Source organism: Methylobacterium sp. 391_Methyba4 (assembly GCF_029691625.1).
In the GTDB taxonomy this organism is placed as follows: domain Bacteria; phylum Pseudomonadota; class Alphaproteobacteria; order Rhizobiales; family Beijerinckiaceae; genus Methylobacterium; species Methylobacterium fujisawaense.
Genome location: NZ_CP121475.1, coordinates 675,093 through 731,375, shown reverse-complemented (window position 1 = coordinate 731,375; position 56,283 = coordinate 675,093). Strand labels below are relative to the sequence as shown.

Below are 56,283 nucleotides of genomic sequence, written 5' to 3'. Positions count from 1 at the left end.
CAGCCGTTACGGACGCGCCTTCCCAGGTACAGATGACGACCGCGAACTGCTCCGTGCCCGGGGGGCTCGATTCGCCATTCGTTGGGATCGAGCGGGGACAGCGTACTGCCAGCACCAAAAGTCTTGGCTGCTCGATGCCGGTCATCCTACCGAGACCGTGTTCGTCGGCGGTGTGAACCTGACCGCAAAAGCGCTTGGCTCACCCGGCCATCGGGACGGCGGACAGCACGACATTTATGTCGAGGTCACCGGCCCCTCCGCGACAGACGTGCACCACAACTTCGTCCAGCGCTGGAATGAGGCAAGCGAGAGAAACTGCTCAGACGGCACTTGGGGGGCGGCCGGCGTCTTGTCGCTCCCCTTCCCGGTCCGCTTCTCAGCGCCTAGAGGCATGAGCGTCGTGCAGATACAGCGCATGGTGCCACCGGGCCGCTATGGTGACGGTACCGCCACGCCGGGCGGGCAGCCCTACGCGATCCAAGCGGGGGAACGATCGATCCTGGAGCAATACGAGCGGGCGATCGATGCCGCGCGATCGACCATCTACATCGAGAACCAAGCGCTGCCGGTGCCCGCGCTCGCTTGGAGGTTGGGGGCGGCGCTACAGCGTGGGGTGCAAGTCGTGTTGCTCGTTCCCTCGGAACCGGAGGGGTGGGTCCGTGCGGCTCGTCGCGACCCTACTCGCGCGGGACTGTTTGAGGCCATTGAGTCGCTCGATCAGCATGAGAACTTCGTGCTCGCGGGCCTCCGAGTAGCAGATGGCAAGGGATCACACGCCGTCTACGTCCACGCCAAGATCATGCTGGTTGACGATGCCTGGGCAACGATCGGCTCGTGCAACCTGCACGCAAACTCACTTGGGGGGCACGTGGAACTGAACGCCTCCATATGGGACGGGACGGTGGTGCGAGCGCTGCGCTGCGAGCTGCTCGCGGAGCATCTAGGGCAGGACACGTCCGCCCTAGATGATTGCGCCGCAATGCGGCTCTACGGTGAGGTGGCCCATGCTAACCGTCGCGGGGCAGCGCTTGGCGTGGGGTCGCCTGGGATCGCCATCGCGTTGAACGCGGCGGACTACGGTCGGTAAACGCCTGCTCGTGAGGCGTCGGAGGATGGGAGCGACGTCGTATGAGCCTGCGATGGCTCGGGGTGAGCGAGATGGCCGTGTCTACTTCAGAAGGTTCAGGCCCGGAAGCAGGCGGCTGAATTCCACCCCAAGCAGCCATTCGGCTTGCGACCCAACCCGGTCATCTATTGTGCGACGGGCTTCGGTCAGGAGCGGACATGCCGAGGCATATCAGGGAAGCGAGCAGTCGATAGGACTGTCTGTATGGCGGGCGCTCACAAAGAGGGATCGGTTCAAGAGCGAAACTTCCTCCTCAAGAAGGATGGCCCGCGGATACGTAATGTATCCCTGCATCATCAAGGCTTCGGAACGGCATTGAGATGTCTGGCATGCTGGCGAATGATCGGGATGGACCAAACCGAGCGTATGCAGCAGTTCATGACCCATTCCTCCGATCCATCGACAGCGCCCCGCAATCTCCGCGCCGTTTGCCCGATCACAGGCTGGCACAATCTTTTCTCCGCTCAGGCCACGGAGATCGTTTGCTGAAACCACAGCGACGCCATTGCCACCAGCGCCGGACTGTCCGCAGGCGTGGTCGGCATCCACGTAGACCATGAAGCGCGCCTGTGGATCGTTCAATTTGGCAGCCCCCAGTCGCGTGAGTTCATCTAACGTGTTGCGGTAGAAAGCACTGTAACCATTGTATCGCTCGACCGAGCTGAACCATTTTGCGGGCTTGTCAGAATGAATGACCCGGACAACGGGATAGCGCAGTCGAAATGTATTGCCGCCCAGTTTTTGCCCAAGCCACGACTGGAAGTGTTTAGCTGCAAATGTAATTTTTGCAGGGTACGTATCTGACGCCGAGCGATCACTGGGCACGAGGTAGATAAACACAACGTCCCGAGACGAGCCGTTGTTCGCTTCTGAGGCTACCGCGCCTGTTGCGCAGCAGACTATAAGCGACATCATAATAATTGCAGTGGCAGCGCGGTTCAGCGGCATGCCCGGTATGATGGCATTTCCTCCTTTAAGAGCGGTGTCTACGAAGCCTAAACGACGCGCCTTCGTCCGTTTTGCCTTGGGTCGGCCATCATCGCGGACTGTTCGAAGGCTACCCCTAGCGGGCCTTCCAGAAGCGACTTAACCCAGTCATTTCGACACTCGCCACCGCACCTCGTAAGCAGCCATTCGTCAGCCGTCTGGAAATTCCAGTTGGAGTTGATAAGCTATCCCCACGGCAGCTTCGCCAAAGAAGAGTGGTAAACTTAGTTCATGCTTGTTCACTTGAAAGACCATGTTGTGGACTGGATCGGCGTCGGACAGAGACGCAAGATTGCCACGATATTTTGGGCAATCAATTTACTACTTGCACCATTTTGGATCACACTCGGTTTATATTTTTCAATTCGACATGGCGTTATGGGATAAGATCAGCTTACTTTGTGGACACCAGTGTTTTTAGGAATGGTGGGGTGCTTCTTTCTGCCAACCAAGCGCTTATCTACAGGGGCGATGATTGCAATAGCCTATGTACCCGTCACCGCGGTCTTACTAGTGGGCTTCAGTATCACTGTAGGCTGCCTGATGATCGGAATCTGTCTGTAGCAAGGGTTCAATGCCATAGGAGAGTTGAGAGCGGGCGCAACGGTGGCGTCCTTTTCCGCAAGCCACGCTTAAGAGCGGACCAGCGGCAATCCAAGCCAAGTGGTTGATCCGCAATCGACCCAACGCAGCCGCCGGGGGCGCAGTTCGCGTTTCCTAGAAGCGGCCGTCAGTCATCGTCCGACAACTTGGGCTGGGGTGGTGCGTGCCCTTTGGTGGAGGCGGCTCGCAACCAGGGTATAATAGCTCTGGCCTCAGCCATAGCCTCCTCCACCGTCGCGAAGAGACCGGAAGGAGGATATCCTTCTCGCCAAACCGCAGGCGTGTCGTCCCAGGCTTCGAAGCTGTCTTCGGTATAGAAGAAGAAGCCAACCTCACGACGATGGACCGTCAAGCGGACTCTACCGTCCTCGCGTTCGATTTGGTGAGCGATAGTCGCAGACATGGCTTATTCCGGTGTCCTATCGTCGTCGTTCCCTCCTGGGGTACGACCCACGAAGAAGAGGACGATATCGAAACGGCGCTGGAACGGCCGTTCCGCCTTCGACCCAACCCAGCCGTTCAGATAGCCGCGGCGTCTTCACGCAAGCGGTCACCTATCGGCCGTCCGACGGCTTCAGCTAGGTGCATGAGGCGGCATTATAGCAGCTGCCACAGCGTCTCCCGGGTGGCTGGATCAAAGGTCCGGGCCTGGTGATCTATGACCCCCCATAGCCCCTGCCCAATGCGGTCCAACGGCATCGTTTGGAAGCCGTAGCGCCGGAACCACGGTCCATTCCAGACCGGCTCCCTGAACGTCGTCAGCGTCACTGCCCGTGCGTTCAGGCTCGCAGCATGCGAGCGGACCTCATTGAGCAGCGCCTTCCCGATTCCCCGTCCCGACGAGCCAGCTTCAACCGAGATGTTGTCGAGATAGAGCGGGCCATCGAGCGTTCGCATCGCGGCGAAGCCCACGATCTCTTTCCTCGCATCGTCAATGGCAGCCGCTACGCGACAAGCTTCGAACCGGCTTGGGGATAGTGGCAGTGCGTCTGCGATCTGAGAGAGCCCGGGAACTGCCCTGTAGCGTTCTCGCGCATGCGCTGAGATGAACCTCAGTCGTTCGAGATCATCGGCGTCTGCAATGCGGATATGGAAACCCACGGCCCACCCATTGGTCTGAACCGCCCCAGGCTACAGCCCGCTCCCGACCCACACCGGGCGACCGGAGCGACGCCAGGATTTATCAGAAGCAGTCAAACGACGTCCACAAGGTGCTTGGCAGGCATTCTGCTTGACGTTGGATGCGGTGGACGACAGGGTGTCAGGGCATGATCGGGAACTGGACCTTCTGCAACCGACGCCGACGCTGCTGCACTTTTGCGGCGGCTTCTCGGCTGCGTGCTGACCGGTTTCCTTCTGCGGAATGACGGCCTCCCCGTAGGCCTCTCCCGCCGGAACGATCCCGGCACACGTTCCCGAACCCCCGCTGCCCCCCCGGCTCCGGGGGTTTTCTTTTGGCCCAGACCCCTGCTCCCAACCCTTTGAAGGACACCACCATGAGTATCCGCGTCGGCATCGTCGGGATCAGTGGCTTCGGCGGCGGCGAGGCCATGCGCTTGATCGCGAGCCACCCGTCGTTCGAACTCGTCTACGCCGCTGGCGAGGCCAGCGCCGGCAGCCGTCTGATGGACCGGTTTTCCGGTGTGCCGGACAAGCTCGCTGATCTCGTGATTGCGAGATGGGATCCCGCGACGCTGCCGAAGCTCGACGTGCTGTTCGCCTCGCTTCCCACGGGTGCCTCGGCCGAGGCGCTGGCGCGCGTGCCGGAGGACGTGAAGGTCGTCGATATCGGTGGCGATCATCGCTTCGTCGGGGGTTGGGCGTACGGCCTCGCCGACGTCTGGCCGGACCAAATCAGGGATCAGCGCCGTATCGCCAACCCCGGCTGCTTTCCCGCCGCTACGCTGACCGCGCTCGCACCGCTGCTGGCCGAGGGGTTGATCGAACCCGGCAACATCGTGATCGATGCCAAGACCGGCATCTCTGGAGCCGGTCGCGGCGGCGACAGCAAGTTCGGCTATGCCGAGAGCAACGAGAACCTCGTGCCCTACGGTCTACTCCGGCACGTCCACATGCCCGAGATGGCCAAGGCAATCGAACGGCTGAGCGGCGGCAGCGCGGCCGGTCTCGTGTTCACCCCGCACTTGGTACCGATGACCCGCGGCGTCCTCGCCACCATCTACTGTCGCGGTCGCACCACCACGGACGCGTGCCTGGACGCGGCACGGCGTTTCTACGCTGGGCGGCCGTTCGTTCGCGTGACCGACAAGCCGCCGCAGGCCAAGTGGGCGACGGGTTCTAACTTTGCGTTCGTCAGCTACGCGGCCGACCCCGAGCGCGACCTCGTGATCGCGATGGGGGTCGTCGACAACCTCGGCAAGGGCGCGGCCGGTCAGGCGGTGCAGAACGCGAACCTCATCTGTGGTCTGGCAGAGACCACGGGGCTCGACGGCACACCGGTTTGGCCATGATGAAGGCAAGCCTGAGCGGTTTATCGATCCACTCGGCAAGCCTGTGATGTGAGGAAGGGTTAGGACGGCATGTCGGCTTCGGCCCGTGTGCTGCCCGGAAGCGGACGGGCCGTTTCCCACCCAACCTAGCCGTTCAGTCGCGCCAGCCAGCAAGGCCGGAAGTGGCCGTAAGCGGAATGACCGGTTCGGAGAAGGCCCGCCGGAACAGCGGACGGCCTCCTACCGACCCAACCCAGCCGTGTGGTCAGCCGCAGGCGCTTGCCGAAAGCTGCCGTCGGTTGGACGCAAGTCAAGCGACCTAGTCAGCCTGAGGCGTCGCTCTATCTGGATCGCGTCTAGAAATCGTTCGTCGTGACTGACGACGAGTAGGGCACCGTCATATGCGGTAAGCCCCGCCTCGACAGCCTCGATCGAGTCAATATCGAGATGATTCGTTGGCTCGTCTAGGATGAGCAGGGGCGGCGGAGCCCGACCGCCCAGAACACAGGCGAGGCCGGCACGGAGCATCTGCCCACCGCTCAAACTGTGCACGAACTGCAGAGAGGCATTCGCCCGGAACTGGAACCGGGCCAGCGCTGCCCGGCAGGCATTCTCACCTTCGGTTGGATTGAGCCGCTTGAAATTCTCTAGGATTGTCTCGCCTGGATCAAGCAGACTGACCCGTTGATCCAGCATCACGGACTTAACATAGAGCGCGACTTCACCGGACCAAGGTTTCAACAAACCTGTAAGAAGGCGCAAAAGCGTCGACTTGCCGGACCCATTCGGTCCAACAATTGCCACGCGCTCTGGACCGACGATCGCTAGAGACGTATCACGGAGTACGGGCGCGTCTGGGGCATATCCCGCGGTAACCTTTTTCAGCACGAGAACTCGCCGGTTGGCCGGCAGGCCCGTCGGCGCGAGCGTCACCCGAAGTTGCTGCAGGGCCTCAAGTTGTTCGCGCGCAACGGCGGCACTGGCGTTGGCTTCGGCCAGTCGATTCTCTGCCAGACGGGCTTGGACGCCACCGGTCGCCTCGCTGCGGTTTTTCTGCGCGCCGAGCAGGATGCGCGGCGCGTCGCCCTTGGTGGCGGCGCGAGCACCAACGCTGTCCTTACGAGCCTTGCGCTCGGCAGCAACCTGTGCTGCACGAGCGGCGGCGGCCACTTGCTTCTCGGCATCGGCGAGGTCGTGCTCAGCGGCCGCGAGCTTCAGATCCTTCTGCGCACGGTATGCACTCCAGCCGCCACCGTATCGGCTAGTGGCAAGCGCCGTGACCTCCACAATCGTGTCCATACTCTCGAGAAGAGCCCGATCATGGCTGACGACGAGCGCTCCACCGCGCCAATCGGCCAGCAGAGCGGCAACTGCGTCCCAACCCTTTCGATCGAGGTTGTTCGTAGGCTCATCGAGCAGCAGGAAGTCTGGTCGAGAAAATACCAAGGCGGCGAGCGCAGCACAGGTGCGTTGCCCGCCTGACAGGCTCGCGAGAGGCGTGTCGAGTGCAATCGCCAAGCCGAAGCGAGCGAGCGCCGCCTCAAGCCGTGCTTCCAGCGTCCAATCGGCATCGGCCAGATCCTCTGCGTCGGCCTCGCCGCGCTCGGCTCGACGCAGCACCGCAAGATCGCGCCGGACGCCAAATAGGTCGGCGACACATTCAGATGCGTCCACGTGGACAAGCTGGCGCATGACGCCCAAGCGGCCGTGCCGCGAGACCGACCCGGCACTCGGTCGGAGATCGCCCGCGATCAAGCGGAGCAGTGTCGACTTGCCAACGCCGTTACGTCCAACCAGGCCGGTCCGCTCGGGACCGAAGGCGAGATTGATGTCTGAAAAGAGCGGGCGGCCGTCTGGCGTCGACCAGGAAAGGCGCGAAAGCGTGATGAACGCGGACATGGATCTATTCCCGAAACAGGCTTGGATAAAAAGCAGGTTCGGGCGAGGATCACATGGCGAGACGGCACTCTGATAAGCGGCTGTCAAATAGACTCACAATCCTTGAGGCGCAAGGCGCTCGGCGAAATCACAGTCATCGCCGGGAACTGTGTGGTTTCTCTGCACCGGATTCTCTCAACGCGCGTAGCGTGTGAAGACGTAGTCGCGGTCTTTCACACGCGCTTCGTGACACGCGAAGCAGGTTCGGTGCTCCGCTTCGTCGGCCGGCTTACCGTCGACGAAACGCCCGAAGCCCCAACCACCCGAGGCCGGGTAGCGCTTCGAGTCCTTCATCATCACCTGCACAGTCGTCGCCATCCCCGGCACGGTGGCCGCCTCGAACTCGGGCGAGGCCACATGCTTCCAAGCCAGCTTCACCAAAACCGTCCCGTCAGGGAACGGCAGCGTGCCGCGCGTGTAGGCTTCCGCCGCCACCGCGTTTCCCAGGACGACGCGCAGCTCGTTGAGTGGTTCACCCTCCGAGGCCGGGGCGATGAGAAGCCACCTGCGATAGCCGTCTGGGATCGTGACACCATAGATTGGTGAGGCCGGCTTTCCGACGTCCTGAGCAGTGCCGGCTGACACAAGGGCGAACCCGGCGGTGAGACGGGCTGCCGCGGCCAGCAGCCGCCGGTGCATGCGGAAATCAGAAGCCATCGACGTCGACCACCGCACGCGCAAAAGCCTGCGGCGCTTCCTGCGGGAGATTGTGACCAATGCCGCCGGTGATCAGGCGGTGCTCGTAGCGGCCGGCAAACTTCCTGGCGTAAGTCTCGGGCTGCGGATGCGGGGCGCCATTTGCGTCCCCCTCCAGAGTGATGGTCGGCACGCGAATGTCCGGCGCTTGCGCCAGCCGGTTCTCCAGAGCCTCGTATTGCCGTTCCCCTTCGGCAAGGCCGATCCGCCACCGGTAGTTGTGGATGACGATGCTGACGTGGTCCGGATTGTCGAGGGCCTGAGCGCTCCGCTCGAAAGTCGCGTCATCGAAACGCCACCTCGGTGAGGCGGTCTGCCAGATTAGTCGGGCGAAATCCTTCCGATATGCCTCGTAGCCGGCCCGTCCCCGGCTGGTGGCGAAGTAGAATTGATACCACCAAGACAGCTCGGCCTTCGGCGGCAACGGCTTCTTGCCGGCCTCCTGATTGCCGATCAGATAGCCGCTCACCGAGACCAGCGCCTTGCACCGCTCCGGCCAGAGCGCCGCGACGATGCCGGCCGTCCGCGCTCCCCAGTCAAAGCCGCCGAGAACGGCCCGGGCGATACCGAGGGCGTCCATCAAGACGATGACATCGACAGCCAGCGCGGCCTGCTCACCGTTACGGACCGCGTCGTGGGCTAAGAAGCGGGTTGAGCCGTAGCCGCGGAGATGGGGGATGATGACCCGGTATCCGGCTGCAGTGAGGATCGGGACGACCTCCGCGAATGCGTGGATGTCGTAGGGCCAGCCGTGCAGCAAGATGACCGCCGGGCCATCGGCCGGCCCGGCCTCGACATACCCGACGTTGAGCACGCCGGCATCGATCTGCTTCAGCGTGCCGGGCATGGGACCGGCCTTCGCGATGGACGCAGTCTCCCCGCGTGCAACATTAACGAGCCCCACTTCCGCGACGGCGACGGTCGCTACAGCGGTCCCGAGGAGTCGGCGGCGGCTCCAAGTGTGGGTATCGGGATGGATGTCCCTCGGCATGAGCAGCTCCCTGACTTGGCGTCTTCGATGCTTCACGGACTGCCCTAAGCCGCGGTGGCGCGCTTTGAGAGGGCATTGGCGCGCTCTTGAGAGCATCATGATTTATGCGGGAGACCATGCGTGCTAAGCCATCGCGCGCTGCCGCGGACGCCTCGTGATCTACCGGTTCGGACCCTTCACCCTTGATGCTACCCGGCGCGAACTGAGCACGGACGGGACCCTTGTCGCCGTCGAGCCTCAGGTCTTCGACGTTCTCAAGTTCTTGATCGAGGCGCGCGACCGGGTAGTCACCCGCGACGACCTGCTCGAGGCAGTCTGGCACGGCCGTATCGTTTCCGAGGCGACGCTCGGCAGTCGCATCAACGCCGCCCGCGCCGCGATCGGCGACACCGGCGCGGCGCAGCAGCTGATCCGAACCCTGCCCAGGAAGGGCCTGCGCTTCGTCGCTCCTGTCCAGGAGGTCGCTGACGGCAGCGCCCGGACAGAGGAAGCCATTGGCGTGGCGCACGGCGCGCTCCGTTTTGCGCGGTTGCCGGCAATCGCCGTCCTGCCCTTCTCGAATCTCAGCGGCGACCCAGCGCAGGACTATTTCGGCCAAGGCATGGCCGAGGAGATCATCGTTGCCCTCTCCCGAAGCAGCGGCCTGTTCGTGATCGCAAGCAATTCTTCCTTCACCTACCGAGGTGCCAGCATCGATATTCGCCAAGTCGGGCAGGAACTCGGCGTCGGCTACGTGCTCGCGGGCAGCGTGCGCCGGAGCGCTACGCGGCTGCGCATCACCGGCCAGCTCATCGACGCTGCCTCCGGAGCCTACATCTGGTCTGATCGCTTCGACGGGGATCCGGAGGACGTGTTCGACCTGCAGGACCGAGTGGCGGAGTGCGTCGCCGCGGTCATCGAGCCTACCCTCCAGCGCGCCGAGCTCGGCCGCCTGCAGCGGGAACGCCCGGTGCAGCTCGACGCCTACGACCTTACCTTGCGGGCCTACGCCCATTTGGCCGCGTTCACCGCGGAGAGCCTGTTAGCGGCGCTGGATCATTTCGACCAAGCCCTGGTCGTGGACCCAGACTACGCGCAAGCCCTGGCCGCGGCCGCCTACACGCGCGCGCAATGCCACTTCCAAGGGTGGATGCATCAAACGGACACCGACCGCAGGGCCGCCGTCAGCGCGGGGTGGCGCGCCGTCGAGATCGCGCCCGAAGACGCTCAAGTGCTCTGGATGGCGGCGTTCGCCATCTGGAACATGGCTGGAGTCGACCGCGAGCGCGCACGCATTCTCTTTCGCCGCTCGCTGCTCATCAACCCCAACTCGGCGATGGCCCTGACCCTGGCAGGCTGGATCGAGACTATGTGCGGCAACCGGGACGAGGGCCGTGCGATGGCACTGCGCGCGCAAAAGCTCAACCCGCGAGACCCGCGCGGTTGGCTCATGTCCGGCGTTCTTGCCCTCGCCTCGGTCATCGACGAGGATTATGCGGAAGCTGCCCGCACGGCTGAGCAGGCGCTGGCCCAGAACGGCCGCTTTGCGGTGGCCTTACGTGTCCTAGCGGTTGCTCTCGTAAAGCTCGGTCAGACCGAGCAGGCGCGCATCGCTGTCAGCACACTGCTTCGTGTCGAGCCGGACCTGACAGTAAGCGCGTTCTTCGCCCGTATCCCAGTTCCACTCGCCAGCATGGCAAGGACTTATGCCGAGTCATTGCAGATCGCCGGCTTGCCGGAGTGAACAATACGCGAGCGATCGCCGACGAACGGCTTCTTGCGGGCGCGGGTGATTCCGTCACAATGACGTCCTGCTCCCTTCCATCTGCCCTCTTGGAAGCCTCGTGAGGACATGTCCGCATCAGAGAGATTGACCTTCGTTCCTGTGTGTCCGGCATAGGCGCCAAGCCGAACGGCCAGTTCTGCGCGTGATCGCGATGGGGCGTGACGTAGTCTGGCCGAAAGCCGTCGGTTTGCTTCGAAAAAGCCCCCGAAGAGCGGACAGCTTCCTCTCGACCCTACCTGGTCTTTTGGGCTTCCCGGCGTGATGGCTTCGCGCGGACGCAGAGCTCATGATAGTTCAGAGCTAAAGCTGAGCGAAAGCCGCTTGTGATTCCTGATGAAGGCGAACTTGCAGAAAATCTGTCCTAAAAAATTCGTCTCGATTGGATCATCTGCTTTGCGGCACACGGCGATCATGGAATGGATCGACTCGAACCACGTTCGATCAGCCGCCCTCGGAGGGAGATCGTCTCATCCGGCAACGTCCTGTCTCGCATCCGCGCTTGCAACAGGTCGAGCGCTCGGCTGATCATCGGCCCGATGGGCTGTTCGACCGTCGTCAGATTGTAGATCGGCCGGGCCGATTGTGGCAGGCCGTCGAAGCCGACGACCGCGATGTCCCGGCCGACGGCGATGCCGGCCAAGCGTAGGGCATCGAGGACGCCGTAGGCCATGATGTCGCTTACGGCGTAAACCGAGTCGGGGCGCTCTGCCGTCGTCAAAGCCGCGATTTGCTGGCCCGCCGCGAAACCGCCCTCGTAACAGGATTGGCCGTCGAGGCGGAGCACCGGCGGATGGCCGGCGGCCTGCATGAAGGTCGTGAACCCGGCGTCGCGCTCGCGGGCGGTCGAGGAAGGGGTCGAGGTGCGGACCAGAGCTGTTCGGCGCCGCCCCCGGCGGAGGAGCAACTCACCGAGTTGCACGGAGCCGAATTCGTTGTCGCACACCACCGCACAGGTATCCGCCTGCGCGACGCGGTTGACCATGACGACCGGCACGGCGTTCGCCGCGCAGACCGCTCCGACGTGGGACGGCAGGTCCACCGAACTGATGAGGCACCCATCGACCTGATACTGGAGCAGGGCGTCCGCCATACTGTTCTCCAGGGGGCCGGGGCCCGCGTGGATGACGAGCAGGCGCATTCCGCGCTCGCCGATCTGGCGCACCGCCTCGTAGAGCAGCTGAGTATAGAAGGGATTCGTGATCGGGCCGACGACGACCCCGATCAACCCACTCTGTCCCGAGGCCAGGGCCCTCGCCGAGGCGTAGGGCGTATAGCCGAGTTCCGACGCCACCCGCGCGATGCGCGCGCGGGTCTCTGGCGAGATCCGCTTATCGCCCCTCAACGCGCGGGAAATGGTCGAGGGGGCGACCCCTGCCGCCTCCGCGACGGTCACGATCGTCGCTCTCCGCTCGCTCATCCCTGCCTCATGTTAGTTGCCAGTTTATGCGCAAAAATTTGCGCATAGTTGCGCACCGCAACAACGAAATATCCGGCTTTTGGCGCCCGACACGTGCCCCGTTGCGTTGACGGGCCCCGTCGATCGAAATAATTCTGACGGTCAGTTGAGCAAACGTTTGCGCAAAGTCGAGCCGCACCGGTCCTCAGTCCGGTGGGGCGGCGATATCGCAACGAACAGGGAGGTCGCAGGGTGAGCGACACGCGCCAGATCAAGATGGTGGGGTTCATGCAGGCGCAGAACTGCTCCATTGCCCCAGGGTCCTGGCGGCACCCGGGCGGTGCCACGGATTTTACGACCCCGGAGTACTTCCAGCGCCTGGCCCGCGTCATGGAGGAGGGCAAGTTCCACCTCACCTTCTTTGACGACCGGCTTGCTATGCCGGATATCTATGCCGACGACTACCGCGACGCGGTCGCCAACGGCGTTCGGGCCGTGAAGATGGACCCGTTCTGCATCCTCACCATGATGGCGGCCGTGACCAGCCGCCTCGGTGTCGGCGTCACGTATTCCACGACCTATTACGAGCCGTTCCACGTCGCGCGCCTGTTCGGCACCCTGGATCTCATGAGCAAGGGGCGGGCTGCCTGGAACGTCGTGACGTCGCTCAACAACTCCGAGGCCGCGAATTTCGGGCGCACGGAGCACCTGCCTCACGACCTTCGCTACGACCGGGCGGACGAGTTCATGGAGGTCGTCATGGGCCTCTGGGACAGCTGGGAGGACGGGGCGATCGTCCTCGCCAAGCAGACCGGACAGTTTGCCGATCCCGCCAAGGTTCATGCCCTGAACCACAAGGGACAGTACTTCGCGGCCAAGGGCCCGCTGCCGGTGCCCCGCTCGCCTCAGGGCCACCCGGTGCTGATCCAGGCCGGTCAGAGCGGCCGCGGCCGGTCTTTCGCGAGCCGCTGGGGCGAGCTGATCTTCGTCGTCTATCCGAACCTCGAAGCCGGCCGGAAGCAGTACCGGGAGCTCAAGAGCGCGATCGCAGCGGCGGGGCGGGATCCGAACAGCGTGAGCGTGTGCCCGGCCTGCTACGTCGTCGTCAGCGACAGCCAGGCCGCCGCCGAGGAGCGCCGCGAATACATCCGCGCCCTCGCCAAGCCCGTCGATGCCGTCGTGCTGCTCTCCGAGGCGCTCAACTTCGATTTCGACTCGAAGGACCCGGATTCGGAATTCACCGACGAGGAGCTGACGCGCCTGTCCTGGAGCGGCTTCCGTGACCGGGTCGTCGCCCTCAGCGGGAAGCAGAATCCCACCGTCCGGGACTTCGTCCACTTCTCCGGACGCGGCACGATCGGCGAGTTCCCGATCTTCTGCGGCACGGCCAAATCCATCGCCGACCAGATGGAGGAATGGTTCCAGGGCGGAGCCTGCGACGGCTTCGTGCTCGCGGCGACCCACGCGCCCGGTGCCTTCGAAGACTTCACCCGCTACGTCGTGCCGGAACTGCAGCGGCGTGGCCTCTACCACAAGGATTACGCCGGCACGACGCTGCGGGAGAATCTCGGTCTTCCGCGTCCCCAGGCCGGGGACTGGCGCAAGGTTGGGAGTTCGTCATGAGTGCATGGCTCAAGCCGAAGCGGGTCGACGACGCGGCACATGTCGACCCGGACGAGTTCCGCCGCTGCATGCGGGAGGTTCCGGGCGCCGTCGCGATCATCACCTGCGGCGAACCTGGCGAGCGGACCGGCCTGACGGCGACGGCGGTCTGCTCCCTCACCGATGCGCCGCCGACGTTGCTCGTCTGCGTGAACGGAACGGCCAGCGCCCATCCTGTGATCTGCCGGACGGCGCGGTTCGCGGTCAACATCCTGGCCGAGGCGGACTTGGCGGTCGCGGGCCTCTTCGCGGGCCGGACCGGGCTCAAGGGCGAGGACCGCTTCGACCAATTGACCTGCACGCAGGCGCCGGACGGGTCGCCGATCATCGAGGATGCCCTGGCGAGCTTCGATTGTGCGCTGGAGGCGGAGCATCGCTACGGCACCCACTCGGTGTTCATCGGCCGCGTCCTGTCGGCGGCGACCAACCCGCGGCGCAACCCCCTTCTCTACCTCGACGGCCGGTTCGGCACCTTCGCCGAGACCGCCGCCAACGCTTCGTCCCGGTGACGACGCCCCACGGCAGGAGCAGCTCGTGAACGAATTTCGGATGCTCTCCACCAGCGGGATCCTCGGCTACGGTTTCGCCGAGGAATCGCTGAAGATCGGCATGACGTGGGAGCCGCACGTCATCGGCTGCGATGGCGGCAGCACCGATCCCGGACCGTACTATCTCGGCTCCGGCAAATCCTTCACCTCGCGGCTCTCCGTGAAGCGCGACCTGCGCCTGATGCTGATGGCCGCGGTCGCGGCGCGCATCCCCTGCATCATCGGCACGTCGGGCGGCGCGGGCGGCGAGCCCCACCTGCAGGATACGGCCGCCCTCGTGCGGGAGATCGCCCGCGAGGAGGGCCTCTCGTTCAAGATGGCCCTCATCCATTCCGAGCAGCCCAAGGATTGGCTGTGCGACCGCATCGCCGAGGAGAAGACCCGGCCGCTCGGCAAGATGAAGCCCCTGGATCAGGCGACCGTCGACCGCGCCGAGCGCATCGTCGGCATGATGGGGCCTGAGCCCTTCGCCCGCGCCCTCGACGAGGGGGCCCAGGTCATCCTCGCGGGCCGCTCCAGCGATCCGGCTCAGTGGGCCGCCCCGGCCATGCGCGCCGGCATCCCGCCCGCGCCCGCCTGGTACGCCGGCAAGATGCTGGAATGCGGCGCGGAGCCGACCATTCCGAAGGAGCCGGACAACATCTTCCTCCGGGTCCGCGACGATCACATCGTCTGCGAGCCGCCGAACCCGATCCGCCGCTCGACGCCGCTCGCCGTGGCGAATTTCGCCCTGCACGAGAACGCGAGCCCGATCCATCACACCGAGCCGGGCGGGCTCCTCGATACCAGCGCCTGCACTTTCGAGGCGATCAGCGACCGTGCCGTCAGGGTCGGCGGCATGACCTGGACACCCGCCTCGACCTACACGGTGAAGCTCGAAGGCGTGGAGCGCGTCGGCTACCGGGCGATCACGATCTGCGGCACGCGGGACCCGGTGCTGATCGGTCAGATCGACAGCTACCTCGAAACCCACCGCAGGACGGTGGCGACGAAGGCCGCCTCGTTCGGCGTCCCGCCCTCGGACTACACGATGGTGGTGCGGACCTACGGCAAGGACGGTGTGATGGCTGCCTGGGAACCCCAGAAGGCGATCACCTCGCACGAACTCGGTTTCGTCGTCGAGATCGTCGGCCGGACCCAGGACATCGCCAACGCCGTCGTCGCGATGGCCCGCACCTCGATGCTGCATGCCGACTTCGCGGGCCGCCTCTGCAAGGAGGGCAACATGGCCTTCCCGTTCAGCCCGTCGGACATCGAACTCGGGGCGATGTACCGCTTCAGCATCTTCCACGTGGTCGCGCCGAAGGACCCGTACGAGATGTTCCCGATCGAATACGAGACGGTAAGAGGGTAATCATGCCGCGCATCCGTGACATCGCACAGATCTGCAAGAGCAAGAACGCCGGCCCGTTCCTCGTGACGATCGACGTCTTGTTCGAGGACCATGACGTCTACAGACAGGTGAAGGCGACCGGCGTGCTCAACGCAGCCCTGTTCGCCAAGCTCTATGGCGTCGCGGAAGAGGACGTGCTGTTCACGCCCTACGACACGGCTGCCGCCTTCAAGGCGACCCTCCCGCGCCTCGTGCCGGCCGGCGACATCGGCGACACGGATGTCTACGGCGCCCAGCAGCACGCGCCATTGCTCGACGTCGAGATTCCGATCGACCGGCCATCGCCCGCCTGAACCATCCGATCGTCACTGCCGACAAGAGCAAGGACAGACAGGGAGGGACATGGCCATGCAAAGGCAGAGCATGGACACGCGCAAGGTCGCGTTGGCCAGCTTCATCGGTTCGACCCTCGAATGGTACGACTTCTTCATCTTCGGGACGGCCGCCGCTCTCATCTTCAACAAGCTCTTCTTTCCAGCCGCGGACGCTACGACCGGCATGATTGCCTCGTTCGCGACCTTCGCGGTGGGGTTCGTGGCGCGGCCGATCGGCGGCATCGTCTTCGGGCATTACGGCGACCGGATCGGCCGCAAAGCCATGCTGGTGCTGAGCCTCGGCATGATGGGCGCGGTGACCTTCCTGATCGGCTTGCTGCCGACCTACGAGACGGTCGGGCTCTGGGCGCCGGTCCTGCTCACCGCCCTTCGCTTCTTCCAGGGCTTCGCCGTCGGCGGGGAGTGGGGTGGCGCCACGCTCATGGTTGTGGAGCACGCGCGGCCGGAGCGGCGCGGATTCTACGGAAGCTGGCCGCAAATGGGGATTCCTGCGGCCCTTCTGCTGTCCTCCGGCGTCATGGCGGTTGTGACCGCATCGACGAGCCCGGAGCAATTCGCCGACTGGGGCTGGCGCGTGCCGTTCCTGCTGAGTGGCCTGCTCCTCGTCGTCGGCATCGTCATTCGCCGCCGTCTGGCCGAGTCGCCGAGCTTCCAGCGGCTCAAGCAGTCAGGGCGGCGGGAAGCCCTGCCGATCGGCGCGATCATCGGGCATCGCAAGCGCCTGACGGCCCTGGTGATCGGCTCCCAGGCCGCTGAAAACACCTCCTTTCACGTCTTCGCCGTCTGGGCCCTCGCCTACATGACGACCGCCATCGGGGTGCCCCGGCCCGTGGTGCTGAACGCCCTCATGATCGCCGCCACGGCCTGCCTCGTGGCGCAGCCGTTCTTCGGTGCGCTGTCCGATCGCATCGGCCGCAAGCGCGTCTTCGCCGGCGGGATGGTCTTCACCGGGCTGTTCATCGTGCCGTTCTTCCTGCTGATCGGGACCGGCAGCGCGACTCTCATTACTTTGGCGCTCGTCGGCGGCCTCGTCTTCGGGCAAGCGACCACGCAGGCGGTCCAGCCGAGCCTGTTCGCCGAGCAGTACGAGGCTCCGATCCGCTATAGCGGCGTGTCCGTCGCCTACCAGTTTGCCACGGTAATCTGGAGCGGTCCGACGCCGGTCCTCGCGGCGGCGCTCTGGGCCTGGTCGGGGAGCTGGTGGCCGCTCGCCGGCTACATCGCCGCCGCGTCCGTGGTGTCGGTGCTGTGCATTCGGCCGCTGCGCGAGGCTGCAGGTCACGAACTCGGCGCCGTCGCGTCCGGGACGGGAGAGCCCGACGGCTTCGTCCTGCGGGAGGCGGTGGCATGACGTTCCGGGTCGGGCGCGCGACCGTCACGCCGATCGTCGAGATGGTCGATTCGAGCTTCGATGTGCTGCGCTTCTTCCCCCTTGCGACCGAAGCGGAGATCGCGGCCCACGAACGCTGGATGGCCCCCCACCATTTCGATCCGGCAAGCCGGCGCATCCTGCTCTCGATGCATTCCTGGCTCGTGGAGACCGAGGGCAAGCGGATCCTGATCGACGGTTGCGTCGGCAACGGCAAGGTTCGGGACGCCCGGCCCGACTGGTGCAACCTGTCGACCGCATTCCTAGACCGCCTCGCGGAGGCCGGGGCCACCCCGGATGACATCGACTACGTTCTGTGCACGCATCTCCATGCCGACCATGTCGGCTGGAATACGCGGCTCATCGACGGGCGCTGGGTGCCGACCTTTCCGAACGCAACCTACGTGTTCGGTCGGACGGAGCACGCGTTCTGGCAGGCCGAACACGAGAAAGGCGCGCGCGGCCCGCATCTGCAGGCTTACCGCGACAGCGTGCTGCCTATCCTCGAGGCGGGGCGCGCCCTCGTCGTCGATGAGGATCACGTCCTCGAAGGCGTTCTCCACCTCGCGCCGGCGCCCGGCCATACGCCGGGGCACGTGGCGGTCTGGCTCCGCTGCGGACCGGAGGCCGGGGCGTTCACGGGCGACATCATTCATCACCCCGTCCAGGTGTTCCATCCCGAATGGAGCTGCATGGGCTGCATCGACCCGGCCACGGCCGCGCTGACGCGCCGCCGGCTTCTGGCGCAGTTGGCGGAAGCGGAAGGCGTCCTCTTCCCAGGGCACTTCATGGCGCCCCACGCGGCGCGCATCGCGACGCGTGGCGATGGCTTCGCCTTCCGGTTTCTCTGCGAGGAGGCCGAAGCGGACGGCTGAAGCTTCAGCCCGGACGACCTGGAGACATCACAACGACCCCGGGCCGATGCGGCTCGGCGGCGAGGGAGGACGCAACCATGACGAGATCGTCCATCGGGCATCGCCTGGATAGTTTGCCCCGAAGCAGGTTTCACACGCGCATGCTGTTCCTCGTCGGAGCAGGCATGTTCTTCGACGGGTTCGACATCTACCTCGCCGCCGGGGTCCTCGGAGCCCTGGTCCGCGAGGGACTCTCGGACGTCGACCGGAACGCGTGGTTCATCTCGGCGACGTTCGCAGGCATGACCGTCGGCGCCTGGCTCGCGGGCATCCTGGGGGACCGCTATGGACGGCGTTTCACCTACCAGTTCAACCTCGCGATCTTCGGGATCGCCTCGATGGCGGCGGCCTTCGCTCCCGACATCCTGTGGCTGACGGGCTTCCGCTTCGTCATGGGGCTCGGGCTCGGGGCGGAAATCGTCGTGGGCTACGGCACCCTGTCCGAGTTCATGCCGCCCGCGATCCGCGGCCGGTTCGCGGCGCTGCTCGCGGTCTTCACCAACTCGGCCCTGTTCGCGGCGACCTTCGGCGGCTTTCTGATCATCCCCTATCTCGGCTGGCGCTGGATGTTCGCCATAGCCGGGATCGGCGCCGGGATCGTCTGGCTGCTCCGGAAGAACATGCCGGAATCGCCCCGGTGGCTTGAATCGAAGGGCCGCCACGCCGAGGCCGAGGCCATCACCCGCCGCATCGAGGAACAGGTCTACGGATCGCAGGTTGCGCCCGTGCCGGCCGTCCACACCCCGATCGCCGCCCCGAGCGTTCCGCTCTCCGCCTTGTTCCAGGGCCAACTCCTGAGCCGAACGGTGACGGGTATCGTCATCAACATCGTCAACAACCTCATCACCCACGGCTTCATCACCTGGATGCCGACCTTCTTCCTGGCTCAGGGGATGACCGTCACGAAGTCTCTCGGCTTTACTGCCGTCATGACGCTCGGGGCACCGCTCGGCGCCTTCATCGGCTGCCTGCTGGCCGAGAGCCTCGGGCGCAAAAGGGGAATCGTCCTGTTCTCCTTCGTGGCCCTCGCGATCGGCTTGGCTTACCCGCAGGCAGATCACCCCGCGCTGGTCATGGGGCTCGGATTCTGCCTCGTGGCCTGCGTCTTCATCCTCGGCGCGCTTAGCATCGCCGCCTACGTGCCCGAGCTCTTTCCGACGGAGATCCGCCTGCGGGGCGTGGGTCTGTGCAGCACAGCCGGGCGCCTCGCCAACATCGGCATCCCATTCCTGATCGCCTTTCTGTACATGCAGGGTGGAATCACGGCCGTCTTGGGCCTGATCTCTGCCGGGCTCTTTGTGCAGGGCGTCGTCGTCTTCGTGCTCGGGGTCGAGACGAAGGGCATGGCCCTGGAGGCCGTCAGCACCGAGCCGAGCGACATCATCATCCACTCTCGCGTGCGACAATCGGCTTGACGGCAGTTCCACACGGGCCAGACGTCCACCCGGCTGAGTGGACGTCTGCTTTCGGCTCATGAATTTTGGACGCCACGCATCTGCAATGGGCGCAAAGCAGCCGACCGTTCCTGGCCGAAAGCTGCCAGTCCGCTTCGGAGTAGAGGCTGTTACGGACTGCAGCGAAGTCAGCGGCCCTGCGGAGGAGCAGGACGCTGAAGGCGACGAGGTGCAATCCGGCCAAAGTGGCTGGCAGGCGCTCGTAGTCGCGAGTCAATCGGCGGAAGCGGGCCATCCAAGCGAAGGCACGCTCGACGACCCATCTGCGTGGCAGCAGCACGAAACCGCGCTTGGCCTCGGGTAGCTTCACAACCTCCATAGCGATGCCGTGATCGGCTGCTGCCTTCGCCGCACGCTCTCCTGTGTAGCCCTGATCGACATAGGCGAGGTTCACGCTGTCGCCGGTCGCCTCCTGCACGGCATCAGCCAACCTCGCCACGGCGGCGCGGTCGTCGGCATTGGCGGGCGTGACGTGCAACGCCAGCACCTGCCCGAGCGTATCGACGGCCGCGTGCAGTTTCGATCCCCGGGTGCGCTTATGGCCGTCCCAAGCGGCGCGGGCCCCACTCTCGGGCGTCGAGCGCAGCGTCCGGCTGTCGAGGACCACGGCCGAAGGTTCCTCGGTCCGGCCCTAAGCCAGGCGCAGCACGGCGCGCAGGTCGTGGACCAAGGTCTCGAAGCAGCCCGCCCTCAGCCAGCGTTGGGCTTGATCGTACACCGCGTGCCAGGGCGGCAGATCGTGGGGCATCGCACGCCAAGCCACGCCGTATCGCACCACGTAGCGCAGCCCGTTGAACACCTCCCGCAGATTGTGATCGCGCTGAGCGGCCGTTTCGGGAAGTAAGGTCAGGTAGGGGGCGACCAGCGCCCATTCTTCATCGCTGACATCGGACGGATAGGCACGGCGGGACTGCATCCTGCCAAAACTGGCGCAGCCGCAGGTTCGTAACAGCCTCTAGCACTACCTGGGCACTTTGAGGTCAGACGGCAGCCGGAAGCGGCGGCGACAGTGCGGGCATCGCACCGGTGGGATGAGGCCGACGAACAGGCGGCCGATGATGGCCTGCCGCACGGCGGGCAGGCTCGGAGACGGTGGCGGTCCCGGTAGGCCAGCCACCTTTTTTTCCCCCATCCGTCCGGTCGGGCCCAGCCAGGCGCAGGTGCTGCAGGTAGGCGCAGGCGATGCACGTCATCAGCGCGTGCCGGTGCAGGCCAGTCCAGGAGCGGCCCTCGAAGTGGTCGAGGCCCAGTTCCTCCTTCAACTGCTGGTGGCCCTGCTCGCACACCCAGCGCGCCTTGATTGTGCCGGCCAGGGCGCGCCGGGTCGTGCGGGGCGGCAGGTTCGAGAGGTAGTACTTGCGCTCGCCCGAGGCGCGCCACTCGCCCACCAACCAGACCTCGGCGCCCGGCAGATGGCGGTTGTTGCCCCAGATCGGACCGTCGCCCACCCGCACGCGGGTCATGGCAAACCGGGCCGCGAGCGCGCCCTTCGTGCCCTGCCGCCACGCCACGCGCCGCCACGGCAGCGCAGCGAGAACCGCCTCGGCCTCCTGCGGCTCCTGATCCGGCACGGGTCTGCGCGCCCTCCCGCCCGGCTCCACCAGCCGCACGTCGGGATCGTAGACCTTCTGGTTCTTGGCGATCCCCACCGCCCAGGTCAGCCCGCGCGCGTCGAGGCCATGCCGAAACACGGCGCTACAGCCGTAGCCGGCATCGGCCAGTACCACACCGAAGCGGACGCCTTCGGCCTGCAGGCGGTCGAGTTCGGCAAGCGCGATCTCGCCCTTGCTTTGCGGCACCACCGCCGCCTCGGGCACACCTGCCCGCTGACACCGCTTCGGGTTGGCGACCCACTCCTCCGGCAGGAACAGGTGCAGGCAAACCGGGACGGGCACCTCGCCCCGCGCCAGGGTGAGGGAGACGAGCGACTGGCAGTTGGCCTTCTTGCCGAGGTGCCCGCAGTACTGGCGCGCCACGCCCACCGAGCGCGTGCCCTTCTTCGGCAGCGCCGTATCGTCGATCACCAGGCAGGCGTCGGATCCGCCGACCAGCCGGTCCGCGGTACGGGTGAGTTCCGCCCAGAGCGGGCCGTCGTCCCAGGCCGGGCTGGCGATGAAGTGCTGCAGTTGGTCGTGACCTGGCAGCCCGAGACGGGCGGCCATCGGCTGCAGGCTCTTGCGATCCCCGGGGCCGAGCAGGCCGCGCAGGTACAGCGGAGCCCAGGTCCGCCGCGTCTTGCGCCCCATCGCCGCCAGGAAAGGCACCAGCCACGCATCGAGATCCTGCCCCGACGGTCTCTCGGCCATGTCCGTCTCCCGCAGTGCCGCCGCTGCAGGATCAGAACGCCCAACGCCCTCCAAAGTGCCCAGGTAGTGCTAGCCGATGTCTGCTTCGGAGATGCCGCCGACCGGCAGCTAATGGCCGTAGTGGGCGCCAAGCGGAACGATTGCTCCTGCGCGCATTTGTGGGTCGGCGTGACGTGGTCTGGCCGAAACCTGCCATTCCGCTTCGGAATGCCGCCGCCCGAAATGCGGACATTCTCCTTGCCCGACTGCGACCCACTGGCACGCGTAGGATCATGCGAGAACGTAGCCCGTAGGCGAAGGGCAGCTTCGGAGCTTCTGTCCAGATAGGTCGTCTTCACCCGCGGCCGACCTGATCACGATTACGCTCCCGAAGTTGTAGCCGAGACAGCGCAGGGAATCCTCCATCAGCTACGCGTCCACGCAGCATGCACGGCTCCAGTTGCCGTATCCGGCTTCGCCGCTCCGATAAAGATCACGACCGGGCTATGGGAATCGCGCCGGGGGTCATAGAAATCGAGCAGGCCGGGATGGAGGCGCTGGATGAAATCCGGTTGCCGCCCGCTCCGACGCAGCAGGTGGTCGATGACGACCTGATCGCCATGCACCGCGTTCGGCACGGGGCCGCAGGATCCTGGGCTCATCCAGCGGTCGGGGTCGGCCGCGAAGGTCGTGTAAAGCGATGCGAGCTCGTCCCCGGACCAGCGCAGCAGCGCACTGGAGAGGCGCCCCGCGTGGAAAAAGTCCTCCATCGCGGCGAGGCCGGGCTCGGCGAGGGCATCGGCTGGGCCGGTCAGCACCGTATCAAGGTCGCACAGGAGGGTCGGACCCGTGCTGAGACCGGGCCGGAACGCCTCCATCTTCGCCCACCAGGCCGACCAAGCGTGCCGGAGCGGGATCGTCTCCACGCCCGCGACGGCCACTGGCAGGTCCGTAAGACAGACGATCCGTTCGAAAGCCGGGGCATGACGGCGGATGCCGCCTGCGAGGCGGGCGACCCAGGTGGCGTCGTAGCGCCCGCCGCCCTTCAGGACGGTGATCAGCGTGGTCATGACGTTATTGCTCGGTCAGAGATGGTGGATGCACACGGATGCGTCCGGCCGCCTCAGCCTCGGCGAACCATGCGCGCTCGGCCGCCCAGGGATGACCGGGCCAGCCGTCGAAACCAAAGCCGAAGACCTGCGCCGGTCCTGCACCCGCCGGGCGGCCGAGCAGCAGCGCGAGCGTCACGAGGAAGCCGGTGCTCGGGTTCGGGTGTCCCGCCGTGCGCGGGCCGAGCAGGGCGTGAGCCTGCTGGTGCAGCGTCTCGGGCAGGAGGAGGACCGGGCGGCCCAACGGACGCAGCCGCGCCAGAAGCTCGCGGGTCCAGCAGATCGGCTCGGGGACGTTGTGCTCCGCCGGCAGCATCGGGAAGGGCAGGATGAAGGCCTGCGCGGCGCGGACCACCGGGCGCTCGAGGAAGCGCCGGTCCGCCAGCCATTCCCGCGGCTGGCCGCCGCGGTTGACCAGGGCGAGATGCGTGACGCGGTGGCCGGTGCCGCCGCCGAAGCCGAGCGCGTTGTTGAAGCGGACCACGCTGTCCGCCGCATCGATCGCGGCTGCGCACGCACCCGCTCCGGGCGCGTTGCCCACGATGGCGAGGGACCCGTCGGCTGGTAGGCCGGCGCGTCCGGCAGGGAGGGAGTCGACGTCCGGGATCACGTGCGGCAGGGGTTATGGGAACCGCGGAGGTAAGGCGCGGGCCCGACGCATCCAGGCCCCTCTGCTGGATCGCGGGCGTCGGAGATGGGATCATGCGCCGGTGTTTCGTCTGTGCCGCCGCCATGATCGGGCCGAGCGACCGGACCCTGTCCTATCCGGGCGGCGCGCGCCGCGCCTTCCCGCTGGCCTGCAACGCCTGCGGGGTCCTGCTCGCGCACGGCGCGGCCCCGGAGGCCTGCCGCGCGCATCTGGCCCGAAGCCTCGCCGGTCCCGTCTTCGCGCCCGACCTGGAGGCGCCCTACGGCCTCGACCTCTATACCCTGCGTAGCGCCGCGACCCGTTGGCGGCTCGGCGTCCGTCCCCGCGACGCGGCCGGCCGCGCGGAACTCCGACACCCCCACGGTACCCGGGCGGCCGACGCTGAGCTGTTCGCCCTCGAAGCCGCCGACCGGCGCCCGGTGTCCCTCGGTCTCCTCTGCCGTCCGGCGGACCGGGACGCCGTCCTGGCCTCGCTGCCGGCGCAGGCTGGCTGGACGGACGACGTCGCGATCTTGATCGACGGGCCGGCGCGGGCGGCGGTGCCGGTCCCGGTCGCGGGCTTCGCCGCGGGGGCGGTGCGCGTGGCCGCCCGCCCCCTGGACGGGGATTTCGCCGCGCAGCGCAATGCTCTCCAGGGCCTCGCCCGCCACGGCTGGATGCTGCAGCTCGACGCCGACGAGGCGCTCGGCCCGGCGACCGGCCGCTTGCTGCCCGCCCTGGCGGCCCTGGCCGAGGCGGAGGCTGTCGTCTCGATCGGCCTCGCCCGGGCGAACCGGGTCGACGGCGTCCTCTCGGACGTGTTCCCGGATGTCCAGTATCGGTTGAACCGCACCCATCTGGTCTACGCCGGCCGCGTCCATGAGCGCCCGGTTCTCGACCGTGGCTGGCCCGGGAGCCTCATCGCCCTGCACGGCGGCATCGAGCATCGCCTGAGCGCGGCCCATGTCCGGGCACGGTCGCGGCGCTACGAGGCGCTCGATCCCGGGCGCGGACGTCCGGAGGAAGAGGCCGCGTTGCTGCGCCCCTACGCAGACTGACGGGTCGGAGCGGACCGGATCTGCCGCGGCTGCACGATCAGCCGCCCCGCGCCGCCGTGATCGCCCGTTCGTAGAGCGCCAGGGTCTCGCGCCCGAGGCTCGCCCGGCTGAAGCGCCCGGCCGCCGCCAGGGCGCGGGCGCGATAGGCGCGGCGCAGGTCCGGATCGGTGAGGAGCGGACGCAGGGCGTCGGCGAGGGCCGGCCCGGTCGCGGCCGCGGCCAGGGGGCCGGCGCCGGGCACGCCGACGAAGGCGCGGGCGCTCGCATCCTCGGCGCAGGCCACGACCGGCCGGCCGTAGGCGAGCGCTTCCTGGTAGACGAGGCCGAAACTCTCGTAGCGCGAGGGCGCCAGCACCGCGTGAGACTCGGCGTAGGCCGCCGACAGCGCCCGGCCGTCGATCCGGCCCCGGGCCCGGATGTGCGGCCGCGCCACATCGGGCAGATCGGCCGGGAGATCGTCCGGCGGCACCCCAACGAGGTCGAGCCGGAAGGCGGGCAGCGCGCCCCTCGCCCACTCGGCACCGAGGATCGCGACCGCGCCGAGAAGGGCATCGAACCCCTTCCGCGCCTCCGCCCGCCCGACGAAGAGCAGGCGGATCGGTTCCGCCGCCTCCGGATAGGGGGCGCCACTCGCGGCCTCGGCGACCTCGGGGGGCAGGCTGAGACCGATCACCGCCTCGGGCTGCCGCCCGGTCAGCCCGTAGCAACGGGCGATCACCCCCGCATGCGTCGCGGTGTTTGCGATGAGCCCAGCGCTCGCCTGAGCCTGCCGACGCTCCAGGCGGTCAGCCGTCCAGCCGTCGAGGCGGTTCCGCAGGCTGCCGGCCGGGTCACGGGTGAAGGCGGCCGGCGTGGAGCTGCGGGTCACCAGCGGCAGATCCCGCCGGTCGGCGAGCAGGGCAGCCGGCGCATACCAATTGGTCGCCTCGATCACGGCGAAGGGCCCTCGGCGATGCGCCTCGAGCACGGCACGCCGGAAGGCGAGCGGGGCGGCGAGATGGCCGGCGGAGCCCCAGAGGCGCAGGCGCGCGAGGGAGCTGCCAGGCGCCAGGGCGAGCCCCGACACGGTGACGCCGCCGATCCGTTCGTGTCCGGTCCGGTCGAGGGTGAACACCGTCACCTCCGCGCCTGCCTGCGCAAGGCTCTCGGCGATCTCTCGGGCCGCGGTGGAGAGCCCGCTCGGCGATGGCGGGTAGTCCCAGGCCAGGAAGGCGGTGCGCATCAGGCTGCGCGCAGGCGGTAGTAGAGGGCGAGGTAATCCCGGGCCATGCGTTCGGCGGTGAAGCGCTCCTCGAACCGGCGGCGGATCGCGGCGCGGTCGAGCTGCCCGATCCGGGCGAGGGCCGCGACCGCCTCGGCTTCGCTGGAGACGATGAAGCCCGTCACCCCGTCCTCGACGATCTCGGGAACCGAGCCGCGGTTCCAGGCGACCACCGGAGTGCCGCAGGCCATCGCCTCGATCATCACGAGGCCGAAGGGCTCGGGCCAGTCGATCGGGAACAGGAGCGCCCGGGCGCCGCCCAGGAGCTCGCCCTTCCGGGTATCGTCGACGGGCCCGAGATAGGTCGCGTCGACGCTCAGCAGGGGACGCACGCAGCGGTCGAAATAGTCCGGGTTGCCGACATCGATCGTGCCGCCGAGCCGGATCGGCAGACCGGCGGCGCGGGCGACCCGGATCGCCACGTCGGGCCGCTTCTGGTCGGTCATGCGACCCACGAAGGCGACATGGTCGTCCGGCGCGGCGCGGAAGGCGTAGCGCGCCCGGTCAATGCCGTGATGGACGATGCCGGCCAGGTTCACGGCCGGGATGCCGGTCGCCTGCGCGGCCGAGATCGCCGCGACGGGCAGGTCGGGAAAACCCTGGAAGAACAAGGCCCGGTCGAGCTCGTCGACCCGCCAGTGGATGGTGGTCAGGCTGCGTCGGCGCCGCGCGCCCAGCAGCGCCGCGTGGGCGAATTCGCTGTGGCAATGGACGATGTCGAAATCGTCGAGCCGCTGCCGCAGGTCCTCCAGCTGCAGAGCCTCCAGGGCGGCGGGCACCCCGGGTGCGACGCGCCCGTGTTGCCGTTCCAGCGCCGCGAGACTCGGGTAATTGCCGACGCGCGGTAAGTCTGTCGCACTGTCCGATGGGGCGAATAATGTTAGTTCCACACCCAAGCTTCGTAGCGCCGTGCTGAGATCGTGCACAACCCGCTCGGTGCCGCCGTGATGGTCTGGGGGAACGGGAAAAATGTTCGGAGCGACCTGCGCGACGCGAAGCACGGCAACCTCTTTACATATGTTAAGCCGGGGCGCGGCGTTCGCTTTACATAAGTTAAGCGTTCTGCGGCGCGCGAGAGCCGCAGCGCACGCCTGATGTTTGTCCTGCATATCGCCCTGCAGGGCTGCCTGCGCGGCGACGGCGTCGTCTACGGGCTCACCGCCGACACGGGCGGCCATATCCGCTACCTGCTCGATCTGGTCTCGGCCTCGGTGCAGGACCGCGATCTCACGCGGATCGTGGTGGCGACCCGTCTGTTTCGCGGCTCCCTCGGGGCCGCCTACGCCGTGCCCGAAGAGCCGATCGCCGACAAGGTCACGCTCGTGCGGCTCGCGAGCGCGTCCCCGGACTACCGCGCCAAGGAGGCGATGCACGCCGAGGTCGCGTCCTTCGCCGAAAACCTCATCACCTGGATCGCCGCCCAGGCCCGGGCGCCGGATCTCATTCACGCGCATTACGCGGACGCGGCGACGGTGGCGGCCCTGGTGGAAGATCGCCTGGGCATCCCCTTCGTCTTCACGGCCCATTCCCTCGGACGCGTGAAGGCAACGATGCTGGGCACGGCCCCCGTCCGGCCTGATCTCGCCCGCCGGATCGCCGCCGAGGAGGAGGCTGTGGCGCGAGCCCAGCTCGTGATCGCCTCCTCGCGGGACGAGGCGGAGGTGCAGTACGCCGGCTATGCGGCCTACGATCCCGGACGCGTCCGCGTCCTGCCTCCGGGCAGCGACCTCGCCCGCTTCGCCGCGGCCCAGACCCATCCCCGGGTCGACGCGGCGATCGACCGCTTCCTCGACGATCCGGACAGGCCGGCAATCCTGGCGCTCGCCCGGCCGGTGGCGCGCAAGAATCTCGCTGCGCTGGTGCGTGCCTACGGCGAGAGTCGTGCGCTCCAGGCCCACGCCAACCTCGTGATCATCGCCGGGACCCGTGACGACATCGATACCCTCGACGGCGACATGGCCGCGACCATGCGCGACCTCCTCGTCCTGATCGATCGCTACGATCTCTACGGGCGCGTCGCCTACCCGAAGACGCACCGTCCGGAGGACGTTCCGGCGATCTACGCCCATGCCCGGACGCGCGGCGGCCTGTTCGTCAACCCGGCCCTCAACGAGCCCTTCGGCCTGACGCTACTTGAGGCCTCTGCCGCCGGCCTGCCGCTGGTCGCCACCGACAGCGGCGGCCCCAACGACATCGTCGAGACCTGCGGCAACGGGCTCTTGGTCGATCCACGCACCCACGGGGCGATCGCGGAGGCGTGCCTGCGGATCCTGGGCGATCCGGTCCTCTACGCACGCTGCGTGGCTGGCGGCGCCCGGGCGGCTGCAGCCTACGACTGGGACCGGCACGCCGCCCGCTATCACGTCCTGCTGCGCGCGCTGCTGTCCCCGGAGCCGCCCACCCAGACACCCCGGCAGCTGCTCGTCTGCGACATCGATAACACGCTGGTCGGCTGCGATGCGGCCATGGGAATCTTCCGCCGGTGGCGCAGCCGGCAGGCGGGGCTCGCCTTCGGCGTCGCAACCGGCCGGTCCTTCCACAGCGCGATGGCCGTGCTGGAGCAACAGGACAGCCCCCGGCCCCAGGTAATGATCACCTCGGTGGGATCCGAAATTTACCACCTCGACGCCAACGGCGTGACATACACGGCAGACGCCGCGTGGCGCCGGATCATAGAGCCCGGCTGGGATCGGCCCGCCGTGCAGGCAGCGCTCGACAGGCTTGATGGGCTGAGCCCCCAGGGTCCTCTGGAGCAGCGGGCCCTGAAGCTGAGCTATTTCGGTGACACCGAGACCGAACGGCGCGTCCGCGCGCGTCTGGCAGAGGCCGGTATCGCCGCGCGTGTGATTCACAGTCATGGACGGTATCTCGACGTCCTGCCCGAGGCCGCCTCGAAGGGCACTGCCGTGGACCACGTCCGGGCCCTGTACGACCTGCCGGAGCACGCCGTGTTCGTGGCCGGCGATTCCGGCAACGACATCGAGATGCTCGGCGCCCGCGTGCAGGCGATCATCGTGGCGAACTATTCCGACGACCTCGCCAGCCATGCCGCCCTGAAGCACTCCTACGTGTCCCGTCGGACCCACGCCCGGGGCATCATTGAAGGGGTCTCGCACTTCCGCCGGATGCTCGCCGATGCCGGCTGAGCACGAGGGGGGGCCGGCTCCCAGCGTCCTGACCCTGGTCCGCGGCCGGGCCGACCGCCTCCGTAACCTGATGCAGGGTCTCGCCCGCCAGACGCTGCCCCCGCGAGAGCTGGTGATCGCCTGGATGCAGTCGGATCGTGCGCCGGACCTGCCCGATCCCGGCTGCCCGATCCGGCACCTCCACGTGCCGGGCGAGCCGATGCCGCTGGCCGCCGCGCGCAACCGGGCCGCCGAGGCAGCGTGCGCTGAACTCCTCGTCTTCCTCGACGTGGATTGCATCCCGTCGCCGACTTTGACGGACGCCTATGCGCGGGCCGGCGCTACGGCGCAGGGGCTGTTGCTCGGCGAGGTCCTCTACCTTCCGCCGGGGGCGGGCACCGGCGATTGCAAGCCGGCGGTACTCGACCGCCTCGGCCGAGCCCATCCGGCCCGGCCTGCCTTGCCCAAAAACGGCCTGCGGCCGGAACCCGATGCAGGCCAGCTCTGGGGCCTGTCCTTCGCCTTACCGGCCGCGGTTTGGCGCACGGCCGGCGGCATGGACGAGGCTTTCGTCGGCTACGGCGGTGAGGAGACGGACCTCGCCGCCCGGCTTGCCGCCGCCGGGCTGCCGGTCTTCTGGGTCGCGGGGGCTCGCGCCTATCACCAGCACCATCCGGTCCACGTGCCGCCGCTGCAGCATTTCGCGTCGATCCTCGCCAACGCGGCGCGTTTCCGGGCGCGGCACGGGCGCTGGTGCATGACCTACTGGCTCGACCAGTTCCGCGCGGCCGGGCTGATCGACTGGGACGTCGCCGCCCCCGCGATCCGCCTGATCCGCCCGCCGACCGAACCCGAGATCGCCGCGGCCCTGCGGCCCGACGCCCTGTTCTCTTGAGAGCGAGCCCGAACCCACCGTTATGAAGAAGCCGATCGCGTTCTTCGTTCATCATCAGGGCCGCGGCCACGCCAACCGCACGATGGCGGTGGCCGCCGAGTTTGCTCGTGACCGGGCCGTCTCGGTGCTGACCGCCGATCCACGCCTGTTCGACGGCTTCGGCCGCGACATCGAGATCGTGGCGCTGCCCAACATGATCGGCGCCGCCGTGCCGACGGCGCGCCTCTACGCCGAGCCGACGCCCCAGGTGATGCACTGCGTTCCCCTGGGTCTCGACGCGATGCGCCGGACCATGCGGTCGATCCTCGACCATCTCGACGAGCGTGGAATCGGCCTGTTCGTGGTCGATGTCTCGGCGGAGATCGCGCTGCTCGCGCGTATCGCCAGCGTGCCGGCGGTGCAGATCCGCATGCACGGCGACCGGTCCGATATCGGCCATGTCGGCGCCTACGAGGCCTGCGTCGGAATGCTCGCCCCCTTCGACGAGCGCTTGGAGCAAGACGATTACCCGGCACACCTGCGCGCCAAGACCTTCTACAGCGGCGGCCTGTGCACCAGCGTCGACCGGGTGCCGGAGCGCGCGGAGGCCCGCGCCAAGCTCGGCCTCGATCCTGCACGGGAGATCGTGGTGGCGGTGACCGGCGGCGGCGGCAGCGGCACGCCCTTCGCGCCTCTCACGGTCGCGGCCCGCGCCGAACCCGACGCCCTGTGGCTCACCCTCGGGCCGACCCACCGCGAGGGCCACGAGACCGACTTTTCGAATCTGCGCGAACTCGGCTGGGTGTCCTCGGTCACCGACTACCTCGCCGCCGCCGACATCGTGATCGCCTCGGCGGGCGACAACACGGTCCACGAGGTCGCCCGGGTCGGCGGTCGCCTGATCGTGATGCCAGAATGGCGCTACTTCGCCGAGCAGACCCGCAAGGCCGAGGCCCTGGTCCGTCTTGGCGCCGCCGTGCAGGCGCCCGCCTGGCCGGGTGATCTCCAGGGCTGGCGGGACCTCCTCGCCCGCGCCCGCGCCCTCGATGGGGCTGCCCTGCGGAGCCTCTACGCCCCCGACGCCGCTGCCCGCGCCGCCGGCTGGCTCGAAGGGCTGACCGACGCGCTCTGGGATTGCGGACCGGCCGGCGCCGAAACCGTCCCGCTTCCAGGCATCGCCGCCGAGTGACCGCCGCCGTCTCCCCAACCCAACCGGAGCCCGATCGCCTTATGTCCACCGTCTCCGTGGTGACCCTCGCGAAGGGCCGGCCGGCGCATCTGCGCAACGTGCTCCGCGGCCTGGAGCGCCAGACGCAGCCCCCCGCCGCCTTCATCGTCGCGGTGATGCAGGAGACGCCCTACGACCTCCCCGAGGTCGGCTTCCCGGTGCATCAGATTCCGGTGCGGGGCCGCGAGTTGCCGCTGGCGGCGGCGCGCAACCGCGGCGTGGCGGCGGTCGACAGCGACGCCGTGGTCTTCCTCGACGTCGATTGCATCCCGGCGCCCGACCTCATCGCCGACTACGCGCGGGGGCTCTCCGAACTCGACGGGCTGCTGATGGGCGAGGTGCTGCATCTGCCCGAGCGCGCCACGCTGGGGACCTGGGACTATGCCGGCCTCGATGCCGTGGCGGAGCGGCATTCCGACCGCCGCGGGCCCCCGGCCTCCGGCATCGAGATCTGCAACGATTACCGCTGCTTCTGGTCGCTCAACTTCGCGATCCGGCGGGCGACCTTCCTGGCGACCGGCGGCTTCGACGAGCGCTACACCGGCTACGGCGGCGAGGACACCGACTTCGGCAAGCTCCTCGACCGAAGCGGCATCCCGATCGCCTGGATCAAGGGCGCGCGCGCCTATCACCAGTACCACCCGCACCACATGCCGCCGGTCCATCACCTCGAGAGTGTGGTGCGCAACGCCGAATTGTTCGAGGCCAAGTGGGGCTACCGCACCATGGGCCACTGGCTCTACGCCTTCAAAGTGATGGGCCTGATCGACGACACGCCCGACCGGCCGATCCGCATCCTGCGCCGGCCCGACGCCGCCGACCTCGCGCTGACTGGTCAGCTGGGCCACCAGCCCTACACCAACTCGGCGTCGGTGATCCGCGCCATCGAGGCCCGGACGGATGCCGGGGCCGCCGCGAATGCGCCGGCGCCGGTGACGGCGTGAGGATCGCGCTCCTTGCCCATCTCCGCCATCCGATCGCTCCGCCCTTCGCGGGGGGCCTCGAAGCCTATACGTGGAGCCTCGCGGACGGTCTCGCCGCCCGGGGCCACAGCGTCGCCCTGTTCGCCTCCGGCGACAGCGACGCGCGCTTCGCCCTGGATCCTGTGATCCCGGTCCACCACGAGCGGAGCCATGCCGGCCTGGAGCACCGGGGCGATGCGGGCCTGAAGGCTCATCTCGACGACGGCTACGCTTCCGCCTGCGACCGGATCGCTGCCGGGGGCTTCGATGTGCTGCACAACAACAGCCTGAGCCGTCTGCCCCTGGAGAAACGGCGCACCGCCGCGACGCCCACCGTCACGTCGCTGCACGTACCGCCCTACGACGCCCTGCACTGGTTCGTGCAGGCGAGCCCCGCCCCGGGACACCGGATCACCGCGCCCTCCCGGGCGCATCTCGACGCGTGGTGGCCGGACGGGGCGCCCCCGGAGGCCTCGGTGCTTCACAACGGCATCGATCCCGCCGCCTGGCCGTATCGTCCGGACGGCGACGGCAGCGCCGTCTGGTGCGCGCGGATCACGCCCGACAAGGGCGCGCAGCACGCGATCGGGGCGGCGCGCCAAGCCGGCCTGCCCCTGACCCTGTTCGGTCCGATCGAGGAGCCGGATTACTGGGCGGCCCAGGTCGCGCCGTTGCTCGGCGGCTCGATCCGCTACGGCGGCCAGCTCAGCGGGACGGCCCTGGCCGCGGAGGTCGGCCGCGCCTCCGTGTTCCTGGCCACACCGTGCTGGGACGAGCCGTTCGGGCTGGCGGCGATTGAGGCGATGGCCTGCGGCCTGCCGGTCGCCGGCTTCGCCCGGGGCGCCGTTTCGGAGGTCGTCGGCGAAGCCGGATCCCTCGCGGCACCAGGGGACCAAGCGGGTCTTGCCCGTGCCATCGGCGCGGCGCTCGTGATCCCGCGGCCGATCCCGCGCGCGCGTGTCCTGCGCCTGTTCACCCGCGCATGCTGGCTCGACCGATGCGAGGCACTCTACGCGCAGGCCCGCGCCGTTCGATGACCCCACTGCTCTTCCTGGATGTCTGCCCCTCCTGGGCCTTCCAACACCCTCAAATCAGAGTGCCATGACCCGTCAGGACCTGATCGCCGCCCTGTGGCACGGCCGCGACCCCTTCGCGGATCCCCCGGCGGACCTACGCGCCGGCGACCTTCAAGGCTGGCGCAGCATCCACCCCTATCTCGAAGAGGCGGTGATCGAATTCCAACCCCGCGTCACCGTCGAAATCGGGACATGGAAGGGAGCCAGCGCCCTTTTTCTCGCGCGATCCATGGTCGAGCACAACGTCACCGGCACCGTGATCGCGGTCGATACGTGGCTCGGAGCCGTCGATCACTGGGCGGACGAGGCGCTGTTCGCGGAACTCGCCACCGAGCATGGCTATCCGAGCCTCTACCGGACCTTCCTGGCCAATGTGGTGCGTGAAGGCATGACGGACCACATCGTGCCGTTGCCGCTCGACTCGGTGAATGCCGCGGAACTCCTGCGTCTGCGCGGTGTGACCGCCGACGTCATTCATCTCGATGCCGGGCACGAGGAGACGTCTGTCGCGGCGGACCTGCGCGCCTGGTGGCCGGTCCTGCGGCCTGGAGGCCTCCTGATCGCCGACGATTACGACCGCTTGGGCGGCCGCTTCCCGGGTGTGACCCGGGCGGTCGATGCGTTCTGCGCCGAAGTCGGGGCGCGGGGGCCGTGGTCGCTGCAGGGCAAGTGCAAGTTCACCAAGCCGAATGAGGGCTAATCAAGTGCTTCGCCTGTGCGCCGGCGACGAGGATCTGGTCGGAACGCTGACGACCTCGGGCGTCCATCTCATGACAGGCGGCTGAACTTGGCGTCTTTCCACCCGGACCTTTCCATGAAACGCGGCATTGAGGGGAGATGACCCATGCCTCCTCGAACGCTGCGCCCTGTGCTCTCGTCGTCGACGACGACGGCATGGTCCGCATGGCTGCAATCGACATCTTGGAGGAAGCGGGGTTTGCGACCTTTGCGGCCGCATCCGGTGATAAGGCGTTGCTCGTGCTCGAAGAACACCACGCGTGCATCGTGCTGCTGTTCACCGACGTGCAGATGCCGGGCGTACACGATGGCTTCGCTCTCGCTCGCAAGGTTGCGCGCGCCTATCCTTACATCTCGATCGTCGTTGCGTCGGGGCAGGCCAAGCCCGGACCGAACGATCTGCCGGACGGAGCGCGCTTCATCGGAAAGCCGTTCAGCGTGGACATCGTGCATCACCACCTGCGCGAGGTTCTGCCGGACGAGCAGAAGCCCGAGCCGCTGCGCAACGAGAACCGCGCCTGAGAGGCGCGATCATATCTTTGGTCAGCACTCGCAGCTACGCAAGCATGCACGCAAAATGACTGTCAGCACCCCAAACGGACCCGGCGGCGCTGTCTGCTTCGATGCATTCGCCGTCCAGAAGCGGACGGGCCGGACACCACTCCGAGCGGACAGTCTGATAGCGACCCCACCCAGTCGTCCAATGCCGCCTGAGCAGGCCCGGTCAGCAGACGTGCAAATGCTGGGACGTCGAAGCCGATCCTGCGGTAGGCGACGCGCCGGACATCGTTGGGATATTGCAACGCACCACCCCGCTGATGTACGAGGGCGGTATAGGACAGGACCCGGTGAAAGCCCGGGTGGCTCTTCCGGCCGCCGATCCGCCGGACCACGCAATCGACGGCGACTGTGTCACGGACTTCCGCGGGGGCCGACCTGCCGTCTTGCGCCTCCCGCACGGGTTTGCAGACGCTTCGCGTGCCGGGACGATGAAAGTCCCTATCCAACATGAACTTCGCACATCTCTGGAGCGAATGGGTTCCGAACACCGTCACGCGTGAATTATTGGCCGGCGCGGTGGTCGCCCTGGCCCTCATTCCAGAAGCCATCGCCTTCTCGATCATCGCAGGCGTCGACCCCAAGGTCGGCCTCTACGCCTCCTTCTGCATCGCCGTGGTCACCGCCTTCGCCGGTGGCCGGCCGGCGATGATTTCGGCCGCCACCGGCGCCATGGCGCTGCTCATGGTCGAGCTCGTGAAGGCCCACGGGGTGGGCTACCTGTACGCCGCCACCATCCTCACCGGGCTCCTGCAGATCGTCGCCGGGGCCCTGCGCCTGGGCAACCTGATGCGGTTCGTCTCGCGGTCGGTGGTCACCGGTTTCGTCAACGCCTTGGCGATCCTGATCTTCCTGGCGCAGATGCCCGAGCTCCTCGGCCAAGGCACCACGGTCTACGTCATGACCGCCGTTGGCCTCGGCATCATCTACGGGATGCCGTACCTGACCAAGGCCGTGCCATCACCGCTGGTGACCATCGTCCTGCTCACCGCCGTCTCGATGTACCTCGGCCTCGGCATCCACAGGGTCGGCGACATGGGGGCGCTCCCGAGCGAGCTGCCGTGGGTGGCCCTGCCACAGGTGCCGTTCACCCTCGACACGCTGTGGATCATCCTTCCGGTCTCGCTGACCTTGACCATGGTCGGTTTGCTGGAGAGCTTGATGACCGCGGCCATCGTCGACGAGATGACCGACACGACTTCGAACAAGAACCGTGAATGCGCCGGCCAGGGCGTCGCCAACATCGCTTCCGGGTTCCTCGGCGGCATGGCCGGCTGCGCCATGATTGGGCAATCGGTCATCAACGTCTCCTCCGGCGGCCGCGGGCGCCTCTCGACCCTATTCTCCGGTGTGTTCCTGCTGTTCCTCATCGTGGTGCTCGGGCCTTACGTGGCGCAGATCCCGATGGCGTCGCTCGTGGCCGTGATGATCATGGTCTCCATCAACACCTTCCAGTGGAAATCCCTGCGCACGCTGGTCACCCATCCGAAGGCGTCGAGCGTGGTCATGCTCGGCACTGTCGCGGTGGTGGTCGCTACTCACGACCTCGCCAAGGGTGTGCTGTTCGGCGTAATCTTGAGCGGGCTATTCTTCGCCCACAAGGTCACAAAGTTCTTCGCCGTCCGGTCCTCCCGTAGCGAGGGCGACGTGCGGACCTATCAGGTCATCGGGCAGATATTCTTCGCCACGGCGGAAGCCTTCCACGCCGCCTTCGACTTCCGCGAGGAAGGGCTGACGGGCGTGGTGATCGACCTGCAGGCGGCGCACTTCTGGGACATCTCGGCCATCAACGCCCTCGACCGGGTCGTCCTGAAGCTCCGCCACCATGGCATCACGGTTGACGTCGTCGGCATGAACGAGGCGACAGCCACCATGGTCGAGCGCATTGGCACCCACGACAAGCCTGGGGCGACGTTCGCCGTCGGCGGTCACTAACTCGACGGCAGGCCATCCTCGCATCGCGTTGGCAGTGCGTGAGGATGGCCGCTTTGCGATCAACACGTTCAGAAGCAGTCATGCCGCTTCCCACCCCGAGCAGCCGGTAAGCACCCGATCCAAGTCGGTTGCCGTCGGTGGATTGGAGCATTCTCGGATGCAGACCTAGGTCGCGTCTTTATCGAGAGTGGGTGTCTCCGCAGCACGCAAGTCGTGGCGCTGGTCTAATGCGTAGGCATTGATGATCCCTGCCAGCAGACCGGGAAAGCGTGCCTCCACCTCGATCCAGCGGGAATGGTTGCGCACTTCGACGCCGTGACGTTCGCTGCGGATCAAACCGGCCTCGCGCAGAACCTTGAAGTGGTTGGACAGCGAGGATTTTGGGATGACCCGGTCCCCAACTGCCGAGACTGCCGAGCAGGCCTCGACACAGCCCGCCTGCATGATCTTGGCGAAGATGGCCGCGCGGCTCGGATCGGCGAGCGCGTGCAGGATCGCCGCTGGACGCACGTCCTCGATAGCGGGGTGAAACAGGGGTCTCATATTTCGTCCATATGGGGTCTTGAACGACGCTCCATTAGTTCCGAAGTTCCGAACTATGGGTCTAAGGCTGCCATCCCGGAGCCGGTCCCTGTCGGAGATAGCACACATGTCGAAGCTTGAGGGCAAGGTCGCCGTCGTGACCGGAGCATCCAAAGGCATCGGTGCGGCGATCGCCAGAGCGTTGGCCCAGGATGGCGCCGCTGTGGTGGTGAACTACGCGTCCAGCAGGGCCGGGGCTGACACCGTCGTGGCGGCCATAACCTCGGCCGGCGGAAGGGCCATCGCGGTCCAGGGCGACGTGTCGAAAGCGTCCGAGGCGCAGGGTGTGATCGAGGCGGCGGTGCGGGAGTTCGGGCGGCTCGACGTGCTGGTCAACAACTCCGGCATCTACGAGTTCGCGGCGATCGAAGAGGTCACAGAGGAACACTATCGCCGCCAGTTCGACGTCAACGTGCTCGGCATCCTGCTGTCGACCCAGGCGGCCGTGAAGCATCTTGGCGAAGGCGCGAGCATCGTGAACATCTCTTCGGCGATCACGCACGTGCATACGCCGGCGGCGGCGGTCTACGCGGGCACGAAGGGCGCGGTGAACGCGATCTCGGGCGTCCTCGCCAATGAGTTGGCCCCGCGCAAGATACGCGTGAACGTGGTCAGCCCCGGCTACGTGGTGACCGAAGGGACGCACACGGCCGGCATCTCCGGCTCGGAGATGGAAGCCGGGATGGTCGCACAGACACCTCTCGGCCGCGCCGGCCACCCGGATGACATCGCGGGCGTCGTGACGTTCCTCGCGTCCGATGATGCGCGCTGGCTTACCGGCGAGAACATCACCGCCAGCGGCGGTATTCGCTGAAACACAACGACTAGACCTGCGCGCACGGGCCAGACAGGGGCTGCGCGCAGGAGCGCAACGCAGGACGAGCGGTGTCGAACTACGTCAACCCTTCGATAGCGTCTGCTTTGCTGTCTCTCGCACCGGAAGCAGACCTGCGGCTTTCCACCCAATCCGGTCATTCGGTGCCACACGCCAGCGGGGCTGGACTTGGCCGAAGAACGAACCCGCTGCGCGGGAGGGTGCGTGTGGTGAGGGCGCGGTAGGGTCGGGACCGTCGCGCATCGTTTGAGGCCCGTCGGAGGCGGGTCGAGCATCGAGGCTCCTTCATCCGAGGAGCCCCACGATGCACGATCTTCTCCCCGCCAGCGCGGTCAGCCCCCTGCGCCAGCGCCTGATCGACGACATGAGCCTGCGCCGGTTCTCGCACGAGACCCAGCGCAACTACATCCGCGACGTCGGCCGCCTCGCCACCTTCCTCGGGCGCCGGCCCGACACGGCCACCGCGCAGGACCTGCGCCGCTTCCAGGTCGAGCAGCGCGAGGCCGGCGTGCCGGTGCCGACCCTCAACGCCATCGTCTCGGCATTGCGCTTCTTCTTCACCCACACCCTCGACCGGCCCGACCTCGCGCGCCAGCTCGTCCGGCTCGCCTATCCGCGCACGCTGCCGGTGGTGCTCAGCCGCGACGAGGTCACCCGGCTGCTCGACGCCACCACCTGCCTCAAGCATCAGGCTGCTCTGTCGGTGGCCTATGGCGCCGGCCTGCGCGTGGCCGAGGTCGCAGCGCTCAAAGTCATCGACATCGACAGCGCGCGCATGCTCATCCGGGTCGAGCGCGGCAAGGGCGGACGATACCGCAACGCGCTGCTCCCGGCGGACCTGCTCACCCTGCTGCGCCAGTGGTGGAAGGTCGGACGCCAGCAGGGCGTCATGCAGCGTGACGGCTGGCTGTTCCCGGGCCAGCATCCGATGAAGCCGATCAGCACCCGCCACCTCCACCGCATCGTGGTCGAGGCGGCCCGGGCGGCCGATATCGCCAAGCGGGTCGGCCCGCACACCCTGCGCCACAGCTTCGCCACCCACCTCTTGGAGGACGGCATCGACATCCGGGTGATCCAGGTCTTGCTCGGGCACGCCAAGCTGGAGAACACGGCGTTCTACACCAAGGTCGCCACCCGCACGGTACGCACCGTGACCAGTCCGCTGGACAAGCTGGGTCTGTTCAAGACGGGAGAGATCGCGCCCGGCTGAGACGGTGCGCGCCGCGATCGAGGTCGCCGACGTCTTCCGCGCTGCTGGGCCGGCCTACCGGGCGGCCCAGGCCGGCCACCTGAGCCTGCGGCAGCTCAAGGTCATGGCGGCGATCGAGCACTGCCGCACCGCCGCGCTCGGCGGCCACGTCGAGGGCTGCGGCGACTGCGGCCACCGGCGGATCGCCTACAACTCCTGCCGCAACCGGCACTGCCCCAAATGCCAAGGGGCGGCGGCCCGCACATGGCTGGCCGAGCGCGAGGCCGACCTGCTGCCGGTGGGCTACTTCCACGTCGTGTTCACCCTGCCGACGCAGGTCGCCGACATCGCCCTCCAGAACAAGGCCGCCGTCTACGACCTGCTGTTCCGCGCGGCGTCGGAGACGATGCTGACCATCGCTGCCGATCCCAGGCACCTCGGCGCCCGCATCGGCCTGACCGCCGTGCTGCACACCTGGGGCTCGGCGCTGACGCATCATCCCCACGTCCACATGATCGTGCCCGGCGGCGGCCTCTCGCCTGATGGTGCACGGTGGGTGTCGTCGCGGCCGGCCTTCCTCCTGCCGGTGCGGGTGCTGGGCAAGCTGTTCCGCCGCCTGTTCCTGGTCGGGCTGAGCGCGCTGCACGCGGCCGGACGGCTCGTCTTCTTTGGCGGCCTAGCGCCCCTGGCCGAGCGCCGCGCCTTCCTGCGCCATCTGTCCCCGGCCCGGACGAAGCGCTGGGTCGTCTACGCCAAAGCCCCGTTCGCCGGTCCCGCGGCGGTGCTGGCCTACCTGTCGCGCTACACCCACCGTGTGGCGATCTCGAACAGCCGGCTGATGAGCTTCGATGAGGCCGGCGTCACCTTCCGCATCAAGGACTACCGTCGCGACGGGCCTGAGCGCTACGGCACCCTGACGCTGGGCCCGCACGAGTTTATCCGGCGCTTCCTGCTGCACGTCCTACCCAAGGGCTTCCACCGCATCCGCCACTACGGTCTGCTCGCCAGCGCCGGCCGCCGGGCCAACCTCACCCGTATCCGAGCGCTGCTCGCCGTCCCGCCGCCGGTCATCCCGCCCGAGCCCACGGCGCCGCCCGACTGGCGCTCACCCTGCCGGTGCTGCGGCGGCCGCATGACGGTCGTCGAGACCTTCGGCCGCTTCCTGCAACCGCGCGGTCCGCCGACCGCGTCCGCCCTGACCGGGATGAGAGCACCGTGACCCGGCACGTCGTCAGCCACCATCATGCCGCCGGCCTTCGAGCCGCGGCCGGAGGAGCGTTGCGCCCCGACCGCCTCGACCCGCACTTCCGGCCGCCCGATCCAGACCGAGACCCGCCGGCCATCGCTCCGACCACCCCGTGCTGGCCGTCGGCCTGTCCCGGCGGATCACCCCGCCATCTCCGCCGAGCCCCTCGCCGGCCATCGCGCTCGCCCGCGCCATCAGGCCGGATCGCTCAATCCCCATAGCCGACTGCCTCGGTCCCCGCGGGTTCGTTCCTCGGAGACTTTCGTACGCCTGCCGGCGCCCGAAACTCTTCACGAAAGCCGCCAGTCCGCTTCGGAGGAGGTCCGCCGGAAAAGCGGACGGCCCGCTGCCGACTCATATGAGACGTGCCGATGATCGTCGGCGCCTCTCGAAACCGGTCATTCGCGACCATCCGGCAAGTTCGGCTTGAGTTGCCTGCGATTGGAGACCGAAGCGCGCAGTTCCAGAATGCGAGCATTCCGCATCATGAACGCCCAAGCGCCTATCGTAGGAAAGACTGCTCACCGAGGCGCCGTACCGATCTGTCTGCAGGGAACCCGCCGCCTAAAAATTGATCCGGATCAAAGTCGGTCAGCGTGCCGAGTGCATCGCTTCGAGGATGGACTGCTCATCGCTCTACATACGTCAGAAGCTGGCCACGCCCGACGAGATCACCGACATCGTCGAGATTTCACGCGCGCAACGCCGTGCTCGACGTCACGGGCGCGTTGGTCGCCTCGCAACACTGGTTCGCCCAGATCCTCGAAGGCTCTGGCGGATCAATCGACACGCCCATGACGAGCATCAGCCGAGATAGGAGACATCGGGACGTCCAGATCCTCGTCTACGAGGACATCAAGGAGCGGCAGTTCCCGGATTGGACCCTCGCCTATAACGGCTCAGCCCACTTCGTCGATGGATTGATTGAGGTCTTGGCCGTCCGGACGGGCGCTACGCCTGTACCCTACCACCTGCATCGTCTGATGCAGGGCATTGCCGAGTTCACCCGCCGCCTCCACTGAACACTGGCGCTGGCGAATGGCTCGAACCGGCTCGGCATGCCTCTTGAGCGGGCGTAGAGCAGGCCTCACGAAAGCCTGTGATGGGGCGAGAGCTGATGCCCTCTGGCTTCGCCGCTCTAAGCAGAGCGGCACGGCGCCGACCTGTACAGTTGTTCGACGAATCACCTCCGGAGGCTCCGCGCACGGTCGGGCGGACCGGGCTCGGTCTCAGTGCTCCGTGCCTAAGAAGACGCCGATGCAGTGGAACCCAAGCCACACTTCGAAGGGTCGGCCGTTTGCCAAGGTCTTCGAGACGGCCAAAGCCTTGGCATCATCGAAGGCGTAGAGCGTGCAGAGATCGCACCACTCGGCGTATTCGTTGAGCAAGACGAATGTGTATCGCATGCGGACGAACGATGGCGGTGGCGTGGATGCCTCATCCTCGTCGTCTGACATGGCACCGCCCTCGGCGAGTGACGCGACCGCCAGCATCTTGGGGGAGGAAAAACCGACCAAGACGCCAGCGGTCGCGGCTGACACCCGAAGGGCCAGCGCGCAATGCTGCGCCAGCGAGCGACGGGAACTTTGTGTTAGATCAATCCGCCGGGGCAGACAGCCTGCGCGAGCAGTATGGGCGGAGTAACCATTGTCCGCTTCGATCCATTTGGGCTCGGAAGCGGAAAGGCACAAATCCACCCTGAACGGCCCTCACGCTTCCGAACCAGTCCAGCCCTCAAGATCGGCATCGTCTCTAGTGGGCGTGGATCAGGGTCCATCTCTGGTCCTACGAACCAGTCGATTCCAGGTTTCCTGCCGTCACGGTTTCAGTCCGGGGCATAAGCGAAAGCTCTCGTTGCCGCCGTCCGTCATGTCCGTGTAGCGGTCCGGCCCGTCGACCCGGATGGTGGAGCGTTCGGTGCTACCCTCGACCTTCGGGCCGCCGAATTGGCGGCAATCCTGCTCAATTTCGAACACGTTTCCCTGCTGTTGCAGAACCCGGCTCCGGCAATCATTCGCCTTCGAACTCCCCAGACCGCCTCCGTCGTACGTTCGCAACTCGACGTTCCGCGGGTTCGTGCAATCCGTGCCCACGCCGACATAGGCGCCGTGGCGCAGGGGCAGGGTTTCAGCCAACGCCGGGCCCGATGCCCAGGAGCAGGACGCAGGCCGCGATGTATCGAGTGGTCATCGGTCATTCCCTCGAATGTCAGGGTGTCGGGAATTGGCTACGGTTGCGCGAAGGGGCTTAGGTTCCGACCGGGCCGAACAGCCGGGTGAGGAAGCGGTAGTAGACCGGTTGCTTCTGCCGGAGTTCGTCGCGGGTGAAGGGTTCGCGCGCCAGCTTGCCGTGCAGGTAGACGCTGGCGGTCATGGCGAAGAACTCTCCCTGGTTCGTCAGGAGGTCGGCGCCTGCCGGGTAGAAGCCCCCGTCCTTCGCTCGCCCGTAGAACGTCAGGATGTCCGGATTATTCCGGCCGCCCGGCAGCCTCCGGAAGTGGTAGACGTGCATGGACTCGTGCAGCAGGATGGGGCGGTCGTCCTTCGGGTCCTCGACCGCGATGTCGACGTGGTCGCCGCCGCTGTAATGGCTGCGCTCACCGGCCCCGGAATGGACGACGACCGGGAAGCGGCGCAGGAAGGCTTTGTTGCCCTCGTCCAGGCTCGTCGCCTCCACGATGTCGACCTGATGCTCGGCCGCCTGACGCAACTGGCCGATCTCGGCGTTCGGGACGTCCCGGGCCATCTCGATGCGGTAGCCGCGGTAGCGTTCGCCGCCATCATCGAAGTGCAGCGTGCCGGCAGGCGCATGCCGCGGCGTCGCGTGCGCAGGTCCGCCATGAACCGCCAGTGTCCCGGCCACGGCCAGAGCCGATACGACGTGCCAGATCGGGGATGTCACCATGCTGATCTCACTTCCGCTTCTCTCGCCCTGGGGAAGGGCCCGTCTTGATGCGGAAGACCATCGCGCCGGTCCCGTTCCCCGATGTGACGGGACGCCGGAAGCGTGTAACGATATGTAACGACGTCTGTTTTTGCGTTGCCGCCCCGCCCCGGCGAGCTATCCTCGGGGCATGACAGACGGCACCACCATTGCCATCGTCGAGGACGACGACGACATCCGCGGCCAGCTCGCCGGCTACCGGGAGGAAGAAGGCTTTCGCGTCGTCTCCCTCGACGGAGGCGCAGGCCTCGACCGCCTGCTCGCGACGGGACCTAGGCCGCACCTCGTCGTCCTCGACTGGATGCTTCTTGGCGAGGACGGGCTCTCCATCTGCCGCCGCCTGCGCGAGGCGGCCGGCCCGCCGGTCGTCATACTGACCGCCAAGGACGAGGACACCGACAAGGTGCTCGGCCTGGAGATGGGTGCCGACGACTATGTGTCGAAGCCGTTCAGCTCCCGCGTCCTGTTGGCCCGCATCCGCGCGGTCCTGCGTCGCGCCAATGGCGCCCCCGCCTCGGTGGAACCCGCGCCCGAACGGCTCGCCGTCGCCGACCTTATCGTCGACCTCGCGGGCCGCGCCGTCACCATCGGCGAGCCGGCTGCCGAGATCCCGCTCACCAGCGCAGAGTGCGATCTCCTGCACTGTTTCGTCACGCGGCCCCAACGGGTGCTCTCTCGCGACCAGCTCCTCGACTGGACACGGGGCCGCACGGCGGACGACTTCGACCGCACCATCGACGTGCAGGTGAGCCGCCTCCGGCACAAGCTCGACGACGCTGGGAGCACGGCGTCGGCCCTGATCAAGACGGTGCGCAACGCGGGTTACATCCTCGCGGCACCCGTGAGGGCCGCCCCTTGATGGCCCGCGTTGGCTTGCTCGGGCGGATCATGCTGGTCTTGCTGGGCGCGCTCTCGCTGCTGGTCGTGGCAACCATCGGCATCGACCAGTGGCAGCGCGGCCAGGAACGGTCGCCCTACGCCACCCGGTTCCCCCGCCTCGACCAGGCCGGCGGCATCATGGCCCTCCTGGGGGACGCCGACCCGGCACAGAGGCCCGCCATCCTGCGCGCCATCAACGGCGAGGCGCTGCGGGCCGACATCGTGGATGCCCCGCCGGACGAGACAGCTGGCACCGCGGCTTCGCCTGGCATGGCGGCCACCGTTGGGGCGGCTTCCGGCATGGCGGTTGGCACCGGCGCTTCTGAAGTTTCAGGGCACGCCCCGGCGCGAACGACGGCCGTGGTCCTGCAACGCGGTCAGGCCATGCCTCCGTTCGCGCGGATCACCTGTCCCGTAACCCAGGACGCCTCGGGCCCGGCAAGAAAAGCCGCGACGCCCGCAATGTCGTCCGGCTGCCCCAGCCGCCCGAGCGGCGTCATCCGGGCATAGCCTTCCAGGCGGTCCGCGCCGTTGGCCGCCGTGAGCAAATCCGTCTCGGTCGGTCCCGGTGCGACGGCGTTGACCGTGATCGAGCGAGCCGCGAGTTCCTTGGCGAGGCAACGGGTCAGGGCCTCGACCGCCGCTTTGCTGGCCCAGTACGGTCCGTATCCGGCCGGGGCCATAGCCAGGACGCTGGTCGACAGGTTGACGATCCGGCCCCCGTCCCGGAGCCGCGCGCAAGCCTGCCGGCAGCCATTCACGACGCCACGGACGTTGACGGCCATGAGACGGTCGAAGGCAGCCCCGTCCAGCCGAGCCAGCGGCATCGGCGACATCACCCCGGCGTTGTTGATCAGTACGTCCAGGCCGCCGAAGCGTGCCGCGGCCTCGTCGAAGAGGCGCGCGACGTCCTCTTCACGCGTGACGTCGCCTTCCACCGCGACCGCATCGCCGCCGCGGCCGCGGATCTCGGCCACGACGGAATGGGCGGCGCCGGCATCGGAGCCGAAGCCGACGGTCACGCCGAAGCCCTCGGCGGCGAGACGCCGGGCGATGGCCGCGCCGATGCCGCGGGATGCGCCCGTCACGATGGCCCCGCGCCCGTGTCCGAACCCGCTCATCGCCCGCCTCCGGTCGTCATCACGAGCTTGCCGATCGTGCGGCCGGCGACGTAGTCGCGGTAGGTCGCCGCCGATTCCTCGAAGCCGAAGACGGCCGGGGTCTCCGGATGCAGGACACCTCGTGCCGCGGCATCGGCGATGGCGGCGAGCGTATCCCGGCGCGTCTCCAGGACGAGGAAGGCAGCGTCGATGCCCCGAGCGACAACGGCCGCCTCGTCCGCAGGCGCCACGATGGCCGCGAGCTTGGCCCCCGGATGCATCGCCGCGATAACCCGGTGCTGGATTTCCCCACCGGCGCAATCGAGGACGCAATCGGCCTTGGCCGCCACACGAAGGAAATCGGGTTCGTCGGGGCGGACCCAGCGTGCGGGGGAGGCCGGGTCGGTCCCGCGCGGTTGGCCGGCGCAGGCGACGACCTCCACCCCCGCGGGAGCCAGCTGGATCGCGGCGCGCCCGACTGCGCCGCCCGCCCCGAGGATCAGCAGCACCGCCCCTTCCGGGACGCGGAGGTGATCGAACAGAGCTTGGTACGCGATGCCGGCCGGGGTCGGAAGGCAAGCGGCGATGCTCGCGTCCAGTCCCTCAGGGCGGCGGGTCACGCAGCGGGCAGGGACGATGATGGCTTCGGCCAGGGCACCGCCCGCCACTGGGTCGCTGCGTCCGAGGACGGCATCACCCAGTCGGATATCCGCGACCGCCTCACCGAGTGCGTCCACGACGCCGGCGAAGTCCGTGCCCGGCACGTAGGGAAATGCCAGCGGGAACCAGCCCGTCATGTCGCCGTGCGCGAGCTTGGCGTCGAGCGGGTTGAGGGCCGCGGCCTCCACCCGGATGCGGACCTCCCCGGGCCCGGGCCGGACATCCGCGGCGGTGCCGAGGTGCGCGGACGGGACCGGCGCGTAGCCGTCGATCAGAAGGGCGCGCATCAGGCTTGCCTTCCGGGAAGCGCCGGGAAGGCCCCGGCTTGCGAGAACAGGCCGAACAGGTCCTCCAGGTGCCATGTGCGGCGGAGCCGGTCGCCTTCGAAGTCGTGGAACTCGTGCAGCACGAACGCGACGCGGCGGCCGCTTGCCGGAACCCCGAAGAGGGGGCCGGCATGGGTGGCGGACACGCGCGCGCGGACCGCAGCCCGGTCCCGCTCGGCCAGGACGTCGACGATCTCGACGACGAGGTCGGGAAACGCGGTGAGAAGCATCCGGAAAACCGGCTTTGCGCCCTCCGGCCCGGGGCCTTGGCCCGGTGCGAGCGGGATATCTTCCCAGTCCGGCGTCGTGGCCCCGTCAAGCAGGTTGACGTCGCGGCGCCCAAGAGCGCCGTAAAAGGCTTCCAGCGCCGTGCGCTGTCCGTGGGTGAGCACGAGGGCCGCGCCATCGGGAATGCGGGGGTGGGGCATCTTTGATCTCCGTTCCAATCCCGGAGACGTAAGATGGTGTAGGTCATCATTGAAACGCATGGTGTTGATGTGTGAACATCCACGCCATGGATTACCGTGGGCTCGACCTGAACCTGATCGTGGCGTTCGATGCACTGATGGAGGAGCGTCACGTGACGCGCGCGGCGCGTCGCATCGGTCTGACCCAGCCCGCCATGAGCGCGGCGCTTGCCCGGCTGAGGAAGGCCACGGGCGACGAGTTGTTCGTGCGCGGCCCCAAGGGCCTGGCCCCCACCTCCCGGGCGCAGGATCTCGCCGCCCCGTTGAAGGGTGCGCTGCGGACGGTCGGTGAGGCTCTGGCGCTGCGCGACGACTTCCGTCCGGCCGAGGCGTCCGTCGTCTTCACCTTGGCGCTCTCCGAGCATCCCGCCCACGTCCTGTTGCCGCCGCTCGCGGAGGCGTTGGCGGCCGCGGCGCCGGGAGTGGACCTGCGCATCCGGGGCTTCACGGACAGGAACGAGGCGGTCCGCCTGCTGGACGAGGGGTTGGCCGATGTGGCGGTTGGCGTACCTCCCGGCACCGAGGCGCGTATCCTGGCGCGGCCCTTGTTCCGCGAGCGATTCGTGTCCGTCGCCAGGGCCGGCTCGCCGGCCGCCGAATGCCTCGGCGACGCGGCGGCCTTCGCTGCCGCCCGGCATGTCCTGGTTTCCCCCGAGGGCGACGGGTTCGGCGCCGTCGACGAGGCCCTTTCCGAACGCGGCCTTCGCCGGCGGCTCGGGGTGGTGCTCCCCCAGATGTACGCGGCACCGGCGCTCGTGGCGCGCACGGATCTCGTCGCGACGCTGATGGAAGGCGTCGTGACCGGCTCGGGCATGGCACCTCTCCTCACGGTCAGGCCCTGCCCCGTCGAACTCGCCCCAGTAGAGTTCCACCTGCTCTGGCACAGGCGCTCGGACCGGCACCCGGCCCAGGCATGGCTGCGGGATCTCCTGGTGTCGTCGGCGCCCAGCGGCTGAGGGCGGCCTCTACCGGGAGCAGTAGGCTTGAAAAGACTCCACGAGGTGGTTGAACAGGGCGTCGATGCGGGCGCTGCGCCGGACGTCCTCGTGCGCCACGATCCAGGTGTCGAGGTCGAACACGACGCGGTCCGGTAGGACGCGCACGAGATCGCGCTCGCCGACCGGCACCTGCACCACGCCGATGCCGAGGCCGGCGCGGATCGCGGCGAGTTGTGCGGGATGGCTGTCGCTGCGCAGGGCGACGTGCAGCGGCCCGCCCGCCTCGCGTCCCAGGGCGTCCAGGATCGCGAGGTAGGCCGGCATGCGGTCGGGCCCGACCATGGCGTGCCGGGTAAGGTCCGTGACGGTCTCGGGAATGCCGTTCCGGTCGAGGTAGGCCGGCGACGCGAAGAACCCGAGCGGGATGCTGCCGACGTGGCGCGCCACGAGCGAGTTCTGGCTCGGCCGCGCCATGCGAACCGCCACGTCCGCCTCCTGGCCGGGTAGGTCGGTGTTGGTGTTGGTGAGGAGGAGTTCGACCGCGAGGCGCGGGTGGCGCTCTCGCAAAGCCGCCAGCATCGGCGGCACGACCTCGATGCCGACGAAGTCCGATACGCTGAGTCGGACCGGGCCGGCCACCTCGGACGCCGCTCCCTTCGCCTCGCGCCGGAACGCCTCGGACGCGTGAGCCATGCGCCGGACGTGCCCAACCAAGCCGAGCGCCTCGGGCGTCGGCGCCAGCCCGTTCACGCCGCGGACGAAGAGCGGTTGCCCGACGGCCCGCTCCAGCGCCTCGATCCGGTGCCGGACGGTGGGCTGGGTGAGGCCGAGGGCTCGCGCCGCGGCCGACAGGCTACCGGTGTCGAGCACCGCTAGGAAGGCGCGTTGATCGTCCCAGTCGCAATCCGCATTGCTCATCGAAATTCGATAGGCGGACCATCGAAGCTCGTCAATTTACCGGACCTCTCGTTCGACGCATCAACGCGGGGACGAACGGAGGAACAGGACGATGAGAACGGCTCTGGTGTTGGGGGCGACGGGCGGCGTCGGCGGTGCGGTGACCCGAGCGATGCTGGCGCGGGGGTGGCACGTCACTGCCTTGGTACGTGATCCGAGCCGAGCGGCGGCTGCCTGGAGCGCCCCGGTCGCACCGGGTTGGCAAGCTGGCGACGCCATGAACCGGGCGGACGTGGTTCGCGCCGCGGAAAGGACGAGCGTCATCGTCCACGCGGTGAACCCGCCCGGCTATCGCGGGTGGGATCGGCTAGTCCTGCCGATGCTCGACAACACGCTCGCGGCGGCGCAGGAGGCTGGCGCCCGGATCGTCCTGCCGGGCACGATCTACAACTACGACCCGACCCTCGCCCCGGTAATCGACGAGACGACCACGCAGCATCCGCGAGGGCGCAAGGGCGCGATCCGCGTCGAGATGGAGAAGCGCTTGGCGGAGGCCGCCCCGGAGGTGAGGAGTCTCGTCGTGCGAGCGGGCGATTTCTTCGGACCGGGGGCGGGCCAGAGTTGGTTCGCGCAGGCCCTGGCGAAGCCGCCGCTCACGCGCATCGTCAATCCCGCAACGCGGGACGTTGGCCATGCCTGGGCGTACCTGCCCGACCTCGCTGAGACCATCATCCACCTGCTGGAACTGCCTGCGGATCGCCTGCTGCCCTGCGAGCGGCTCCAGTTTCCCGGCCACTACGATGCCGATGGTCGCGCGATGGTTGCTGCAGTCCGCCGGGCTTCGGGTCGCACCGACCTGCCCGAGCGCCGATTCCCCTGGGCGCTGATGCGCGCGCTCGCACCGTTCGGTGGGTTCCCCCGAGAAGTCATGGAGGTCCGTCCGTTCTGGGCGCACGCGATGCGCCTCGACGGAAGTCGATTGATGGAACTCCTCGGCGACGTGCCGTGCACTTCGCTGGATACTGCGGTTGTCGACGCATTGAGAACTTGAGAGCTTCAGGATGCCCGCCTCACCATCACCTTATTCAGTTTATTTCAATGTCGTTCGATCTGGCGGCGAACAATCTCCGCTGGGCCCCCTTACCTTCGGTGAGCTTGAGCGCAATCGCCGGACGTCCGCTTTCTCCGGTCTGTAATATAAAGCGGAAGGGCGGCAAACCACCCGTCTCAGACAGGCAGAGGCGCAGGGCTACGTTGTTGGGCGCGCTGCTCGCGGGCGTAGTGAATTGGCGGTCTGCCGACATGACGGGCGAAGGCGGTGCTGAAGGTGCTGGCAGACCCGTAGCCCACGCGCTCGGCAACCTCCGCTACGCCGGCTCCCTCGCGACCGAGCAGATCCTTCGCCAGCGCGATGCGCCACGCCAGCAGATACGCCATCGGCGCGACGCCGACCTCGCGCCGAAACCGTTCGAAGAATGTCGAGCGCGACAGTCCCGCCTCTCGGGCCAGGGCCGCGACCGTCCAGGGAACGGTCGGTCGCTCGTGCATCCGGCGTAACGCGTTGGCCACGCGCTCGTCGGTAAGCCCGCGCAGGAGGCCTGAGGGCGCCGTCGGACCCGTGGTGGACCGAAGCGCCTCGATCAGAAGCACCTCCAGAAGCCGCGCCAGGACCACCTCGCGACCGGGCCTGTCGCCCCGCGTCTCCTCGTTCACCAAGCCGAGCAGCATCGCCAGTCGTCCGACGCCGCGCACATGGACGAACCGTGGCAGGAGCGACAGCAGCAGTTCCGTATCGTCGGAGGCGAAGGTGCAGTGCCCCACCAGCATGCGCAGGTCGGGCGGCACCTCGGCAGGACCGAGCCGGAACACGCCGGGGCCAACCTCGACGGGCGGTGGCGCCCGCCCCGCCGAAGGCGAGCCGAGGCTGGAGGCGGCGAAGGCGCTGGCGGCGGGGATCAGTACGAAGTCGCCGGCCGCGAGGACGATCTCCGCCTCGCCGTCGATCGCAAGGCGGCACGCCCCCTCCAGCACGGCGGCGTAGAACGGCTGGCCGTGGTCGTCGCGGCGCACGGTCCAGGCGCCGCCGGCCAGGACCAGCTTGGAGAACGAGGCGCTGGGCTGAAGCAGCCCGACCACCTGGGTGAGCGGATCGACCATTTCGGACGCTCGCCAATGAAATATGGACTTGCGCCCGTATCACGTCCGGCGGAGCACTCCTATCACCCCGTAGTGCGTCACACGGGAGGTCACCATGAACACGATCCTCATCACCGGCTGCTCATCCGGCTTCGGCCTGGAGACGGCGCGCCTGTTCCTCGACCGTGGCTGGCGGGTCGTCGCCACGATGCGGACGCCTCAGGCCGCCCTGCTCCCGGAGTCCGACCACCTCACCGTCCTGCCGCTCGACGTGACCGACGCCGACAGCATCGCCCGGACGGTTGCGGAGGCCGGGCCGCTCGATGTCCTGGTGAACAACGCGGGCGTCGGGCTGCTGAACGCCCTGGAAGGCCTGTCGATGGGGTCCGCCCGTGAGGTGTTCGAGACGAACACCCTCGGCACCATCGCCATGACCCAGGCCGTGCTGCCGCAGTTCCGGGAACGGGGCGCGGGGGTGATCGTCAACGTGACGTCGAGCGTGACCCTGCGGCCGCTGCCGCTGCTGGCGGTCTATACCGCGAGCAAGGCGGCGGTGAACGCCTTCACCGAGTCCCTCGCCCACGAACTCGTGCCATTCGGGGTGCGCGCCCATCTCGTCATTCCCGGCCGATCGCCGGAGACCGCGTTCGGGACCAACGCCCGCACCCGAACGGGGATGGATGTGCCCGAGGCCTATGGCGAACTGGCGGGTCAGGTCTTCGCGAACTTCCAGCAGGCGACGGAAGAGCTGACCCGGGCCTCGGACGTGGCCGAGGCGGTCTGGCGCGCGGCGACCGACCCGGCCTGCCCGATGCGCCTGCCGGCGGGCGCTGACGCGGTCGCCTGGGCGGCGGCCTGAAACGACCCCTCGAACGTCTGCTTCCGCCCCATGTTCGAGCGGAAGCGGACGAGCCGAGATCCACCCACCCCGGTCATTCAGAAGACCATGCCAGCGACTCGGGACCTGGCCGATAGCAGAACGACCGCTCCGGAAAAGGCTTGCCGCAGAAGCGGACGAGATCATGCGAACCCGGTCAAATATCCCGATGAGTCACCGTTTTGAAGGTCAGTCGCACAATGAGAGATTTCAGTCCCTGGTGCGATGCGCATGACTGGACAAGCTTGTACGACAGGGTGAGTTGACGCGCGCCTTCGACAGACGATGGCGCGTGGCGCCTAGCAGATTCCCAGACCACTTTCGCGCCCGGAGGGTCAGGCGATCCCCGCGATGGCGATGCCGAGGTTCTTCGGACCGCGCAGGGAAGCGCCGGCCCGGTAGGGCGGTGGATCGTCGAGGAGCCGCGGCGCGACGAGGCGTTGGCACAGGGTGACCAGGGCGATCTCGGCTTCGACACGCGCCAGCGGCGCGCCTACGCAGTAATGGAGGCCGCCGCCGAACCCGAAATGCTGGTTGTCGTTCCGGTCGGGATCGAACCGGTCCGGCTGCGTGAACCGCGCCGGATCGCGGTTTCCGGCCGCGAGCATCAGGACCACCGAGGATCCGGCCGGGATCGTCGCGCCCGCCACCTCGATGGCGCCGAGCGCCTTGCGGGTGCGGAAATGGACGGGGGGCTCGTGACGCAGGATCTCCTCGATCACGCAGGGCGCCCGCTTGGGGTCGGCCTTCAGCTTCTCGAGTTCGTCCGGATGTCGGAGCAGGGTGAGCATCCCGTTGCTGATGAGGTTCACGGTCGTCTCATCGCCCGCGACGAGGAGCAGGATCGCCGTGGAGATCAGGTCGATGTCGCCCATGGCTAGTCTGCCCCGGCCGCCGCGGGCGGCGAGGCCGCTGAGCATGTCGTCGGCCGGATGGCGGCGCTTCTCGCGGATCAGCCGGCGCATGTAGTCCGAGATCGCGTCGAAGGTGGCGGCGATCTCGCGCCGTCCCGCCTCGTCGTGGCGCGCGTCGGGCTCCAGGGCCGTCGCCATGCGTGTCGCCCAGGCATGGAATTGCCGCTCGTCGGCCTCGGGCACGCCGAGGAGCTCGCAGATGACGGCGACGGGCAGCGGACAGGACAGGTCGTCCACGAGGCAGACCGTGTCGCGGCCCCGGCACTTGTCGATCAAGGCATCCACGAGCGTCGCGACCTTGGCGTGGGAGTCGCGCACCCGGGCGATCGTGAACTCCTTCATCACGATGCCGCGCAGGGTGTCGTGGTCGGGCGGATCGCGGAAGATCAGCGGGCGGTGGGCATTGACCACGCGGTGCCGGATCGGGTTGAGGATCCAGTCCTTCGGGGGGTTGCCCGTGGCGGGCCGGCGCGACGGAGGTAGATCCTCGGAGCTGAGGCGCGGATCGAAGATCAGGCTCCGCAACGCCGCCTGGGTGCTGACGAGGTAGCTGCCATCCGCCTGCCGGGACACAGGTGTCTCGCGCATCCTGGCGTAGAGGGGATAGGGATCCGCCCGGTTCTTCGGGGCCAGCACCTGCGCGAAGAGCGTCTCGTCAGACATGGCTAGCCTCCGGCGCCGGCGCGGCGCGATGGGCAGGGGGCCGCGCCGCGGGGAAGCCCGGCTTCAGCCGCTCGATTCGTGGCTGGTCGATGGCATCGGGAAACGGAGGAAAGCGCGCCCCGGCGGCGACGGCCTCGGCATAGGCGGGCAGCCAGCGCGCCTCGTCGAAGGAGACGGCGGCGATGCTGCGACCGGCCCTGACATACACGGCCAGGAACCGGTGCGAGGCCCGCGATCCCTGGACGAGCGCGAGTGCATCCGCCCCCGCGGTGTGGCCTGCGAGCTTGATGTTCAGGCCGAACTGTCTCGACCAGAAAGCCGGTAGATGCCGGTAGGGCTGCTGGGCGGAGGGGGCGGCCATCATGTTGGCTGCCGCGTGCCGGGCCTGGTCGACAGCGTTGCCCCAATGCTCCACCGTCATCGGACGATCATTGTAGAGCGGGTTCGGCCAGCGCGCGACGTCGCCGGCCGCGTAGATGTTGGGGTCGGGCTCTCCCGCGATAGAGATCGCGCGGCAGGCTCCGTCGCAGGTCAGGCCGCCCGCATCGGCGGCGAGGCCCGCCGCAGCGAGCCAGCCGGTGTCGCGTGTGGCGCCGCGGGCGACGATGACGAGATCCGTCTCGAGAACCTCTCCCCCGGCGAGGTGCGCGCGGCGGACCTGCCCGGCCTCGCCCGAGAGCGCGCGGACCATCGTCTTCGGGCGGAAATCGACCCCGGCGCCGCGCATCCGTTCGGCGAGGGTGGCACCGATCGTGGTTCCGAGCAGGCGGGCAAGCGGCGTCGGGTTGGGATCGACCAAAGTCACCGCCAGGCCGAGGTCGGCACCGTCTCCGGGCCATGTCCTCGCCCTCACGCCGGTGGCGATAAGAAGCTTCTCCTAGGGAAGCGTCGCGCCGTCGGCGAGGTGCAGCATCCGGCGCTCCCGGTCCAGCGCGACGGCGGCCCGGCCGAGCCGCCACTGCGCCTGCAACGGGGTGAGCTGTGGCAGCGCGGTCGCGTGGCGGGAAGCTCGCCCGCAAGGACGTGCTTGGACAGGGGAGGCCTGTCGTAGGGCCGATGCGGCTCGGCCCCGACCAGGATCAGGGGCCCATCATAGCCGCCGTCCCGCGGCGCCTCCGCCCCCCGCAGCCCGGCGAGGGAGGCGCCCACGCCGACGATGCCCGGTCGCTGTGCGCCGATCACGGTTCGCCCTCCTCGGAGAGGCCGGCGGGCTCGCTCTCAATGGCTCGGACGGGGCAGGCCTGCTGCGCCCGCTCGATCTGCGACCACTTCGCGTCCGGTGGCGCGGAATCGTAGAACAGGATCTCGTGACCGCGCAGCTCGAAATGCTCAGGGGCGGCGTAGCAGCACTGGGCGTAGCCCTGGCAGCGATTGAGATCGACGACGACACGCATTCAGGGCCTCCAAAAAACTGTGCGGATGACCGGCCGGCGCCGCGCAGGATCGCGAGCATGGCGAGCACGCCCAGGGCCTCGAAGCCCAGCATCGCGAGCTTCATGCCGGTGACGCCGTGCGAGACTTGGCCCACGGCGGCGAAGACCATCTGCGCCGCGAGCGGGTAGATCGTGGGCGCGTAGTACTTGCGGTTGATCAGCGGGTAGACCGCCGCATCGCGCAGCCGTTCAAGAGCCGGATCGGCCGGGATGTAGCGGTAGGGGTTGATCCCGGCGGCCTGGACCTGCCCGTCCCAGACGTAGCGGTAGATGTCGCTCGACAGGAACGGCGGCGCCGGCAGCAGCGCGGCCCGCATCGCCACGGCGAAGCCGAGGATCGTCCACAGGGCCGCGGGCGGCAGCCGCTCCCGCAGTACCAAGCGCACGGCGAGGAGGTAGATTCCGAGACCAACCGCGACCACGCCGACGAAGACGTCGGCGCGGGCCACGGAGCCGACCGTGTCGGCGCCCGGCACGTGGATCGCGAGCGCGCCGACATTCACGACGAGCAGCCCGAGGCCGAGAGCCGCGAGCCGGTGCGCGGGGCTGGCGAGAAGCCGGGTCATGCCGGGACGGCTTCCGAGGTCTCCGTGAGCCCCGCCAGGACCGCGCGCGTCGCCGGGGCCGCGTAGCCGGACGTATCGGCGCAGAGCTGCGCCAGCGAGGCCGCGTCGTCGACGTCGTACCAGGGGTCCAGCTCGACGAGAGCGAGGCCGATCTCGTGCGCCCGGGCGCGGGTGGCGGCCGCGACGGTGTCGGTGCTCCAGGCGATGTCGGCGAAGAGGCGGGCATGGGCCTGCTTGAGGCCTAAGATGTAGTAGCCGCCGTCTCTGCAGGCGCCGAGCACGGCCCTGTCCCCCGGCGCCAGCAGGATCCGGGCGGCCTGGACGAGGAGGCGCGTCGGCAGCGTCGGGATGTCGGCGCTGAGCACGCAAGCCGCTGCATGGCCCTCCGCGAGCATGCCTCTGACGGCCTGCAGCAGGCAGCGGCCGAAACCCTCGACTGCCGCCGGGGCCGGGATGTCGCCGTCCGCCGGGACGAGCTGTGTTCCGATGACCAGATGGGGGCTGACCAGCGCCTCGGCGCCGCGCGGCGCGTAGGCCGCGTAGGCGGCGATCGGCGCGGAGCGGGCCGCCTCCAGGATGTTGGCGGTCGTGTCGCGCAGGAAGGCACCGCTCAGGAGTGCGGCCTGGTCGGGCGTCAGCGGCAGGCACAGCCGCGTCTTGGAGCGGCTGCTGCGCGGCGCCTTGGCCATCACGCCGATCGCGCAGGTGGCGGACGATCCGGACGTCGGTCCTGGTGCCATCTCCAAGATTCCTCCGTGATCAATGGAAGGGCCGGACGATCCCGAGGCGGAGCGTCTCGTCCAATTGAACCGCGGTGGCCGAGCCCGGCGCGAAGGCCGGCAGCGCGCGCAGGCGTTCCGGCGTCAGGCCCATGAGGGCGACGTGCTCGCCGAGCAGCGCCACCGCTTCGACCGGCACGGCCACGAGCCGGGATCCGACCCCGGTTCAGGCGACCGGCTGGAGTCCGAGCCAGGTCAGCCCGAGGACGCCGTCGAGGCGCACGATCACATCGGTGCCGCCGTCGTCGCGGCGGACGAGCCCCGTCACGCGGCCGAGCACGGGCTGTGATTCCTCCGGCTGAAGCAGGAGGCGGCCGGGGAGATCGCCGACGCGCACAGGCTGGGGAAACCGGCCGGCCGCGCGACCCGCCATCTCGGGGGCGGTCATG

The 56,283-nt window shown here is 68.0% G+C and carries 52 protein-coding genes, 2 pseudogenes and 1 other annotated feature (2 of these 55 running past the window's edge); of the genes and pseudogenes, 27 read left to right on the top strand and 27 right to left on the bottom strand.

Going from position 1 to position 56,283, the window contains the following annotated elements:
- Nucleotides 1–1,087: the 3' portion of a phosphatidylserine/phosphatidylglycerophosphate/cardiolipin synthase family protein gene (locus tag P9K36_RS03480; protein WP_100793898.1), read on the top strand. The gene continues 320 nt to the left of window position 1, outside the view; the window shows 1,087 of its 1,407 coding nt (coding positions 321–1,407); its start codon lies off the left edge, out of view; it ends in the stop codon at nucleotides 1,085–1,087.
- A gap of 210 nt (nucleotides 1,088–1,297) precedes the next feature.
- Here the strand turns inward: P9K36_RS03480 and P9K36_RS03475 are convergent, their stop codons facing one another.
- Entirely contained in the window at nucleotides 1,298–2,074 is a 777-nt protein-coding gene (locus tag P9K36_RS03475; protein ID WP_148311213.1) for a hypothetical protein, read from the bottom strand.
- Between the two features lie 1,239 nt (nucleotides 2,075–3,313).
- On the bottom strand, nucleotides 3,314–3,628 hold the full coding sequence (locus tag P9K36_RS03470) for a GNAT family N-acetyltransferase (protein WP_205782308.1): 315 nt from the start codon (nucleotides 3,626–3,628) through the stop codon (nucleotides 3,314–3,316).
- Nucleotides 3,629–4,212: 584 nt separating this feature from the next.
- Between P9K36_RS03470 and argC the strand changes: the two genes are divergently transcribed.
- Nucleotides 4,213–5,187, top strand: a complete 975-nt coding sequence (gene argC, locus P9K36_RS03465) for an N-acetyl-gamma-glutamyl-phosphate reductase (protein WP_278306565.1) — start codon at nucleotides 4,213–4,215, stop codon at nucleotides 5,185–5,187.
- A gap of 219 nt (nucleotides 5,188–5,406) precedes the next feature.
- On the opposite strand, the gene P9K36_RS03460 is transcribed toward argC, so the two are convergent.
- The 3 genes from P9K36_RS03460 to P9K36_RS03450 form a co-directional block, all read right to left on the bottom strand.
- Complete coding sequence (locus P9K36_RS03460) at nucleotides 5,407–7,065, bottom strand: ABC-F family ATP-binding cassette domain-containing protein (RefSeq protein WP_100793897.1); 1,659 nt, start codon at nucleotides 7,063–7,065, stop codon at nucleotides 5,407–5,409.
- A 174-nt stretch (nucleotides 7,066–7,239) separates the two neighbouring features.
- Complete coding sequence (locus P9K36_RS03455) at nucleotides 7,240–7,761, bottom strand: cytochrome P460 family protein (protein ID WP_205782309.1); 522 nt, start codon at nucleotides 7,759–7,761, stop codon at nucleotides 7,240–7,242.
- Complete coding sequence (locus P9K36_RS03450) at nucleotides 7,751–8,791, bottom strand: alpha/beta hydrolase (protein ID WP_043755515.1); 1,041 nt, start codon at nucleotides 8,789–8,791, stop codon at nucleotides 7,751–7,753. Before P9K36_RS03450 ends, P9K36_RS03455 begins: the two co-directional genes overlap by 11 nt.
- 154 nt (nucleotides 8,792–8,945) lie before the next feature.
- Here P9K36_RS03450 and P9K36_RS03445 point away from each other — a divergent pair, with 154 nt between their 5' ends.
- Nucleotides 8,946–10,514 (top strand): winged helix-turn-helix domain-containing protein, encoded by a 1,569-nt coding sequence (locus P9K36_RS03445; RefSeq protein WP_043755513.1) that lies wholly within the window; start codon nucleotides 8,946–8,948, stop codon nucleotides 10,512–10,514.
- 451 nt (nucleotides 10,515–10,965) lie between these two features.
- Here P9K36_RS03445 and P9K36_RS03440 read toward each other — a convergent pair whose 3' ends face one another.
- The gene (locus tag P9K36_RS03440) at nucleotides 10,966–11,949 is read right to left on the bottom strand and encodes a LacI family DNA-binding transcriptional regulator (protein ID WP_205782310.1); all 984 of its coding nucleotides are present in this window, start codon (nucleotides 11,947–11,949) and stop codon (nucleotides 10,966–10,968) included.
- A gap of 255 nt (nucleotides 11,950–12,204) precedes the next feature.
- On the opposite strand from P9K36_RS03440, the gene P9K36_RS03435 reads away from it, so the two are divergent.
- The 7 genes from P9K36_RS03435 (at nucleotide 12,205) to P9K36_RS03405 (ending at nucleotide 19,588) form a co-directional block, all read left to right on the top strand.
- Nucleotides 12,205–13,575: an LLM class flavin-dependent oxidoreductase gene (locus tag P9K36_RS03435; protein WP_338037314.1), complete on the top strand. Its 1,371-nt coding sequence runs from the start codon at nucleotides 12,205–12,207 to the stop codon at nucleotides 13,573–13,575.
- Nucleotides 13,572–14,123, top strand: a complete 552-nt coding sequence (locus P9K36_RS03430) for a flavin reductase family protein (protein WP_052083539.1) — start codon at nucleotides 13,572–13,574, stop codon at nucleotides 14,121–14,123. The genes P9K36_RS03435 and P9K36_RS03430 overlap by 4 nt, the downstream gene beginning before the upstream one ends.
- Nucleotides 14,124–14,148: 25 nt before the next feature.
- A complete protein-coding gene (locus tag P9K36_RS03425) occupies nucleotides 14,149–15,516 on the top strand; it encodes an acyclic terpene utilization AtuA family protein (RefSeq protein WP_043755509.1) in 1,368 nt (455 codons plus the stop codon).
- 2 nt (nucleotides 15,517–15,518) lie between these two features.
- Nucleotides 15,519–15,848, top strand: coding sequence for a DUF4387 domain-containing protein (locus tag P9K36_RS03420; protein ID WP_043755507.1), 330 nt, complete (start codon nucleotides 15,519–15,521; stop codon nucleotides 15,846–15,848).
- Nucleotides 15,849–15,903: 55 nt separating this feature from the next.
- On the top strand, nucleotides 15,904–17,241 hold the full coding sequence (locus P9K36_RS03415) for an MFS transporter (RefSeq protein ID WP_100794073.1): 1,338 nt from the start codon (nucleotides 15,904–15,906) through the stop codon (nucleotides 17,239–17,241).
- Nucleotides 17,238–18,134 (top strand): MBL fold metallo-hydrolase, encoded by an 897-nt coding sequence (locus P9K36_RS03410; RefSeq protein WP_043755503.1) that lies wholly within the window; start codon nucleotides 17,238–17,240, stop codon nucleotides 18,132–18,134. The genes P9K36_RS03415 and P9K36_RS03410 overlap by 4 nt, the downstream gene beginning before the upstream one ends.
- Nucleotides 18,135–18,274: 140 nt before the next feature.
- Entirely contained in the window at nucleotides 18,275–19,588 is a 1,314-nt protein-coding gene (locus tag P9K36_RS03405) for an MFS transporter (RefSeq protein WP_244447735.1), read from the top strand.
- Between the two features lie 172 nt (nucleotides 19,589–19,760).
- On the opposite strand, the pseudogene P9K36_RS03400 reads toward P9K36_RS03405, so the two are convergent.
- From P9K36_RS03400 to P9K36_RS03385, 4 genes and pseudogenes are all read right to left on the bottom strand, one after another.
- A pseudogene (locus P9K36_RS03400) lies at nucleotides 19,761–20,543 on the bottom strand (IS5 family transposase); the annotation flags it as partial.
- Between the two features lie 64 nt (nucleotides 20,544–20,607).
- A complete protein-coding gene (locus P9K36_RS03395) occupies nucleotides 20,608–21,933 on the bottom strand; it encodes an IS701 family transposase (protein ID WP_278306564.1) in 1,326 nt (441 codons plus the stop codon).
- A gap of 404 nt (nucleotides 21,934–22,337) precedes the next feature.
- Complete coding sequence (locus tag P9K36_RS03390) at nucleotides 22,338–22,982, bottom strand: hypothetical protein (protein WP_043755501.1); 645 nt, start codon at nucleotides 22,980–22,982, stop codon at nucleotides 22,338–22,340.
- 4 nt (nucleotides 22,983–22,986) lie between these two features.
- Nucleotides 22,987–23,631 carry a hypothetical protein gene (locus P9K36_RS03385; RefSeq protein ID WP_043755499.1) on the bottom strand — a complete coding sequence of 215 codons (645 nt, stop codon included), beginning with the start codon at nucleotides 23,629–23,631 and terminating at the stop codon, nucleotides 22,987–22,989.
- Nucleotides 23,632–23,723: 92 nt separating this feature from the next.
- Between P9K36_RS03385 and P9K36_RS03380 the strand changes: the two genes are divergently transcribed.
- Complete coding sequence (locus P9K36_RS03380; RefSeq protein WP_111474251.1) at nucleotides 23,724–24,707, top strand: hypothetical protein; 984 nt, start codon at nucleotides 23,724–23,726, stop codon at nucleotides 24,705–24,707.
- Between the two features lie 37 nt (nucleotides 24,708–24,744).
- Here P9K36_RS03380 and P9K36_RS03375 read toward each other — a convergent pair whose 3' ends face one another.
- Nucleotides 24,745–25,929 (bottom strand): glycosyltransferase family 4 protein, encoded by a 1,185-nt coding sequence (locus P9K36_RS03375; protein WP_111474252.1) that lies wholly within the window; start codon nucleotides 25,927–25,929, stop codon nucleotides 24,745–24,747.
- On the bottom strand, nucleotides 25,929–26,969 hold the full coding sequence (locus P9K36_RS03370; protein WP_347568048.1) for a glycosyltransferase family 4 protein: 1,041 nt from the start codon (nucleotides 26,967–26,969) through the stop codon (nucleotides 25,929–25,931). The genes P9K36_RS03375 and P9K36_RS03370 overlap by 1 nt, the downstream gene beginning before the upstream one ends.
- Before the next feature lie 93 nt (nucleotides 26,970–27,062).
- Here P9K36_RS03370 and P9K36_RS03365 point away from each other — a divergent pair, with 93 nt between their 5' ends.
- The 8 genes from P9K36_RS03365 to P9K36_RS03330 all read left to right on the top strand — a co-directional run bounded on the left by P9K36_RS03365 (nucleotide 27,063) and on the right by P9K36_RS03330 (nucleotide 36,464).
- Nucleotides 27,063–29,114: an HAD-IIB family hydrolase gene (locus P9K36_RS03365; protein WP_043352927.1), complete on the top strand. Its 2,052-nt coding sequence runs from the start codon at nucleotides 27,063–27,065 to the stop codon at nucleotides 29,112–29,114.
- Entirely contained in the window at nucleotides 29,104–29,988 is an 885-nt protein-coding gene (locus P9K36_RS03360; protein WP_278306562.1) for a galactosyltransferase-related protein, read from the top strand. The genes P9K36_RS03365 and P9K36_RS03360 overlap by 11 nt, the downstream gene beginning before the upstream one ends.
- 22 nt (nucleotides 29,989–30,010) lie before the next feature.
- Nucleotides 30,011–31,156, top strand: a complete 1,146-nt coding sequence (locus P9K36_RS03355) for a glycosyltransferase (RefSeq protein ID WP_274925829.1) — start codon at nucleotides 30,011–30,013, stop codon at nucleotides 31,154–31,156.
- 41 nt (nucleotides 31,157–31,197) lie between these two features.
- Nucleotides 31,198–32,139 (top strand): galactosyltransferase-related protein, encoded by a 942-nt coding sequence (locus tag P9K36_RS03350; protein WP_043755487.1) that lies wholly within the window; start codon nucleotides 31,198–31,200, stop codon nucleotides 32,137–32,139.
- Nucleotides 32,136–33,194: a glycosyltransferase gene (locus tag P9K36_RS03345; protein WP_043755485.1), complete on the top strand. Its 1,059-nt coding sequence runs from the start codon at nucleotides 32,136–32,138 to the stop codon at nucleotides 33,192–33,194. Before P9K36_RS03350 ends, P9K36_RS03345 begins: the two co-directional genes overlap by 4 nt.
- A gap of 64 nt (nucleotides 33,195–33,258) precedes the next feature.
- A complete protein-coding gene (locus tag P9K36_RS03340) occupies nucleotides 33,259–33,933 on the top strand; it encodes a class I SAM-dependent methyltransferase (protein ID WP_043352913.1) in 675 nt (224 codons plus the stop codon).
- A 137-nt stretch (nucleotides 33,934–34,070) separates the two neighbouring features.
- Nucleotides 34,071–34,493, top strand: coding sequence for a response regulator (locus tag P9K36_RS03335; RefSeq protein WP_043755483.1), 423 nt, complete (start codon nucleotides 34,071–34,073; stop codon nucleotides 34,491–34,493).
- A 316-nt stretch (nucleotides 34,494–34,809) separates the two neighbouring features.
- Nucleotides 34,810–34,865: a sequence feature (sul1 is cis-regulatory element that is thought to sense ions involved in sulfur or methionine metabolism; They are found in Alphaproteobacteria), on the top strand.
- A 114-nt stretch (nucleotides 34,866–34,979) separates the two neighbouring features.
- Entirely contained in the window at nucleotides 34,980–36,464 is a 1,485-nt protein-coding gene (locus P9K36_RS03330) for a SulP family inorganic anion transporter (protein WP_043755535.1), read from the top strand.
- 165 nt (nucleotides 36,465–36,629) lie between these two features.
- On the opposite strand, the gene P9K36_RS03325 is transcribed toward P9K36_RS03330, so the two are convergent.
- Nucleotides 36,630–37,007 (bottom strand): helix-turn-helix domain-containing protein, encoded by a 378-nt coding sequence (locus P9K36_RS03325; protein WP_043755533.1) that lies wholly within the window; start codon nucleotides 37,005–37,007, stop codon nucleotides 36,630–36,632.
- 106 nt (nucleotides 37,008–37,113) lie between these two features.
- On the opposite strand from P9K36_RS03325, the gene P9K36_RS03320 reads away from it, so the two are divergent.
- The 4 genes from P9K36_RS03320 (at nucleotide 37,114) to P9K36_RS03305 (ending at nucleotide 41,338) form a co-directional block, all read left to right on the top strand.
- Entirely contained in the window at nucleotides 37,114–37,860 is a 747-nt protein-coding gene (locus P9K36_RS03320) for a glucose 1-dehydrogenase (RefSeq protein WP_043755531.1), read from the top strand.
- 325 nt (nucleotides 37,861–38,185) lie between these two features.
- Nucleotides 38,186–39,091 carry a tyrosine-type recombinase/integrase gene (locus P9K36_RS03315; protein ID WP_179696864.1) on the top strand — a complete coding sequence of 302 codons (906 nt, stop codon included), beginning with the start codon at nucleotides 38,186–38,188 and terminating at the stop codon, nucleotides 39,089–39,091.
- A 4-nt stretch (nucleotides 39,092–39,095) separates the two neighbouring features.
- Nucleotides 39,096–40,289 (top strand): IS91 family transposase, encoded by a 1,194-nt coding sequence (locus P9K36_RS03310; RefSeq protein ID WP_043388075.1) that lies wholly within the window; start codon nucleotides 39,096–39,098, stop codon nucleotides 40,287–40,289.
- Between the two features lie 734 nt (nucleotides 40,290–41,023).
- The gene (locus tag P9K36_RS03305; RefSeq protein WP_052083536.1) at nucleotides 41,024–41,338 is read left to right on the top strand and encodes a BLUF domain-containing protein; all 315 of its coding nucleotides are present in this window, start codon (nucleotides 41,024–41,026) and stop codon (nucleotides 41,336–41,338) included.
- A 207-nt stretch (nucleotides 41,339–41,545) separates the two neighbouring features.
- Here P9K36_RS03305 and P9K36_RS03300 read toward each other — a convergent pair whose 3' ends face one another.
- The 3 genes from P9K36_RS03300 to P9K36_RS03290 all read right to left on the bottom strand — a co-directional run bounded on the left by P9K36_RS03300 (nucleotide 41,546) and on the right by P9K36_RS03290 (nucleotide 43,220).
- Nucleotides 41,546–41,833 carry a hypothetical protein gene (locus tag P9K36_RS03300; protein WP_278306560.1) on the bottom strand — a complete coding sequence of 96 codons (288 nt, stop codon included), beginning with the start codon at nucleotides 41,831–41,833 and terminating at the stop codon, nucleotides 41,546–41,548.
- Nucleotides 41,834–42,133: 300 nt separating this feature from the next.
- Nucleotides 42,134–42,451 carry a hypothetical protein gene (locus tag P9K36_RS03295; RefSeq protein WP_139231620.1) on the bottom strand — a complete coding sequence of 106 codons (318 nt, stop codon included), beginning with the start codon at nucleotides 42,449–42,451 and terminating at the stop codon, nucleotides 42,134–42,136.
- Nucleotides 42,452–42,563: 112 nt separating this feature from the next.
- On the bottom strand, nucleotides 42,564–43,220 hold the full coding sequence (locus P9K36_RS03290) for a hypothetical protein (RefSeq protein WP_052083535.1): 657 nt from the start codon (nucleotides 43,218–43,220) through the stop codon (nucleotides 42,564–42,566).
- 169 nt (nucleotides 43,221–43,389) lie between these two features.
- Here P9K36_RS03290 and P9K36_RS03285 point away from each other — a divergent pair, with 169 nt between their 5' ends.
- Nucleotides 43,390–44,118, top strand: a complete 729-nt coding sequence (locus P9K36_RS03285; RefSeq protein WP_043755478.1) for a response regulator transcription factor — start codon at nucleotides 43,390–43,392, stop codon at nucleotides 44,116–44,118.
- A 397-nt stretch (nucleotides 44,119–44,515) separates the two neighbouring features.
- On the opposite strand, the gene P9K36_RS03280 is transcribed toward P9K36_RS03285, so the two are convergent.
- The 3 genes from P9K36_RS03280 to P9K36_RS03270 are packed head-to-tail and all read right to left on the bottom strand — an operon-like array spanning nucleotide 44,516 to nucleotide 46,652.
- Complete coding sequence (locus P9K36_RS03280) at nucleotides 44,516–45,259, bottom strand: SDR family oxidoreductase (protein WP_278306559.1); 744 nt, start codon at nucleotides 45,257–45,259, stop codon at nucleotides 44,516–44,518.
- Entirely contained in the window at nucleotides 45,256–46,185 is a 930-nt protein-coding gene (locus P9K36_RS03275; RefSeq protein ID WP_052083534.1) for an NADP-dependent oxidoreductase, read from the bottom strand. The genes P9K36_RS03280 and P9K36_RS03275 overlap by 4 nt, the downstream gene beginning before the upstream one ends.
- The gene (locus P9K36_RS03270; protein ID WP_052083533.1) at nucleotides 46,185–46,652 is read right to left on the bottom strand and encodes an ester cyclase; all 468 of its coding nucleotides are present in this window, start codon (nucleotides 46,650–46,652) and stop codon (nucleotides 46,185–46,187) included. Before P9K36_RS03270 ends, P9K36_RS03275 begins: the two co-directional genes overlap by 1 nt.
- A 71-nt stretch (nucleotides 46,653–46,723) precedes the next feature.
- Between P9K36_RS03270 and P9K36_RS03265 the strand changes: the two genes are divergently transcribed.
- Complete coding sequence (locus P9K36_RS03265; RefSeq protein ID WP_244447733.1) at nucleotides 46,724–47,647, top strand: LysR family transcriptional regulator; 924 nt, start codon at nucleotides 46,724–46,726, stop codon at nucleotides 47,645–47,647.
- Between the two features lie 9 nt (nucleotides 47,648–47,656).
- Here P9K36_RS03265 and P9K36_RS03260 read toward each other — a convergent pair whose 3' ends face one another.
- Entirely contained in the window at nucleotides 47,657–48,547 is an 891-nt protein-coding gene (locus P9K36_RS03260) for a LysR family transcriptional regulator (protein ID WP_043755474.1), read from the bottom strand.
- A 91-nt stretch (nucleotides 48,548–48,638) separates the two neighbouring features.
- Here P9K36_RS03260 and P9K36_RS03255 point away from each other — a divergent pair, with 91 nt between their 5' ends.
- Nucleotides 48,639–49,577, top strand: coding sequence for an NAD(P)H-binding protein (locus tag P9K36_RS03255; protein ID WP_111474258.1), 939 nt, complete (start codon nucleotides 48,639–48,641; stop codon nucleotides 49,575–49,577).
- A gap of 176 nt (nucleotides 49,578–49,753) precedes the next feature.
- On the opposite strand, the gene P9K36_RS03250 is transcribed toward P9K36_RS03255, so the two are convergent.
- Entirely contained in the window at nucleotides 49,754–50,683 is a 930-nt protein-coding gene (locus P9K36_RS03250) for an AraC family transcriptional regulator (RefSeq protein ID WP_278306558.1), read from the bottom strand.
- 94 nt (nucleotides 50,684–50,777) lie between these two features.
- Between P9K36_RS03250 and P9K36_RS03245 the strand changes: the two genes are divergently transcribed.
- Nucleotides 50,778–51,521, top strand: coding sequence for an SDR family oxidoreductase (locus P9K36_RS03245; RefSeq protein ID WP_043755469.1), 744 nt, complete (start codon nucleotides 50,778–50,780; stop codon nucleotides 51,519–51,521).
- A gap of 353 nt (nucleotides 51,522–51,874) precedes the next feature.
- Here P9K36_RS03245 and P9K36_RS03240 read toward each other — a convergent pair whose 3' ends face one another.
- The 6 genes and pseudogenes from P9K36_RS03240 to P9K36_RS03215 all read right to left on the bottom strand — a co-directional run.
- Complete coding sequence (locus P9K36_RS03240) at nucleotides 51,875–53,116, bottom strand: cytochrome P450 (RefSeq protein WP_043755467.1); 1,242 nt, start codon at nucleotides 53,114–53,116, stop codon at nucleotides 51,875–51,877.
- Nucleotides 53,109–54,298: pseudogene (locus P9K36_RS03235) on the bottom strand (FAD-dependent oxidoreductase). Before P9K36_RS03235 ends, P9K36_RS03240 begins: the two are co-directional and overlap by 8 nt.
- The gene (locus tag P9K36_RS03230; RefSeq protein WP_100794072.1) at nucleotides 54,295–54,510 is read right to left on the bottom strand and encodes a ferredoxin; all 216 of its coding nucleotides are present in this window, start codon (nucleotides 54,508–54,510) and stop codon (nucleotides 54,295–54,297) included. Before P9K36_RS03230 ends, P9K36_RS03235 begins: the two are co-directional and overlap by 4 nt.
- Nucleotides 54,511–55,111: 601 nt before the next feature.
- Entirely contained in the window at nucleotides 55,112–55,855 is a 744-nt protein-coding gene (locus P9K36_RS03225; RefSeq protein WP_043755465.1) for a DUF2064 domain-containing protein, read from the bottom strand.
- Nucleotides 55,856–55,874: 19 nt separating this feature from the next.
- Nucleotides 55,875–56,039: a hypothetical protein gene (locus tag P9K36_RS03220; RefSeq protein ID WP_236961598.1), complete on the bottom strand. Its 165-nt coding sequence runs from the start codon at nucleotides 56,037–56,039 to the stop codon at nucleotides 55,875–55,877.
- Nucleotides 56,040–56,060: 21 nt separating this feature from the next.
- Nucleotides 56,061–56,283, bottom strand: partial view of a hypothetical protein gene (locus P9K36_RS03215; RefSeq protein ID WP_236961600.1) — the 3' portion only. The gene runs 122 nt beyond the window's last position; only the last 223 of its 345 coding nucleotides appear in the window; its start codon lies off the right edge, out of view; the stop codon is at nucleotides 56,061–56,063.

Bases quoted from the DNA above. Each gene is read 5' to 3' on its own strand.
- P9K36_RS03475 (WP_148311213.1), bottom strand. From the start codon at position 2,074: ATGCCGCTGAACCGCGCTGCCACTGCAATTATTATGATGTCGCTTATA.
- argC (WP_278306565.1), top strand. From the start codon at position 4,213: ATGAGTATCCGCGTCGGCATCGTCGGGATCAGTGGCTTCGGCGGCGGC.
- P9K36_RS03460 (WP_100793897.1), bottom strand. From the start codon at position 7,065: ATGTCCGCGTTCATCACGCTTTCGCGCCTTTCCTGGTCGACGCCAGAC.
- P9K36_RS03455 (WP_205782309.1), bottom strand. From the start codon at position 7,761: ATGGCTTCTGATTTCCGCATGCACCGGCGGCTGCTGGCCGCGGCAGCC.
- P9K36_RS03450 (WP_043755515.1), bottom strand. From the start codon at position 8,791: ATGCCGAGGGACATCCATCCCGATACCCACACTTGGAGCCGCCGCCGA.
- P9K36_RS03430 (WP_052083539.1), top strand. From the start codon at position 13,572: ATGAGTGCATGGCTCAAGCCGAAGCGGGTCGACGACGCGGCACATGTC.
- P9K36_RS03420 (WP_043755507.1), top strand. From the start codon at position 15,519: ATGCCGCGCATCCGTGACATCGCACAGATCTGCAAGAGCAAGAACGCC.
- P9K36_RS03415 (WP_100794073.1), top strand. From the start codon at position 15,904: ATGCAAAGGCAGAGCATGGACACGCGCAAGGTCGCGTTGGCCAGCTTC.
- P9K36_RS03410 (WP_043755503.1), top strand. From the start codon at position 17,238: ATGACGTTCCGGGTCGGGCGCGCGACCGTCACGCCGATCGTCGAGATG.
- P9K36_RS03405 (WP_244447735.1), top strand. From the start codon at position 18,275: ATGCTGTTCCTCGTCGGAGCAGGCATGTTCTTCGACGGGTTCGACATC.
- P9K36_RS03395 (WP_278306564.1), bottom strand. From the start codon at position 21,933: ATGGCCGAGAGACCGTCGGGGCAGGATCTCGATGCGTGGCTGGTGCCT.
- P9K36_RS03390 (WP_043755501.1), bottom strand. From the start codon at position 22,982: ATGACCACGCTGATCACCGTCCTGAAGGGCGGCGGGCGCTACGACGCC.
- P9K36_RS03380 (WP_111474251.1), top strand. From the start codon at position 23,724: ATGCGCCGGTGTTTCGTCTGTGCCGCCGCCATGATCGGGCCGAGCGAC.
- P9K36_RS03375 (WP_111474252.1), bottom strand. From the start codon at position 25,929: ATGCGCACCGCCTTCCTGGCCTGGGACTACCCGCCATCGCCGAGCGGG.
- P9K36_RS03365 (WP_043352927.1), top strand. From the start codon at position 27,063: ATGTTTGTCCTGCATATCGCCCTGCAGGGCTGCCTGCGCGGCGACGGC.
- P9K36_RS03360 (WP_278306562.1), top strand. From the start codon at position 29,104: ATGCCGGCTGAGCACGAGGGGGGGCCGGCTCCCAGCGTCCTGACCCTG.
- P9K36_RS03355 (WP_274925829.1), top strand. From the start codon at position 30,011: ATGAAGAAGCCGATCGCGTTCTTCGTTCATCATCAGGGCCGCGGCCAC.
- P9K36_RS03350 (WP_043755487.1), top strand. From the start codon at position 31,198: ATGTCCACCGTCTCCGTGGTGACCCTCGCGAAGGGCCGGCCGGCGCAT.
- P9K36_RS03340 (WP_043352913.1), top strand. From the start codon at position 33,259: ATGACCCGTCAGGACCTGATCGCCGCCCTGTGGCACGGCCGCGACCCC.
- P9K36_RS03335 (WP_043755483.1), top strand. From the start codon at position 34,071: ATGACCCATGCCTCCTCGAACGCTGCGCCCTGTGCTCTCGTCGTCGAC.
- P9K36_RS03330 (WP_043755535.1), top strand. From the start codon at position 34,980: ATGAACTTCGCACATCTCTGGAGCGAATGGGTTCCGAACACCGTCACG.
- P9K36_RS03325 (WP_043755533.1), bottom strand. From the start codon at position 37,007: ATGAGACCCCTGTTTCACCCCGCTATCGAGGACGTGCGTCCAGCGGCG.
- P9K36_RS03320 (WP_043755531.1), top strand. From the start codon at position 37,114: ATGTCGAAGCTTGAGGGCAAGGTCGCCGTCGTGACCGGAGCATCCAAA.
- P9K36_RS03315 (WP_179696864.1), top strand. From the start codon at position 38,186: ATGCACGATCTTCTCCCCGCCAGCGCGGTCAGCCCCCTGCGCCAGCGC.
- P9K36_RS03290 (WP_052083535.1), bottom strand. From the start codon at position 43,220: ATGGTGACATCCCCGATCTGGCACGTCGTATCGGCTCTGGCCGTGGCC.
- P9K36_RS03285 (WP_043755478.1), top strand. From the start codon at position 43,390: ATGACAGACGGCACCACCATTGCCATCGTCGAGGACGACGACGACATC.
- P9K36_RS03280 (WP_278306559.1), bottom strand. From the start codon at position 45,259: ATGAGCGGGTTCGGACACGGGCGCGGGGCCATCGTGACGGGCGCATCC.
- P9K36_RS03275 (WP_052083534.1), bottom strand. From the start codon at position 46,185: ATGCGCGCCCTTCTGATCGACGGCTACGCGCCGGTCCCGTCCGCGCAC.
- P9K36_RS03270 (WP_052083533.1), bottom strand. From the start codon at position 46,652: ATGCCCCACCCCCGCATTCCCGATGGCGCGGCCCTCGTGCTCACCCAC.
- P9K36_RS03260 (WP_043755474.1), bottom strand. From the start codon at position 48,547: ATGAGCAATGCGGATTGCGACTGGGACGATCAACGCGCCTTCCTAGCG.
- P9K36_RS03255 (WP_111474258.1), top strand. From the start codon at position 48,639: ATGAGAACGGCTCTGGTGTTGGGGGCGACGGGCGGCGTCGGCGGTGCG.
- P9K36_RS03250 (WP_278306558.1), bottom strand. From the start codon at position 50,683: ATGGTCGATCCGCTCACCCAGGTGGTCGGGCTGCTTCAGCCCAGCGCC.
- P9K36_RS03245 (WP_043755469.1), top strand. From the start codon at position 50,778: ATGAACACGATCCTCATCACCGGCTGCTCATCCGGCTTCGGCCTGGAG.
- P9K36_RS03240 (WP_043755467.1), bottom strand. From the start codon at position 53,116: ATGTCTGACGAGACGCTCTTCGCGCAGGTGCTGGCCCCGAAGAACCGG.
- P9K36_RS03230 (WP_100794072.1), bottom strand. From the start codon at position 54,510: ATGCGTGTCGTCGTCGATCTCAATCGCTGCCAGGGCTACGCCCAGTGC.
- P9K36_RS03225 (WP_043755465.1), bottom strand. From the start codon at position 55,855: ATGGCACCAGGACCGACGTCCGGATCGTCCGCCACCTGCGCGATCGGC.